The organism is Phytomonospora sp. NPDC050363 (genome assembly GCF_040655735.1).
GTDB lineage: Bacteria > Actinomycetota > Actinomycetes > Mycobacteriales > Micromonosporaceae > Phytomonospora.
In genome coordinates, this window is record NZ_JBFAKK010000001.1 from 682,992 (window position 1) to 739,432 (window position 56,441).

Annotated in this window: 54 protein-coding genes and 1 pseudogene (2 of these 55 cut by a window edge); 39 read left to right on the plus strand and 16 right to left on the minus strand. The window is 71.4% G+C overall.

Annotated elements, in window-relative coordinates; translation table 11 throughout:
• The 8 genes in view from AB0I28_RS02940 to AB0I28_RS02975 are tightly spaced (at most 23 nt apart) and all read left to right on the plus strand, a layout consistent with a single transcriptional unit that may run on beyond the window.
• A protein-coding gene (locus AB0I28_RS02940) for a phage baseplate assembly protein V (protein ID WP_357488987.1) crosses the window boundary here: on the plus strand, nt 1-495 show its 3' portion. 249 nt of this gene lie to the left of the window's left edge; the window shows 495 of its 744 coding nt (coding positions 250-744); its start codon lies beyond the left edge, outside the window; its stop codon occupies nt 493-495.
• A 10-nt stretch (nt 496-505) separates the two neighbouring features.
• On the plus strand, nt 506-907 hold the full coding sequence (locus tag AB0I28_RS02945) for a hypothetical protein (RefSeq protein WP_357488988.1): 402 nt from the start codon (nt 506-508) through the stop codon (nt 905-907).
• Entirely contained in the window at nt 904-1,275 is a 372-nt protein-coding gene (locus tag AB0I28_RS02950) for a GPW/gp25 family protein (RefSeq protein WP_357488989.1), read from the plus strand. Before AB0I28_RS02945 ends, AB0I28_RS02950 begins: the two co-directional genes overlap by 4 nt.
• Nucleotides 1,272-2,768, plus strand: a complete 1,497-nt coding sequence (locus AB0I28_RS02955) for a baseplate J/gp47 family protein (protein ID WP_357488990.1) — start codon at nt 1,272-1,274, stop codon at nt 2,766-2,768. Before AB0I28_RS02950 ends, AB0I28_RS02955 begins: the two co-directional genes overlap by 4 nt.
• The gene (locus AB0I28_RS02960; RefSeq protein WP_357488991.1) at nt 2,765-5,866 is read left to right on the plus strand and encodes a phage tail protein; all 3,102 of its coding nucleotides are present in this window, start codon (nt 2,765-2,767) and stop codon (nt 5,864-5,866) included. The genes AB0I28_RS02955 and AB0I28_RS02960 overlap by 4 nt, the downstream gene beginning before the upstream one ends.
• 14 nt (nt 5,867-5,880) lie before the next feature.
• A complete protein-coding gene (locus AB0I28_RS02965; RefSeq protein WP_357488992.1) occupies nt 5,881-6,438 on the plus strand; it encodes a hypothetical protein in 558 nt (185 codons plus the stop codon).
• A gap of 23 nt (nt 6,439-6,461) precedes the next feature.
• On the plus strand, nt 6,462-8,369 hold the full coding sequence (locus AB0I28_RS02970; RefSeq protein WP_357488993.1) for a DUF6519 domain-containing protein: 1,908 nt from the start codon (nt 6,462-6,464) through the stop codon (nt 8,367-8,369).
• A 19-nt stretch (nt 8,370-8,388) separates the two neighbouring features.
• Entirely contained in the window at nt 8,389-11,085 is a 2,697-nt protein-coding gene (locus AB0I28_RS02975; protein ID WP_357488994.1) for a vWA domain-containing protein, read from the plus strand.
• Between the two features lie 72 nt (nt 11,086-11,157).
• On the opposite strand, the gene ligD is transcribed toward AB0I28_RS02975, so the two are convergent.
• On the minus strand, nt 11,158-12,111 hold the full coding sequence (gene ligD, locus AB0I28_RS02980; protein WP_357488995.1) for a non-homologous end-joining DNA ligase: 954 nt from the start codon (nt 12,109-12,111) through the stop codon (nt 11,158-11,160).
• Nucleotides 12,112-12,683: 572 nt separating this feature from the next.
• On the opposite strand from ligD, the gene AB0I28_RS02985 reads away from it, so the two are divergent.
• Complete coding sequence (locus AB0I28_RS02985; protein WP_357488996.1) at nt 12,684-13,295, plus strand: response regulator transcription factor; 612 nt, start codon at nt 12,684-12,686, stop codon at nt 13,293-13,295.
• Here AB0I28_RS02985 and AB0I28_RS02990 read toward each other — a convergent pair.
• The 4 genes from AB0I28_RS02990 to lanKC form a co-directional block, all read right to left on the minus strand.
• Nucleotides 13,274-14,962: an ABC transporter ATP-binding protein gene (locus tag AB0I28_RS02990; protein WP_357488997.1), complete on the minus strand. Its 1,689-nt coding sequence runs from the start codon at nt 14,960-14,962 to the stop codon at nt 13,274-13,276. The genes AB0I28_RS02985 and AB0I28_RS02990 overlap by 22 nt on opposite strands.
• A complete protein-coding gene (locus AB0I28_RS02995; RefSeq protein ID WP_357488998.1) occupies nt 14,959-16,626 on the minus strand; it encodes an ABC transporter ATP-binding protein in 1,668 nt (555 codons plus the stop codon). The genes AB0I28_RS02990 and AB0I28_RS02995 overlap by 4 nt, the downstream gene beginning before the upstream one ends.
• A gap of 74 nt (nt 16,627-16,700) precedes the next feature.
• The gene (locus AB0I28_RS03000; protein WP_357488999.1) at nt 16,701-16,850 is read right to left on the minus strand and encodes a SapB/AmfS family lanthipeptide; all 150 of its coding nucleotides are present in this window, start codon (nt 16,848-16,850) and stop codon (nt 16,701-16,703) included.
• A 28-nt stretch (nt 16,851-16,878) separates the two neighbouring features.
• Entirely contained in the window at nt 16,879-19,464 is a 2,586-nt protein-coding gene (lanKC, locus tag AB0I28_RS03005) for a class III lanthionine synthetase LanKC (protein ID WP_357489000.1), read from the minus strand.
• A gap of 155 nt (nt 19,465-19,619) precedes the next feature.
• On the opposite strand from lanKC, the gene AB0I28_RS03010 reads away from it, so the two are divergent.
• The 3 genes from AB0I28_RS03010 to AB0I28_RS03020 all read left to right on the plus strand — a co-directional run bounded on the left by AB0I28_RS03010 (nt 19,620) and on the right by AB0I28_RS03020 (nt 21,297).
• On the plus strand, nt 19,620-20,189 hold the full coding sequence (locus AB0I28_RS03010; protein WP_357489001.1) for a HEAT repeat domain-containing protein: 570 nt from the start codon (nt 19,620-19,622) through the stop codon (nt 20,187-20,189).
• 118 nt (nt 20,190-20,307) lie between these two features.
• On the plus strand, nt 20,308-20,736 hold the full coding sequence (locus tag AB0I28_RS03015) for a CBS domain-containing protein (RefSeq protein ID WP_357489002.1): 429 nt from the start codon (nt 20,308-20,310) through the stop codon (nt 20,734-20,736).
• Nucleotides 20,737-20,760: 24 nt separating this feature from the next.
• Entirely contained in the window at nt 20,761-21,297 is a 537-nt protein-coding gene (locus AB0I28_RS03020) for an NUDIX domain-containing protein (protein ID WP_357489003.1), read from the plus strand.
• Here the strand turns inward: AB0I28_RS03020 and AB0I28_RS03025 are convergent.
• Nucleotides 21,287-22,117 carry an ABC transporter permease gene (locus AB0I28_RS03025; RefSeq protein WP_357489004.1) on the minus strand — a complete coding sequence of 277 codons (831 nt, stop codon included), beginning with the start codon at nt 22,115-22,117 and terminating at the stop codon, nt 21,287-21,289. The genes AB0I28_RS03020 and AB0I28_RS03025 overlap by 11 nt on opposite strands.
• A gap of 29 nt (nt 22,118-22,146) precedes the next feature.
• A complete protein-coding gene (locus AB0I28_RS03030; RefSeq protein WP_357489005.1) occupies nt 22,147-23,085 on the minus strand; it encodes an ATP-binding cassette domain-containing protein in 939 nt (312 codons plus the stop codon).
• Between the two features lie 72 nt (nt 23,086-23,157).
• Between AB0I28_RS03030 and AB0I28_RS03035 the strand changes: the two genes are divergently transcribed.
• Nucleotides 23,158-23,907, plus strand: a complete 750-nt coding sequence (locus AB0I28_RS03035) for a TetR/AcrR family transcriptional regulator (RefSeq protein WP_357489006.1) — start codon at nt 23,158-23,160, stop codon at nt 23,905-23,907.
• Here AB0I28_RS03035 and AB0I28_RS03040 read toward each other — a convergent pair.
• Nucleotides 23,891-25,927: an MDR family MFS transporter gene (locus tag AB0I28_RS03040; protein ID WP_357489007.1), complete on the minus strand. Its 2,037-nt coding sequence runs from the start codon at nt 25,925-25,927 to the stop codon at nt 23,891-23,893. The two genes, AB0I28_RS03035 and AB0I28_RS03040, sit on opposite strands and share 17 nt — an antisense overlap.
• Nucleotides 25,928-26,051: 124 nt before the next feature.
• Here AB0I28_RS03040 and AB0I28_RS03045 point away from each other — a divergent pair, with 124 nt between their 5' ends.
• From AB0I28_RS03045 to AB0I28_RS03115, 15 genes and pseudogenes are all read left to right on the plus strand, one after another.
• Nucleotides 26,052-26,633 carry a GNAT family N-acetyltransferase gene (locus tag AB0I28_RS03045; RefSeq protein ID WP_357489008.1) on the plus strand — a complete coding sequence of 194 codons (582 nt, stop codon included), beginning with the start codon at nt 26,052-26,054 and terminating at the stop codon, nt 26,631-26,633.
• Between the two features lie 38 nt (nt 26,634-26,671).
• Nucleotides 26,672-27,232 (plus strand): EF-hand domain-containing protein, encoded by a 561-nt coding sequence (locus tag AB0I28_RS03050; protein ID WP_357489009.1) that lies wholly within the window; start codon nt 26,672-26,674, stop codon nt 27,230-27,232.
• Nucleotides 27,233-27,288: 56 nt separating this feature from the next.
• Nucleotides 27,289-27,687: a DUF2784 domain-containing protein gene (locus AB0I28_RS03055; RefSeq protein ID WP_357489010.1), complete on the plus strand. Its 399-nt coding sequence runs from the start codon at nt 27,289-27,291 to the stop codon at nt 27,685-27,687.
• Between the two features lie 9 nt (nt 27,688-27,696).
• Nucleotides 27,697-28,425 (plus strand): maleylpyruvate isomerase family mycothiol-dependent enzyme, encoded by a 729-nt coding sequence (locus AB0I28_RS03060; protein WP_357489011.1) that lies wholly within the window; start codon nt 27,697-27,699, stop codon nt 28,423-28,425.
• Between the two features lie 61 nt (nt 28,426-28,486).
• Nucleotides 28,487-29,035, plus strand: a complete 549-nt coding sequence (locus tag AB0I28_RS03065) for a hypothetical protein (protein WP_357489012.1) — start codon at nt 28,487-28,489, stop codon at nt 29,033-29,035.
• A gap of 64 nt (nt 29,036-29,099) precedes the next feature.
• Nucleotides 29,100-31,568: a DNA translocase FtsK gene (locus AB0I28_RS03070; protein WP_357489013.1), complete on the plus strand. Its 2,469-nt coding sequence runs from the start codon at nt 29,100-29,102 to the stop codon at nt 31,566-31,568.
• Between the two features lie 173 nt (nt 31,569-31,741).
• Nucleotides 31,742-31,975 (plus strand): annotated as a pseudogene (locus tag AB0I28_RS03075) (helix-turn-helix domain-containing protein); the annotation flags it as partial.
• Nucleotides 31,976-32,015: 40 nt separating this feature from the next.
• Nucleotides 32,016-34,667, plus strand: a complete 2,652-nt coding sequence (locus tag AB0I28_RS03080; protein ID WP_357489014.1) for a BTAD domain-containing putative transcriptional regulator — start codon at nt 32,016-32,018, stop codon at nt 34,665-34,667.
• 215 nt (nt 34,668-34,882) lie between these two features.
• Nucleotides 34,883-36,331: a 30S ribosomal protein S12 methylthiotransferase RimO gene (gene rimO, locus AB0I28_RS03085; protein ID WP_357489015.1), complete on the plus strand. Its 1,449-nt coding sequence runs from the start codon at nt 34,883-34,885 to the stop codon at nt 36,329-36,331.
• A 13-nt stretch (nt 36,332-36,344) separates the two neighbouring features.
• Nucleotides 36,345-36,932, plus strand: a complete 588-nt coding sequence (gene pgsA / locus AB0I28_RS03090; RefSeq protein WP_357489016.1) for a CDP-diacylglycerol--glycerol-3-phosphate 3-phosphatidyltransferase — start codon at nt 36,345-36,347, stop codon at nt 36,930-36,932.
• The gene (locus tag AB0I28_RS03095) at nt 36,929-37,417 is read left to right on the plus strand and encodes a nicotinamide-nucleotide amidohydrolase family protein (RefSeq protein WP_357489017.1); all 489 of its coding nucleotides are present in this window, start codon (nt 36,929-36,931) and stop codon (nt 37,415-37,417) included. Before pgsA ends, AB0I28_RS03095 begins: the two co-directional genes overlap by 4 nt.
• Before the next feature lie 66 nt (nt 37,418-37,483).
• The gene (locus tag AB0I28_RS03100; RefSeq protein ID WP_357489018.1) at nt 37,484-37,879 is read left to right on the plus strand and encodes a helix-turn-helix transcriptional regulator; all 396 of its coding nucleotides are present in this window, start codon (nt 37,484-37,486) and stop codon (nt 37,877-37,879) included.
• Between the two features lie 114 nt (nt 37,880-37,993).
• On the plus strand, nt 37,994-38,857 hold the full coding sequence (locus tag AB0I28_RS03105) for a PspA/IM30 family protein (protein ID WP_357489019.1): 864 nt from the start codon (nt 37,994-37,996) through the stop codon (nt 38,855-38,857).
• Between the two features lie 29 nt (nt 38,858-38,886).
• Nucleotides 38,887-39,708 (plus strand): hypothetical protein, encoded by an 822-nt coding sequence (locus AB0I28_RS03110; protein WP_357489020.1) that lies wholly within the window; start codon nt 38,887-38,889, stop codon nt 39,706-39,708.
• 27 nt (nt 39,709-39,735) lie between these two features.
• Complete coding sequence (locus AB0I28_RS03115) at nt 39,736-39,987, plus strand: hypothetical protein (RefSeq protein WP_357489021.1); 252 nt, start codon at nt 39,736-39,738, stop codon at nt 39,985-39,987.
• On the opposite strand, the gene AB0I28_RS03120 is transcribed toward AB0I28_RS03115, so the two are convergent.
• Nucleotides 39,978-40,790 carry an SAM-dependent chlorinase/fluorinase gene (locus AB0I28_RS03120; protein ID WP_357489022.1) on the minus strand — a complete coding sequence of 271 codons (813 nt, stop codon included), beginning with the start codon at nt 40,788-40,790 and terminating at the stop codon, nt 39,978-39,980. The genes AB0I28_RS03115 and AB0I28_RS03120 overlap by 10 nt on opposite strands.
• Nucleotides 40,791-40,836: 46 nt before the next feature.
• Between AB0I28_RS03120 and AB0I28_RS03125 the strand changes: the two genes are divergently transcribed.
• Together AB0I28_RS03125 and AB0I28_RS03130 are read left to right on the plus strand one after the other, a co-directional pair.
• Entirely contained in the window at nt 40,837-41,781 is a 945-nt protein-coding gene (locus AB0I28_RS03125) for an aminoglycoside phosphotransferase family protein (protein WP_357489023.1), read from the plus strand.
• Nucleotides 41,782-41,926: 145 nt separating this feature from the next.
• Nucleotides 41,927-42,154, plus strand: a complete 228-nt coding sequence (locus tag AB0I28_RS03130) for a hypothetical protein (RefSeq protein ID WP_357489024.1) — start codon at nt 41,927-41,929, stop codon at nt 42,152-42,154.
• 18 nt (nt 42,155-42,172) lie between these two features.
• Here the strand turns inward: AB0I28_RS03130 and AB0I28_RS03135 are convergent, their stop codons facing one another.
• A complete protein-coding gene (locus tag AB0I28_RS03135; RefSeq protein WP_357489025.1) occupies nt 42,173-42,826 on the minus strand; it encodes a response regulator transcription factor in 654 nt (217 codons plus the stop codon).
• On the minus strand, nt 42,819-43,952 hold the full coding sequence (locus AB0I28_RS03140; RefSeq protein ID WP_357489026.1) for a GAF domain-containing sensor histidine kinase: 1,134 nt from the start codon (nt 43,950-43,952) through the stop codon (nt 42,819-42,821). The genes AB0I28_RS03135 and AB0I28_RS03140 overlap by 8 nt, the downstream gene beginning before the upstream one ends.
• A gap of 122 nt (nt 43,953-44,074) precedes the next feature.
• Here AB0I28_RS03140 and AB0I28_RS03145 point away from each other — a divergent pair, with 122 nt between their 5' ends.
• Together AB0I28_RS03145 and AB0I28_RS03150 are read left to right on the plus strand one after the other, a co-directional pair.
• Nucleotides 44,075-44,770, plus strand: coding sequence for an SDR family oxidoreductase (locus tag AB0I28_RS03145; RefSeq protein ID WP_357489027.1), 696 nt, complete (start codon nt 44,075-44,077; stop codon nt 44,768-44,770).
• Nucleotides 44,767-45,777: an S-adenosylmethionine:tRNA ribosyltransferase-isomerase gene (locus tag AB0I28_RS03150; protein ID WP_357489028.1), complete on the plus strand. Its 1,011-nt coding sequence runs from the start codon at nt 44,767-44,769 to the stop codon at nt 45,775-45,777. Before AB0I28_RS03145 ends, AB0I28_RS03150 begins: the two co-directional genes overlap by 4 nt.
• A 42-nt stretch (nt 45,778-45,819) precedes the next feature.
• On the opposite strand, the gene AB0I28_RS03155 is transcribed toward AB0I28_RS03150, so the two are convergent.
• Complete coding sequence (locus AB0I28_RS03155) at nt 45,820-46,341, minus strand: Clp protease N-terminal domain-containing protein (RefSeq protein ID WP_357489029.1); 522 nt, start codon at nt 46,339-46,341, stop codon at nt 45,820-45,822.
• The gene (locus tag AB0I28_RS03160) at nt 46,341-46,556 is read right to left on the minus strand and encodes a helix-turn-helix domain-containing protein (RefSeq protein WP_357489030.1); all 216 of its coding nucleotides are present in this window, start codon (nt 46,554-46,556) and stop codon (nt 46,341-46,343) included. Before AB0I28_RS03160 ends, AB0I28_RS03155 begins: the two co-directional genes overlap by 1 nt.
• A gap of 144 nt (nt 46,557-46,700) precedes the next feature.
• Between AB0I28_RS03160 and AB0I28_RS03165 the strand changes: the two genes are divergently transcribed.
• Nucleotides 46,701-48,056, plus strand: coding sequence for an NAD(P)/FAD-dependent oxidoreductase (locus AB0I28_RS03165; RefSeq protein WP_357489031.1), 1,356 nt, complete (start codon nt 46,701-46,703; stop codon nt 48,054-48,056).
• A 37-nt stretch (nt 48,057-48,093) separates the two neighbouring features.
• Entirely contained in the window at nt 48,094-48,696 is a 603-nt protein-coding gene (locus AB0I28_RS03170; protein ID WP_357489032.1) for a DUF4937 domain-containing protein, read from the plus strand.
• Here AB0I28_RS03170 and AB0I28_RS03175 read toward each other — a convergent pair.
• On the minus strand, nt 48,693-49,154 hold the full coding sequence (locus AB0I28_RS03175) for a hypothetical protein (protein ID WP_357489033.1): 462 nt from the start codon (nt 49,152-49,154) through the stop codon (nt 48,693-48,695). The genes AB0I28_RS03170 and AB0I28_RS03175 overlap by 4 nt on opposite strands.
• An 89-nt stretch (nt 49,155-49,243) precedes the next feature.
• Nucleotides 49,244-49,690 (minus strand): MarR family transcriptional regulator, encoded by a 447-nt coding sequence (locus AB0I28_RS03180; protein WP_357489034.1) that lies wholly within the window; start codon nt 49,688-49,690, stop codon nt 49,244-49,246.
• A 155-nt stretch (nt 49,691-49,845) separates the two neighbouring features.
• Between AB0I28_RS03180 and AB0I28_RS03185 the strand changes: the two genes are divergently transcribed.
• Nucleotides 49,846-51,021, plus strand: a complete 1,176-nt coding sequence (locus tag AB0I28_RS03185; RefSeq protein ID WP_357489035.1) for an MFS transporter — start codon at nt 49,846-49,848, stop codon at nt 51,019-51,021.
• Here AB0I28_RS03185 and AB0I28_RS03190 read toward each other — a convergent pair.
• Entirely contained in the window at nt 51,018-51,677 is a 660-nt protein-coding gene (locus AB0I28_RS03190; RefSeq protein WP_357489036.1) for a DUF402 domain-containing protein, read from the minus strand. The two genes, AB0I28_RS03185 and AB0I28_RS03190, sit on opposite strands and share 4 nt — an antisense overlap.
• Nucleotides 51,678-51,742: 65 nt before the next feature.
• On the opposite strand from AB0I28_RS03190, the gene AB0I28_RS03195 reads away from it, so the two are divergent.
• The 4 genes from AB0I28_RS03195 to AB0I28_RS03210 all read left to right on the plus strand — a co-directional run.
• Nucleotides 51,743-52,369, plus strand: a complete 627-nt coding sequence (locus AB0I28_RS03195) for a nucleoside monophosphate kinase (protein WP_357489037.1) — start codon at nt 51,743-51,745, stop codon at nt 52,367-52,369.
• A gap of 99 nt (nt 52,370-52,468) precedes the next feature.
• Nucleotides 52,469-52,909: a hypothetical protein gene (locus AB0I28_RS03200; protein WP_357489038.1), complete on the plus strand. Its 441-nt coding sequence runs from the start codon at nt 52,469-52,471 to the stop codon at nt 52,907-52,909.
• 184 nt (nt 52,910-53,093) lie between these two features.
• A complete protein-coding gene (locus tag AB0I28_RS03205) occupies nt 53,094-55,565 on the plus strand; it encodes a glycoside hydrolase family 3 C-terminal domain-containing protein (protein WP_357489039.1) in 2,472 nt (823 codons plus the stop codon).
• 45 nt (nt 55,566-55,610) lie between these two features.
• Nucleotides 55,611-56,441, plus strand: partial view of an ABC transporter substrate-binding protein gene (locus tag AB0I28_RS03210; protein WP_357489040.1) — the 5' portion only. It continues 828 nt past the right edge of the window; only the first 831 of its 1,659 coding nucleotides appear in the window; its start codon is at nt 55,611-55,613; the stop codon falls past the right edge of the window.

Consider the following 56,441-nt stretch of genomic DNA (forward strand, 5'->3'; position numbering starts at 1 on the left):
GCGGAGGAGGCGGCGAAGAACCCGCCGACGGTGCGGGCGGTCAAGACCGTCTCGGGCCACCTGCTGATCTTCGACGACACCGAGGGCTCGGAGTCGATCGTCATCACCGACGGGAAGAACGCCCACGAGCTGCGCTTCGACGCCGACGGCGTGAAGCTCACCGACGGCAAGAACGGCCACGTCATCGTGTGCGACTCCAGCGGCATCAAGGTCACCGACGGCAAGAACTCCCACGAGATCGAGCTCGGCGCGAGCGCCGTCAACGTCAAGCACGGCGCCGGGCTGGCCAAACTGACCCTCGAAGCCGCCTCGGTGACAGCGGAGGCGGGGGCCTCGAAGATGGAGCTCGGCGCCGCCATGGCGAAGGTCGACGGCCCGGTGGTCATGCTCGGCGCCGGTGCCGCTCCCGTGCTGCACATGGGCGACATGGGCGTCGGGAACCTCGGCGCGCCGGTCGCGATCACCATCACCACCCAGACCAAAGTGCTGGCGTGAGGGGGCGGCCATGAGTCTGGGTTCGGACAAGACGATCTGCGCCGGCGAGCTGCGTGAGGCGATGCGCGCCCATCTCGACACCCTCGACCCGCCCGCGGGCTCCAATGTGGACAAACCGGAGGTCCGGCCGAACTTCGACGCCCTCGGCGAAGGCGTCTGGCGGATCCTCACCGCCGACGCCGAGACCATCTCCGCCGCCGCGCAGGATCCCGTCTTCTGGGCCTTCATCGGCGCGCTGCGCACCGAGGTCGAGCAGCTGCGTGCCTTCGACAACGGACTCAAGGCGGCGTTCGCCGCCTGGGATCCGGCCGTCCCCGCCACCGGCCTGACATTGAAGAGCGCCGTCGCCGCGCTCGGCGTACCCGGCTCGACACCGGCCGCGCCGGCGAACCTGAGAGGGAGGCTGCAATGACCGCGCCACGGGGAATGTCGGTGCCGTTTCGCGTCGTCGGCGGCCGCGTCGCCCAGACCGCCGGCCCGGCCAAGATCACCGAGAACCTGCGCCACCTGCTGTCGACCGCGCTCGGCGAACGCCTTGCCCGCCGCGGCTACGGCGGGGGCGTCCACCAGCGCCTCCAGCAGCCCAACGACCACACACTGCGCAGTCTCGTCCGGCGCGAGATCGAGCGGGCCATGCGCGAGCACCTCCCGCAGGCGCGACTGGTCACACCGGTCCGCCTCACCCACACCGAATCCGTTCTCACCGTCACCTTCGACTACGCCGTCGACTCCTCCGAGCCGGCGCAGCAGGTGGCGCTCACACTGCCGAGGCCGTCATGAGCGAGGTCCGCGGACTCCCCATCGACTACACCAATCTCGGGTACGAGGCGCTGCGCCGATCGATGCTCGACATCGCCCGCCAGACCCTCCCCGAATGGACCGACCACTCCGAGAACGACCTCGGCGTCCTGCTCATCGAACTGTTCGCCTACGCCAGCGACATCACGCTCTACTACCAGTCCCGCATCGCCGCCCAGCTGTTCCCGGCCACCAGCGACGAGCCCGAATCCCTCGTGCAGCTGCTGCGTCTGCTCGGTTACGAACTGCGCAGCGCCGTGCCCGCCACCGTCGAACTCTCCGTTGCCGTCGCCGCGGGTCTGGCACTGCCCTTCACGATTCCCGCCGGCACGGCCGTCTCGGCCCAGACCGCCGCAGGGGAGCGGATCCAGTTCGAGACGGCCCGCGCCACCATCCTCTCCGACGCCGTCCTCGGACCGGTCGTCGAAGGGGACCTGCGCTGGTTCATGCCGCTGAGCGCCGTCGAGGGCCGCACCGTCACCGCCGAGGTCCTCGGCGTCTCCGACGGCAGTGCCAACCAGCTCTACCGGCTCGGCGAGGGCCCGGTCATCGCGGGATCGATCACGGTCTCGGTCACCGGCCCCGGCGGCACCACCGAATGGCGCGAGGTGCGCACCCTGGCCACGGCCGCGCCCGTCCAGCGGTGCTTCATGGTCCAGCGCGACGCCGACGGGGGAGTGTCCCTCCTGTTCGGCGACGGCCTCAACGGGGCCATCCCGCCGCGCGGTGGCTCCGGACTCGACCAGGTGCTCGTCTCGGCGACCTACCGGGTCGGCGGCGGAACCCTCGGCAACGTGCCGCCGGGCACCGCGTTCACCTCGTCGGTGAGCGAACTGCGGGCCATCACCGCGCCCGCCGGCGCCACCGGCGGGACCGAGTCGGAGAGCATCGACGCCGCCCGCACCCTCGCCCCGCGCCTCTACCGCGCGCAGGACCGCGCGGTCACCGCCGACGACTACGTCGAACTGGCCCTGCGCACTCCCGGCGTCGGCAAGGCCCGCGCGGTCGCCCTCAACTGGAACGACGTCCTGCTCTACGTCGCGCCCGCCGGCCGCGTCGAGCAGCCGCCCGAACTTCTGCGCCGCGACCTGCTCGCCGCGTTCGAGTCCTCCCGCATGGCCACCAGCGCGCTGCGCGTCCTCGGCCCGGAGCCCGCCGACATCTACCTCAAGGCCACCGTCCGCGCCGAGCCCTACTACCTCCAGGCCGACGTGCAGAGCGCCGTCACCGAAGCCGCCGCGGCCCTCATCGCCTTCGACACCGTCGACTTCGGACAGCCGGTGTACCTCAGCCGTCTCTACGACGCCCTGCAGAGCCTCCCCCAGGTTGCCTCGCTGACCGTCACCCAGTTCAGCCGCACACCGGGCGGCGACGTCGACGCCGACGGCGTCATCGAGCTCGAACCCTTCGAACTCGCCCGCGCGGGATACCCCGAGACCATCCGCCTCGTCATTGAGGGAGGCGTCGCCAGATGAGCCTCGTGGCCGCACCCGGCCGCGCCCCCACCGAGGCGCGCGCCGTACCGCATCTCTTCGGCGGCGCCGTCGAGCTGACCTGGACGAACCCGCCCGTCGCCGCCTTCGACGGCGGCTTCCTCACCGCGACGCGCGTCGTGCGCCGCGAGCGCAGCTACCCGACCGGGCCCGAGGACGGCGACGTCGTCTACGACGGCACCGGGCAGCCGGTCATCGACCGACTCACCGACACCGGCCTGACACCCCTGACCCGTTACTACTACACCGTCTTCGCCTTCGACGGGACCGAGCACCACACGGGAGAGTCCGCGCGCGCGAGTGCGCTGGCCACCGCCGACTACGGCATGAGCGAGCGCCTCTACCGGCTCCTGCCCGCAGTGCACCAGCGCGACGACGTGCCGCTGCGCCCCGACGAGGTCCGTCTGCTCGACCCCGGTGTCCAGGAGGCGCTGCGGGTGTTGCCGCCCGAACTGCGCGGAGCCGGGCAGCTGCGCCGCTTCCTCACCGCCGCGACCGCACCGGTCGCGCTGATGCGCTCGACGGCCGAGGCCCTGCGCCAGCTCCACGACATCGATCGCGCGCCGCCCGACTACCTGCCGCTGCTCGCCGAGTTCCTCAACTGGCGGCCCGACCGGACGCTGCCGGTGTACTCGCAGCGCAACGAGGTGCGCGCCGCCCCGACGCTCTACCGCACCGTCGGGACGGTCCCGAACCTGCGCACCATCGTCACCCGCTACACCGGCTGGCAGGTCCGCGTCGCCGAGTACGCCCAGCACATCAACCGCAGCAACCAGGCCCCGCAGGGCAACCTGTTCGCGCTGCGTGAGACCGGCGCGGGATGGCTCGCCGCCGACGACGCCGCCGACCTGCTCGGCTTCGCCCCGCCCAACACCGGCGCGGGCCTTCCGGGCGTCACGGGAACGGCCCCCGGCCCCTTCCCGCTGCGGCCGGGCATGGAACTGACGGTGAGCACCGACGGGGAAGGACCGGTCACCGCGCGGTTCACCCGCGACGACGCCCTCGACCTCGCCGCCGCCACGACCGCCGAGGTCGCCGCCGCCCTCAACCGCCAGTTCCGCGACCTCACCGCCACCGCCCTGCCCGACGGGCACCTTCGCCTGGACGCCCACGGCACGACACTGCGCGTCGAAGCCGCCGAGACCAGCCTCGTCAGCCTCGACGGCGCACCGCGCGGCCGCCTCGCGATCGTGAGCGACCCCGACGGCGGCTTCGGCGTATTCCACACCGTCTCCGACCCGCTCGGCCCGGCCGACGACCGGGCCGCCCGGCGAGCCGTCGCCGGGATGGCGTTCCCACGGCCACCGGTCCCGGGCGAGCTCGGCGTCGGCGTCGCCTCCCCGAACGAGTCGCACTACCTCCCGGCCGAACCTGTCGGCCGCATCCAGTACAAGCGCTACCGGGGAGGCCGCTGGGGCGACTCCGTGGAGCTGTTCCCCGGCGGCGAACCGGCCGCGGCGGCGCTTCCGCCGGCCGGACCCGGTCAGCCGCAGCGGATCCTGCTGTGCTGGGTCGACCGGCCCGGCACGCCCTCCGCCCGTGTCCACAGCGCGATCGGCACCCCGCGCCCGGCGAGTCCGGCGACCCTCACCGGCGTACGCGGCACGCCCTTCCCCGTGCCGCACGGCTCCTACCTGATGCTGCGCGACGCAGCCGGACGCGGCCACGCCGCCCAGTTCGCGCGCACCGACTTCGCCGACCCCGCGGCGCCGTCGCTCGCCGAGGTCATGGCCGTCGTCAACGACCGGCTCGGCGGCCTCGCCGTCGCCTCCAGCGCGCCCGGCGGGGCACTGCGCCTCGAATCGCCCGGAACCGGCGGCGACGCCCGACTCCAGATCGACCTCGCCCACTCCAGTGCCGCCACCGCTCTCGGCTTCGGCACCGCCAACCACATCGCCACCGGCGACTTCGGTGACCGCGTCGACTGGACCCCGGCCGCGCCGGTCCCCGGGCTGGCGCCGGGCCGTTACAGCGACCTGGCCGCCGTGGGCGACGGCGTCGGTGCCGTACTCGCCTACGCCCGCCACGACGGTGGCGCCTGGCAGGTCAGAACCGTGCGCTTCGACGGCGCCACCTGGAGTGGCGACGAGCCCCTCACCACCGGCAACGGCGTCAGCAGCCGCGAGCCGACCCTCGGACGCGACCCCGACGGCCGGATCTGGGCCGTCTGGTCCCGGCAGGACGGCCACGCGCAGCCAGGATGGTCGCTGCGCCAGCGCAACCGGCCGGTGGCCGGCCCGTGGAGCGCCGAGACCGCTCTCACGACGACCCCGCCCGCGGGCACGGCCGGCGACCGGGAACCCGCGATCACCACCCGCCCGGGCCTGCCCCCGCGCGTGTTCTTCCGCTCCGACCGCACCGGCGGCGCCGACTTGTGGGCGATCCCCATCGGCGGGACCGCCGCCGAGGTCACCGCCGGAGCCCCCGGCGAGACCTGGCCCGCGCCGGTCACCGTCGCCGGCCGCCAGTGGCTCCTGCACCGCAGCGACCGCTCCGTCGCCCACTCCCACGCGGGCACCGGCCGCGCCACCGACACCGGGACCCTGCGCCGCTACGCCGGAAGCACCAGCGTCGTCCTGCGCGACCTCGACCGCCTCCGCCGCCTCCAGGCATGGGACGACCTCGTCTCCTACACACCGCACCGGCCGGCCGGCGAACTCACCGGAAGACCCCTCGCCGACAACGAGGTCTACACGCGGGGCACCGTCGGCCTCTACCTCACCCAGCCCGTGTCGGGACTACTCGACGAGCAGATGGCCGACCGGCTCCGCGCGGTACTGCGCCGGTTCCTGCCGATCAACGTCCGCGCGGTCGTCTGGCTCGCACCGCGCGCCGACGTCGAGTACGTCTACACCGCCGCCGCCGACCTGATCGACACCTTCACCGACGTCCACCCCGACATCGACCGCCTCGGCGCCCTCAGTGACGCCAGCGCGGTCCTCCTGCCCGGCTGGGGCGTGCTCGGCAGCGCGGTGCTGTCCACCCCGCCCCCACCCGACCCCGCGGCCACCGGCGTCACCGCCGACCCGGCCGACCTGACCAGCCTGCGCTGGCGCACCCAACACCCACCGCCGCAGTGACCGGGAGAAGACCCATGGAGAACCGAGACCACCACGAGCATCCCGCCGAAGGCCTCTACGGCCAGTTCCGCGACGTGCTCTACGACGCCGAGGGGAGGCCGATCTGGGACCGCGGCTGGGTGCGCAACACCATCGTCTCCGACTGCCGACGCCTGCTCGCCGGCTTCATCCGCGGCGCCCCGACCACCAGCGAAGGCGTCGTCGGACTCGCCGTCGGGGCGGGCCTGCCCGCCTGGGACGGCAGCGGGCCGCCGCAGCCCTCACCCAACCAGGCGACCCTCGTCGACGCCAATGCGCACCTGGTGCCGCGCGCACAACTCCAGCTCGAGTTCATCAACCCCACCAACGGCACCATCTCCGCCCAGCCCACCGGGACCCTCCAGCTCAAGGCCGTCCTCGGTCCCGGAGTGCCCGGCTGGCCCGACGGAAACCACGCCACCAGCACGCTGCGGGAGTTCGGCCTCGTCGCCCGCCTCAACAACGTGCAGGTCCTCATCAACTACCGCACACACCCCGCCATCGCCAAGGATCCCGCCAGCACGCTGGAGCGGACCATCTGGCTGGTGTTCTAGCCGATCCGCGAGGAGCCCGACCCATGGCCACCATCACGCCGAGCACCTTCAACCCGCTGCTCGCACACGTCAACGTCCGGCTCCAGCAGGGCGTGTCCATCGTGGACGCCGACGTGAACACACTCGACGACATCCGCAAGTTCGAACTGCGGGCCTTCCTGAAGTGGTTCGTCGGAGACGGAGTCCCCGACGGCAACGACGGCTACCAGATCACCGGCGGACTGAGCAACGGCTTCACCATCCGCGCCGGCACCCAGGGCCCGCCCGGAGCGCTGCCACCCGTGGAGGCCGCACTGCGGCAGGTCGGGCGCTACATCGTCGACGGACTCGACGTCATCATCCCCGCCGACATCGCCTTCACCGCCCAGCCGTTGCACACCGGCCAGCCCGGCGCGGCCGCGCTCGCCGCGAAGCTCGGGGTCCCCGTCGTCGCGGCGCTGGCGACCCCCGCGACCGACCACCGCGTCCTCGTCGAACTCGACGTGTGGGAACGGCTCGTCACACCCGACGAGGACCCCTCGCTCGTGCACGCCGGACTCGGTGTGGAGACCTGCGCGCGGACCCGCCGCGAATGGGTCGTGCGCGCCCATCCCGAGAGCTCACCCGGGCCGCGGCTGCCCGGGCACTCCTACAGCACCATCGCGCACATCAACCGCTTCACCGGCGTCGATGTGATCGCCGACGGGCACATCACCGACCGCCGCCAGCGGCGCCTGCTCTCGCCCCCGTCCCACCTGGTCAGCGACATGCTGGGCGTCGACCCCTACGAGTACCGGCGCGGCGGCGGCCGCCCGCCGATCAGCTTCCGGGACGCCATCAACGCCCTCCTCGCCGGACAGCTGCCCACCACGCCCGACCTGTCCGTCTCGCCGGGGGCCGGCTCCGACACCATCCGCCGCGCCTTCGTCGTCGACACGCTCAACGGCCTCACGGCCTTCTGGATCTCGCCGCGGGTGTCGAGCACCAACCAGATCTTCTCCGCCCGCATGGACCTCGCCGCGCCCGAACTCGGCTTCAGCCCCGCCGTCGCCGTCACGTCGGGCACCACCCACATCGAACCGACCGCCGTGGCACTGCCCAACGGCGAGTTCGTCGTGGCCTACCAGACCGGGAACGTGGGCGCCGCCGCCACCGACGTGGTGCTCAAGCGCGCCAACCTCGCCGGACTGCCGGCCGCCGTCGAGCAGCCGGTCGCGGCCACCGCCGGAACCGCCGACGAGACGCCCTTCGCGGTGCTCGTCGCCGACATCGTCACCATCTTCACCCGCCAGGCGGCGACCGGAACCTGGTTCTTCCGCCGCTACCGGCACACCGACAACACCTTCGTCGACGCCAACCCGGTGCAACTCCACGCCACCGGAGCCGTCGCAGGCGGCCTGCACGCCGCCGCCGCCGGGGGAGTGGTCTGGGTCGCCTACGTGACCACGGCGGGCAACACCATGAACCTCCTGCGCTTCAACCCGGCCGCTCCCGCGGGCTCCGCCGTCGACCACGTCGTCGCCGCGCCACTGGCGGGCACCGACCCCTACGTCCTCGGCGTCACCGGGAACGACGCGATGGTCATCTACAAGGACACCGCGATCAAGGCCGTCACGGCCGGCAGCGGCGCCTGGGCGACCGGCGCCGTGGTCACCGTTCCCAACAGCGACACCGACATCACTCCCGCCGCCGTGCGCGACGCCCAGGGGAGCTACTTCCTGCTGGCCACACGCCCGGTCACCGGTTCGCTCAACGAGATCTTCCTGCGCAGGCGCGACCCCGCGACCGGGGTCTGGGGTGCGGCACAGCAGGTCATCTCCAACCCCGCCAACGACCAGAACCCCCACCCTGTGCTCGTTGCGGGCCAGGGCATCTGGGTCCTGTGGCGAAGCGACCGGCCGGGCGCCGGGAACTTCGACCTCTTCGCCAAGCGGATCGTCACCGCCATCTAGCCCACAGAAAGGCTCCACCATGCCCGCCATCATTCCCAGCACCCCAGGTGCCGCCTCGTACACCATTACCGGGTCGAAGGCCTTCGTGGCGAACGCGATCCTCGACTTCAACAACATCCCGCGTGCCTTCACCGTCGCCTACCCCTCCCCGGCACCCGCCGGGCTGTCCATCGAGCTGCGCCGCGTCAGCGTTCCGACGGGATCCATCGACCTCGACGCGCTCGCCGACGGCGTGGTCGACAGCGTCGCGATCAGCGGCCGCGACGTGAGCGTGGTCCGCTTCACCGGGGGCGGTACGACCCAGCTCACCTGCAACATCCAGGACCCCTCGGAGGCCGGTGTCCTCAACGAGCACTACGAACTGCGGGTGAAGGCCGACGACCCGGTCATCTGGACCTTCTCGGTGGACAACGCCTTCAACTCCAACGTGGTGCGCCTCGTCTGCGACCCGGTGGCGGCCTTCAACGGCCTCTCGCCGAACCTGCTCGAACAGCAACTGCTCACCTTGACCGCCGACGACGCGGTCGGCCCGCTGGCCACGCCGACCGTCGTGCGCGCCCTCGCCGGCGACCTGGTCCTGCCGGCGCCGACGCCGCAGTACGAGTTCGGCCACACCGGACTGATCGCGATCATCGGCCTGCCCTCGGATCCGTCCGTGAGCCAGACCTACCAGCTGATCGACGCCTCCCTGGCGCCCAGTCCGCTGCCCGGCGTGTACGGGTCGATCCCGGTCCCGATGACCGTTGATGTCACGCACAGCGGGATCACGCCCGACGACCCGGACTTCCTGAGCGCGCGCGGGACCTTCAACACCACCATCGAGCCGCGACCGCAGCGGGCGGTCCTGGTCCTCGACCGCTCGGGCAGCATGGCCGCCGAGAACCGCTGGGACAACGCCAAGACGGCCGCGCGGATCTTCGTCAACCTCTTCGGCGAGTTCCGCAACAACGTCGATCCGCAGGACGCGATCGGCATCACGGTGTTCGAGGACGACGACTGCACCTTCCGCGATCCACGCCCGCCGGTCAACGCGGTCGTGTCGCCGCTGAACACCGCTGTCGAGGGGATGGACAAGCCCGAGCAGGTCGCGGCCAACATCGGGGCGACGATCTTCGGGAACCCGGGCGGCTGCACCCCGATCGGCGACGGTCTGGCCTTCGGGCTCCAGACGCTCCAGAACGGCGGCCTGCCGGCCGATGCCCGCTTCACGGTCGTCTTGATGACCGACGGCGACGAGAACGCCGGGACGGTCAAGGTCGGGCCGGGAGCCGACCCGGGCAACCCGATGACCTGGTCGCAGCGGATCGCGCCCTCGGTCCTCCCGGCGATCCCCGACATCAACCCGATCGCCTCCCATCCCGACTTGAACCTGTTCACCATCGGACTGGGTTCGGCGCCGAACAACGCCGTGCTCAACAGCCTGGTCGCCAAGGGGCACTTCGCCGCCGCGGTCACCGTCGGCGAGCTCATCGACCGCTTCACCACGATGCTCAAGATCTCCCAGGAGATCAACAAGCTGACCCCGCGCTACACACAGGACGAGGGCGCGCCACAGCCGGCGCCTCCGCAGACGGAGGTGTTCTTCACGACGACCAGTGCCGAGAAGTTCGGTGTTGCGGTCCTGCGCGACATCTCCGTGAGCCCGGTGACGCCGACAACGGTGGAGATCGCGCGCTGGAACGGCTCGGCCTTCGTGGTGGAGCCGATTCCGGTGCAGACCTTCGAGGGCCACCACTACATCGGTGTCCCGAACGCCACGGCCTTCGGTGCGGGTTCGCAGATCTGGCGCGTGCGGCGGCTCAACGCCGGTGTCCCGGAGCCGCTGACGGTGACCACGGCTTCCTCGGACGTGATCGCCTTCGAGGACCTCCACGTGAAGTCGGCGCTGACGCTGGACAAGAAGGACTACGACACCGGCGACGACATGAATCTCGCCGTGCGGATCAGGCACGACTTCGCTCGGGTGCGGGGCGCCACCGTGCGCGCCGTCCTCGACGCGCCCGACGGCGGCCTTGGCGAGATGCTCAGCGATCTCGACGCCGACGACATCGATCGCAACAAGCGCCGGATCCGCTCGGCGAAGGACCGGGCGCGGGGCCGCTCGGCGCTGATCGAGGCGCTGCTGGCGAAGTTCGACTGGCGCGGGCTGCCGCGTTGCCAGCCCGCCGGCGATAAGGGAGGCCTGTTCGTCGACGGCACGGACCTGCTGCACGACCGCGACGGGGACGGCACGTACACCAACACTTTCGCTCGGGTCAACGCCGACGGCGTCTACAACTGGACGCTCTTCGTCGACGGCACCGACACCGACGGGAACGTGTTCAGCCAGCGCCTCGACCAGTCCGCCCTGGCCGCGATCGGCGTCAGCTCCCGCACGAGCGTCATCCGCAAGGAGACCCTGCGCGACGCGCCTCCCGGGATGAAGGCCGTCAAGATCACGGTCACCCCGCTGGACAAGTTCAAGAACCGGCTCGGGCCGGGCTTCGACGACACCGTCATCTGGGCCGTGCGCGACGGTGGAGTCTTCGCCCACGTCAAGAAGCAGGAGGGCCCGCCGGTCAACACCGACGGCACCTACACCCGCACGGTCGTGTTCAAGGCCGGCGCCAACCCGACGGTGAAGCTGTCGGTCAACGGCGTCACGCTGCCGAAGATCTACGTGCGCCAGCCCGACCACCGGGACGGCAAGGACACCGACGACAAGACCAAGCGGTAGCGGTCCTGACGGGCGGCACCACATGAGGAAGGGGCACCGGTCGCGACGACCGGTGCCCCTGCGCGTCCGTGTTCAGCTCCTGGGGCGGGCGGCGCGCTTCCTGCGCTTGGGCGCCTCGACCTCGGGAACCTTCGGCCCGCGTTCGAGCATCGGCTCCCACAAGTCCCCGCCCTCGTCGACGCGCTCGAAGACCTCGTCGGGCGTGAAGCGCAACTCGCGGACGGCCTCGACCTCGTCCCAGGTCATCGGCGCGGAGACGGTGGGTACGCCCAGCCCGCGCAGCGAGTAGGGGGCCACGGTGGTCTTCGCGGCGTTGTTCTGACTCCAGTCGATGAAGATCTTGCCGTCGCGCTCCTTCTTGAGCATGTTGGCGGTCACCAGCTCCGGCCGCTCGACCTCCAGCTCCTTGGCCAAGGCCTTGGCGTAGGCCGAGACGTCTCCATCGGACTGCTCGCCGGAGATGGGGCAGCAGATGTGCAGACCCTTCTTCCCCGAGCTCTTGGCATAGGCGGTGAGGCCGTCGCTTGCCAGCCGCTCCCGGAGCAGCAGCGCGACCTCGACGCAGTCCTCGATACCGGTGTGCTCGCCGGGGTCGAGGTCGGCCACCAGCCGGTCGGGGCGGCGCGTCTCGCCGTCGTCGCCGATCATCCACTGTGTGGTGTGCAGTTCGAGGGCCGCGAGGTTGGCCAGCCAGACGAGGGTGGCGGTGTCCTCGACGACCGGGAAGTCGGCGGTGTCGCGTCCCTTGGACGAGCCGGGCGTGGACAGCGTGGCGAGGCGGACCCAGTCGGGCGTCCCGGCCGGGGCGTTCTTCTCGTAGAAGGGCCGCGTGCCGGTCCCGTTGGGGTACCGGATCCGGGTGACCGGGCGGTCGCGCAGGTGGGGGAGGATGATCGGGGCGATCCGGCGGTAGTAGCCCACCACGTCGGCCTTGGTGTAGCCGGCGTCGGGATACATCACCTTGTCCGGTTTGGACAGGGAGACCTCATGGCCGTCGATCGTTTCGGTCTGGCGTTCGGCTGGCATGTCACCGTCCCTGGGAGACGCGTCTACATGCCCCGAAACTACGCCGCCCGGTCCCCGAGCGGGCCGGTCTCGCGCGAACGGCGGGACCGCGCTTGCCCAATGCGGTTCGCTAAACAGTGCTGGCCGAGGTTTTGTGGCCGTCGGGGAAATGGTCGGGCGTAAACCGCTGAATAACACTTTCGGTAAGGCCGTCCACGTGGTGGAATTTCTTCTTCCGGCCGTCTGGTCGCAGCCGTGGAAACATGTAAAGCGGCGGGCATGAATTGCCGGAGTGTCGCCCGATCGAGTGACGGACTGGTTTGCCCCAGTTCTGACAGTCGACCGAATGAGCAGGTCAACCTTTTGCTTGTCGCGTATCCGACAGCTGCAACCCGTAACCTGAATGGCTCTTAATCGTTCGCGGAATGCTTCGCATGTTCGTGGGAGTTTCCCCAATCCGCAATTGACGGTTCGCTTACGATTAATTACGCTAATGAGGCAAGACTCGCCGATCCATGGGGAGTGAATGGCTCCATGGAGGGTATGTAAGTGCGGCCGGAGTCAAAAAATGCAGGGGCCGTAAGTCGGGGAGCATGTTGATTCGCATCTTACTATGTCAAAAAAGGACATTGTGGCGTACGGCGCTGGCGAATCTCCTGTCACAGGAGGAGGACCTGCGCGTCGTCGCGGAGAGATCGAAGGGAGAGGAGGTCTTGTTCACGACCATCAGCGAGCGTCCGAACATCGTGGTGCTCGACGCCAACCTCCCGGGCGGCCCGCCCGTGGACGAGTTGTGCAAGTCCTTGCGAGCGAAGGCGCCGGCCTGCGGCGTGCTGATCCTCTTGGAACGGCAGGCACCGGCAGGGCGGGCGATCGCGGCGTTGGGGCCGCGGGTCGGGCTCATCGGCACCGACACCTCGCCCGAGCGGCTGATCGCGGGAATTCGCGAACTGGCGGGCGGGCAACCCGTCATCGACCCGGACCTCGTCCTGGCGATGCTGTCCGCACGTGACAACCCGTTGACCGACCGAGAACGAGAGGTGCTGTTCATGGCCTCAAGAGGAGCACCGACGAGAGAGATCGCCGCCCACCTCTTCCTCAGCGCGGGAACGGTCCGCAACTACCTCTCGCGCGCGTTGTCGAAGACCGGCGCGCGCACGCGTATCGAGGCCGTGCGGATCGCTCAGGACGCCGGCTGGATCTGAGCCGCGGCCTCCCAGTGCCCGAGCAGCTCGCGGTACATCGGCGAGCGCTCGGGCATCGTCGTGTGATCGCCGTGCACGGCGCTGGTGCCGTCGAGGACGAGCACCGAGCCGGCCCGCCGGGCCGAACTGATCCGGTGGGCCACCACGATGAGAGTCCCGCCGCGCGCGGCGAAGGCGGTCTCGGCGCGCTCTTCGGCAGCCGGGTCGAGGTGGCAGGTCGCCTCGTCGAGAATGGCGACGGGTGCGGGGGAGAGGTAGGCGCGCGTCAGTGCGAGCAGCTGGCGCTCGCCGGCCGAGAGGTCGGCGGGACGGATCACCGTGTCGTGCCCACCGAGCCGAGCGACCAGCGCCGCGGCGCCGACGGCCTGGGCGGCGCGGTCGAGTTCACCGGCCGAGGCCCCTGGACGAAGATAGGACAGGTTCTCGGCGACGGTCCCGGTGAAGACATAGGCCTCCTGTGGAATGAGCACGCGCAGTTCCGGCGAGTCGGGGCCGTGCCCGTCGATGGTCACCGTCCCCGCGCCGGGCTCCAGGAGTCCCGCGCACAGCCCGGCGAAGGTGGACTTCCCGATACCGCTGGGGCCGACGACCGCCAGGTGCGAACCGGCCGGCAGGTCGAGGTCGAGGCCGTCGAGCGCCGGCGCCGCTCGTGGCCCGTAGGCGAAGGTCAGGCCGCACACCGACAGGTGCCCGAGCGCCCGGCCGGCGGCCGGCTGGGGCGGCGGCGGGGGAGTCGCCGCGGTGTCGAGGATCCGGCCGAGCGTCACGACGAACCGCAGTCCGCTCCCTCCGAGGCCCTGCACCAGCGACCCGAGGGCGGGCTGGAGTCCGATCAGGACGTAGGTGAGTCCGCCGAGGATCGCTCCGGCGGTGACTCCACGTGAGACCAGCCAGGGGCCGGCGGCGAGCAGGGCGATCAGCGGCAGCCATCCCCCGACGGCGAAGCACAGGGTGCGCAACACCGCGACGCCTGCGAGGGAGCGTTCGGCGCGGGCCTGCGCGTCCACCGCGCGCCCGGCCAGATCGAGCGCCCAGGGCCGGGCGCCTCCCGCGGCGAGGTCGCGGGCGCCGCCGAGCACGCGCGTCACTGTCGTCGACAATTCCTCGTCGCTGCGCACGTACTCGCGCTGGCGCCGGGCGGCAAGGCCGAGTGTCGCGAGGAACAGTCCGAGGCCGAGCGCGAACGGGGGAAGCGTCCACGCCAGCACCAGCGGGGAGACCGACGCCAAGCCGACCACCGCCCCGATCGTGGTCACACAGAACCCGCGCGTCAGCACGAGCAGGCCGGCGTAGGTGTCGCGCACGATCTCGCTCTGGTGAGTCAGCCGGGCCAGCGCCCCGTCGTCGCCCTCACCGCGCACCGCACGGCTGAGGGCGCCTTCCACGGTGAGTGTCACCAGGTCGTCCCGGAAGGGCTCGACGAGGTCGCCGAGGCGCCGGTACACCCCCCGAGCGCCCAGTGCACCGATACCCGCGGCGACCATCACCGAGGCGAGCCACGCCAGCCCGACAAGGGGCCGGCCGGCGAGGAAACCCTCGTCGACCGCGCGTGCCACGGCGACGCCGGACAGTGCGGCCGGGAGAGCCTCCGGCAGCGACCACAGAGCGAACATCGTGAGCGGACGCGGCCGCAGCGAACGCAGCCCGTAGACGATCTCCCGTTTCATCGCGGATCCTCCTCGCTGGTGAACACGGCGCGGTAGTCGGGATCGAGCCACAGGTCGGAGTGTTCGGCGACCCCGCGGACACGCCCCCCGTCGAGCCACACGACCAGGTCGGAGCCGGCGGCGGTGGACGCCCGGTGCGTCACGATCAGCCGGGTCCGCCCGCTGTGGTCGCGGGTCAGCGCCCTTCGGATGAGCGCCTCGGTCGCGGTGTCCACACTGGACATCGCGTCGTCGAGAACGAGCAGCCGCCGGGCTCCCCACGCCCGGGCCAGCCCGAGCCGCTGTGCCTCACCGCCCGACATCGGAGCCGAGTCGAGCGGCGTGGCATAGCCCTCGGGGAGCCTGCTGACCCAGTCGTGGGCATAGGTGGCCTCCGCGGCCCGCCGGGCGAACCCGTCGCCGCGGCCGAGGCCGATCGCATCGGCGACGGTGGCACCGACCAGGACCGGCCGCTCGAACGCGCAGCCGACGGCCGAGCGCAGCGACTCGCGGTCGAGCTGTTCGAGCGCGGTCCCGTCCAGCAGCACCGAACCCGCGTCGGGGTCGCGAAGGCGCGCGGCCACGGCCGCCAGCGTCGACTTCCCCGCCGCCGAGCGCCCGACCACGGCTACCGAAGCGCCGCCGGGCAGGTCGAGGTCGACACCGTCGAGTACCCGGCGCCCACCGGCTTCCACGCTCACATCGCGCAGTTCCAGCCGGCCCGGCCCCGCCGGCAGGACCGCCTGCCCGTAGGGCATGACGTCCTCGGTGAGGACCTCGTCCATCCGCCGCACCCCGGCGCGAGCCCTGGCGAGGCCGCCCAGGACCCCGGTGAGGCCGCCGAGACCGGCGCCCTGCATCGCGTACTGACCGGCGGCGAAGAGGTCTCCGGTGCTGATCCGGTGCCGCGACAGGGCGATCCCCCCCGCGGCGAGCACCCCCATCAGCACCATCGGGCCGACCACGGCGGCCTTCGCGCCCGTGCCGGCCAGCACCCGCCAGGTCAGCCGGCCGTGGCGGTGCAGTTCGGGGAGCGGACGCAAGACCCGGTCGCGCTCCGCGGCCGTGGTTCCCGCCGCCGCGATGGTCCGCGCGCCCGCCAGCGCCTCGCTCAGCCGCCCGGCGAGCTCGCCCTGGACGCGTTGGTAGTCGGCGACGACCTGGGTGGTGCGCCGGGTGTAGGTGCGCAGCACCAGCGCGATCGCGGCGAGCCCGGCGAGGAACGCCACGGCCAGCCACCAGTCGATGAGGGTCAGGAGCACCAGACTCCCGACGGGCGGGGCGATCGCGGCGAAGACGGTGACCAGACTGAGCCCGGACTGTGCGGCCTGGGGCGCGGTGCCGCTGACCCTGCTGACGAGATCGCCGGTGTCGAAGCGGGCCGAGGAGACCGGCGGGAGGTCGAGGAGGTGGCCGAGTACTCGGCGTCGCAGCCACGCCGTGGTCGAGGCGACGCAGACGGTACCGGCGAGCGTGTCGACGAGGTCGGCGATGATCCCGGCGGTGATGAGCAGGGCGGTCAGTGCGAGCCACCGGCCACTGTCCGATCCGGTGACGATCGCGTCGACGGCCCGGCCGAGGACGGTCGGCAGCGCCAGCGCGACGGCCGCTCCCGAAAGGGATGAGACGGCCAGGACGGGGAGCCAGGCGCCGCCGCGCCGGACGATGGGACCGTGGACCGACATGTCGTCTCCCGCTCGTGGATGTGACCGGTCCCGGGGCGAATCGCCCCGGGACCGGTCGGGCCTACCGCCGATTCTTAGTGGCAGAGGGTCAGGCTGAGGCTGCTGGTGCCGCCGCAGAGAAGGACGGAGAGGTTGCTCGGGCAGCTGTGGCCGCTCGAGCTCGAGCCACCGGTGACGGTGACGTTCAGGGGGGTTTCCATTCCCTGCAGGTCCAGAAGGGCCATGTTTTGCTCCTTTTTCGGGGTTTCTTACCTACTGCCCGCGTCGTGGGGACGCGGGAGACATGGGGGCCGGGCTGGGATCGAGCAGCGGCAGCACGGCCGTTTCACCGGAGAGGACCGAGCCGACGGCCAGGAGGATCCCGGCGGTGCCGGTGGCGATGTCCATGGACAGGCGCATCAGGCCGGTCCCGGGGTACGCGATTCCGCCGGCGTAGGGCAGCGCGTGCCACGGCAGGCCGCGCAGCTGGCGAAGGACCGCCTCGTCGTCGAGCGGGGACTTCGAGCGGGAGGCGAGGTAGGCGAGGATGCCGGCGCGGCCGGAGAACAGGCCGGGCAGGATGTACATCGTGGACGAGGCGGCGAGGTCGATCCGGCCGAGCGCCTCGGCGAAGGGTTCGTCCTCGGCGCGGCGCAGGTAGGCGTCGAGCGCGAGGCCGACACCGGTGCTGCCGACGTCGAGGTATGGCATGGTGCGCCAGCCCTCGTTGACTTCGAGCGAGCCGTTCTCCCGCTGGAGGCAGCAGCGCAGGTCGGCGCGCAGCGCGGTGGCGGCGACGTCGAGGTAGGCGCGGTCCCCGGTCAGGTCGAAGGCCCGCAGCAGCAGCATCGCCTGCCCCGAGCGGCCTCTCATCAAGCCCGCCCAAGGCGCCGTTCCGCCGCTCATCGTCGCCTCGCCGTCCTCGGCGGCGGCGCGTTCGGCGACCAGCGCGGCGGCCTTCATCCCCGCCTCGGTCAGCGTGGACTCACCGGTCCGCGCGCCGAAGTCGAGCAGGTTGAGCCCGACCCCGGACAGTCCGCCCGACAGGTCGGGGCCGAGCGACTCCCAGTCCTCCCGCAGGCAGATGTCGAGGACGTCGAGGGCGTCCTGACGCCGATCGAGCCGCTCCAGGGCGAAGGCGACGCCGTGCAGCCCGTCGTAGAGACCGGGACGGGTGCCGCCGGGCGGGTTCAGCGCCCGCGAGCGCAGCCACTCCTCGTGCTCCGGGAAGCGTCCGGCACCGGTCGAGGCCAGGGCGTAGAGCACGCCCGCGGCACCGTAGGCCAGTCCCAGCCCGCCGACGGCGAACTGCTGCACGTCGCCGGGGTACAGGCGGTCGTCGCGGCCGGGGGTGGCGCTGGCCATGATCGCCCGCGTCATACCGTCGCGCAGGGCCGGCCAGGCCGCCGGATCGGGCGCGAACACCGGAACCTCCTCGGCCGGCGCCGTCGGCGGAGCGATCACCGCGACACCCTTGTCGAGGAAGGCGGGATCGACCGGGAAGTGCTCGGAGATGATCTCCGCGAAGTGCCGGGCCTTAGGCCGGTGCAGCCACAGGAGATTCGTCATCGGCAGGAACAGCGCCAGCCGCAGGCACGCCAGGGCGTACCGGTCGGCCTCGATGCCGCTCATCGACCTCGGCGCGGCGAAGCCCTGGTTGCCCAGACCCGCTCGGGTCCCCGACTCCACGGTGGATGCCACCTCGAAGTCGAGCAGTCGCACCTCGCCCTCGGCGCCGACCATGATGTTGAACAGGTGCAGGTCGCCGTAGACGATGCCGCGATCGTGGATCGCCTCGATGGTCTCCTCGACCTTGGCGTGCACCGACACCGCCCACTCGGTGAACTCCGCGAAGTCGGCGTCGGTCGCGGTGGCGTCGATGAGCGGGTACTTGAGCACGATGGCGCGGCTGAGCACGTCGCCCTCGACGTGCTCCATGACCATGAAGCGGTGCTCGCCGAGCCAGAAGAGGTCGTGCACCCGGGGCACGCCCGGAATCCCGGCCAGCCGCGTGAGGATCGCGTGCTCGTGCTCCACCCGGCGCACGGCGTCGTGGCCGGCGGAGTCGAGGCCCGCGTGCGGCCTGCCCTCCTTGAGGACGACCTGCTCGCCGGTGCGGGTGTCGCGCCCGGCGTAGATGCCGCCGCCGTTGGAGAAGTGCAGCACCTTCTCGATCGTGTAAGGAAGGTCCCCGACCGTGACCGCGTTGCGGGCGGCGAAGGCCGGCTTGAGGAAGTCCGGAAGGGTCACCCAGTCCGGGACGTAGAAGACCGGATCGCGGCGGTCGGGCACGAGCGTCCCGTCGGGAGTCTCGATGACGGGCACGACCTCGCCCTTGTCGTCGACGCCGAAGCGGTTCGTGAAGGCCCCGTAGCGGACGAAGAGCGGACCCTCTCCCCAGCGCAGATCGCTGAGGATGTACGGGTTCGGGGTCCCGTCGAGGACCGCGCCGAGCTCGTTGAGGAGGGTCTCGCACTGGGCGTCATCGGCCGGATAGATCGTGACGAGCTTTCCGGAGTAGCCGCGAGGCGCGTACTTCGAGACCCGGGCGGCGAGCGCCCCGCTGGACCGGAGGAACTTGAAGCCGATGTCGCGCGGCATGCAGTACTCCCACACCGCCTCCAGGACCTTCTCGGCACTCTCGACACTGGCCGAAGCGTGGATCTTCCAGCCCTGCGCCGGCGTCGGCCGGGCGTTGTCGGCGTGGAAGACGAACCAGTCGTCCTGCTCGTAGCGCCGCCAGCCCTCGGGCAGTTCACGGCCGGCCAGCGCGAAGGACTCACCGGCGGTCTGTACCGAGTGCATGGCGTCGTAGAAGAGCGGGTCCGCCATGGAGAACGCTTCGTACCTGTCGTCCATGTCGCCTCTATCCGGTCGGGGTGGGGGTGAGGACAATGCTGTCGGCGGACGCGAGGCACCGATAGTGTGTGCTGTCACGACTCGGCGATGACGAACGCATCATCGAGTGATGGCACTCGTACCGTCCGCAGCGGCGAATCGAGATGGAGTACGCGATGTCACGACCCGAGCCGCCCGATCCGGGCGCGCATCCCCGCGAGCTGGTCGGCGGGGCAGCCCTGCGCTTCGGCCCGGCCGTCGTCGCCGGCTGGTGCGCCGACCTGATGACCGGCCGCGCCGAACCCGAGGACCCCGGCCTGCCGCCGCTGACCTGGCTCGGCACCGGCGCCGGATGGGAGCTCGGCCGCACCCCGCCTCCGGACGAGGACCGCTACTGGCCCCGCGTCTGGGGCGCCCGCGGGCTGCTCTACGTGTGGATCCCCGAAGCCGCCCCGGCGGTCCTCTCGGGTCTGGGAGACCGCGCCTGGCGGGTGCGCGAGATGTCGGCCAAGCTCGTCCGCCTCCGCGAACTCGGCGAGGCCGCCGAACTCGTCGCCGAACTGGCCGGTCCCGAGGAGCAGACGCCCCGCGTGCGAGCCGCCGCGGCCCGCGCCCTGGGCGCCGTCGGCGAGGGCGAGCACGCCGAGATCCTCCACGACGCCGAGGAGGACCCCGATCCCGCCGTGCGGCGAGCGGCCGGACTGGCCCTCGCCGAACTGCGCCGCAGGCTCGACCGCGACCTGTGAACCGGCGCGTCGCCGAGTCGCGCGATACACCGCGCGGCGGGCGGCGATATGGGAGCCTGATGTGGGCAACTCCCCGCCCCCAGCCGCGCGTGGCCGCCGATAACCGGAGGTCTTCCACATGAGCACGGCTCGCGACATCATGCATCCCGGCGCCGACTGCGTCGACGAGGGCCAGACCCTGGCCGACGCGGCCCGGATGATGGCCGAACGCCAGGTCGGCTCGCTGCCGATCTGCGGTTCCGACCAGAAACTCACCGGCATCATCACCGACCGCGACATCGTCGTGCGGTGCATCGCCGAGGGCCGCGACCCCAACGAGGTGAAGGCGGGCGAGCTCGCCAACGGCGAACTCGCCTGGGTGCGCGGTGACGCCGACCAGGGCGAGGTCGTCTCGCTCATGCGCGATCGCAAGATCCGCCGCGTCCCGGTCATCGACAACCGGCAGCTCGTCGGCATGATCAGCGAGGCCGACCTGGCCGCGCACCTAGACGACGAGTCCCTGACCGCCTACGTGCAGGACGTCTACGGGGCACCGCCCAACAACTGATGGACGTCGGGCAGGATCGGTGGCGTGCTCTTCGACGACGTATGCGACCGCCTGACCCGCTGGACCCCGCACGAGCAGGCCCGGGAGGCGCACGCGGCGACTCTCGGCCTGCTCGTCGAGGGCCCCGCCGTGCTGTCGAAGGCGAACGAGGGCGCGCACGTCACCGCCTCGGCGCTCGTCGTCTCGCACGACCTCGCGAGCGTCCTGCTGTGCCTGCACGGTAAGGCCCGCAAGTGGATGCAGCTGGGCGGGCACATCGAGGCCACCGACGCGACCCTGCTCGCGGCGGCGCTGCGAGAGGTGGCCGAGGAGTCGGGCCTCACCGGCGTGGAGGCCGACCCGGTGCCGATCGACGTCGACCGGCACCGGGCCCGCTGTGGTGGGGGAGAGGCGTGGCATCACGACGTGCGCTTCGCGTTCCGCGCCGCCGAGGGCGCGAAGCCGCGGATCAGCGACGAGTCCCTCGACCTGGCCTGGGTCCCCGCCGGGCGGCTGCCGCAGCCGCTGGCCGCGGCGACGGCGCGGCTGGTGCCGCTCGCCCTGGGCAGGTTCAGCGGCTGAGCCGCCGGTAGCGGCGCACCGACAGTGGCAGGAACACCACCGTGATCACCAGCGGCCACAAGGCTGCCAGCAGCAGGGAGTGCCCCGCCGCCCAGGAGTCGCCGCCCCAGCCGGGGCTGCCGAAGAGTTCACGGGCCGCCGCGGCGGTCGCCGAGAGCGGGTTCCACTCGGCGATGGGTCTGATCCAGGCGGGCATGGATTCGGGCGCGGAGAAGACGTTGGACAGGAACGCCAGCGGGAAGATCAGGATCTGCACGGCGGCGGTCGCCTGGGTGCTGCGGATGACCAGCCCGAGGTAGACCCCGATCCACAGCATCGCGAAGCGCAGCCACAGCAGCAGGACCAGCGCCAGCAGCCCGGGCCCGATCCCCTCCTTCCAGGTCCAGCCGGTCAGCAGACCGCACAGCACCAGTGCGACCAGGCTCAGGCTCGACTGGAACAGGTCGGCCAGGCTGCGGCCCATCACCACCGCCGACTGAGCCATCGGCATGGACCGGAAGCGGTCGGTGACTCCCTTGGAGGCGTCGGCGGCCATCGCGGTCATGGTCGACTCGACGCCGAACATCATGGTCATGGCCAGGGTTCCGGGCACGAGCAGTTCGCGGTAGTCACCGCCGCCCGGGACCGGCATGTCGCCGCCGATGAGGTAGCCGAACATCAGGAAGAACATGATCGGGAAGAGCAGGCCGACGGCGACCTCGAAGGGCTGGCGGAGCCAGTGGGAGGTCTCCCGGGCGGTGAGCGTCCAGGAGTCGGTGACGGCCCAGCGGACGCGGGCGAACAGTCCCGTCGGCGGGCCGGGGTGGATGAGCGTGGTCATGGTTCCTCTCTCGGTGATGGGGGGCCTGGTCATTTCGTGAGCTGCAGGAAGACCTCGTCGAGGGTCGGCCGCCTCAGTGCGAGGTCCTCGGCGGCGATCCCCTCCTCGCCGAGCGCGCGGACGACCTCGCTCAGCGCGCGGACCCGGTCGGTGACCGCCACGCTGACCAGCCGCCGCTCGGTGTCCGTGACCGGTTCGTTTCCGGTGGTGCGGGCCATGACGGCCGCGGTCCGCTCCACCTGGGACTCGTCGTGCACCACGACGTCGAGGCGGTCGCCGCCGAGCCTGGCCTTGAGTTCCCCGGGCGTGCCCTCGGCGACGACCTTGCCGTGGTCGATGACCGAGACCCGGTCGGCGAGCTGGTCGGCCTCGTCGAGGTACTGGGTGGTGAGCAGGACCGAGGTGCCGCCGGCGACGAGGTCGCGGACGCAGTCCCAGACCTCGCCGCGGCCGCGCGGGTCGAGGCCGGTGGTCGGTTCGTCGAGGAACAGCACGCGTGGCGAGAGGATGAGGCCGCACGCCATGTCGAGGCGCCGGCGCATGCCGCCGGAGAACTGCCCGACGGGCTTGGTCGCCGCCTCGGCGAGGTCGAAGCGTTCGAGCAGCTCCTCGGCGCGACGCCGGGCATCGGCGCGCGAGAGGTGGTAGAGGCGGCCGAACAGGTACAGGTTCTGCCTGGCGCCGAGGATCTCGTCGACGGCCGCGTACTGGCCGACGAGGCCGATCCGGTGGCGGATGAGCGCCGCGTCGCGGGCCAGGTCCAGTCCGGCGACCTGGGCGCGGCCGCCTTCGAGGCGCAGGAGTGTGGCCAGGATGCGCACGGCGGTGGTCTTGCCGGCTCCGTTGGGGCCGAGCAGGCCGTGGACGGTCCCGGCGGGGACGGTGAGGTCGAATCCGGCCAGGGCGGCCTTGTCTCCGTAGTTCTTGGTCAGGCCCTCGGCCTGAATGGCGGGTGTCGTGCGACTCACGGGAACCTCCGAGCTCTCCGTACGGTGTACGGATGATATCGTACACCGTACTAAGATCTAGGATGGGCAGCGATGAAGAGCGACGAGAGCCACAAGGCGACCTCAGTACGGACCCTCGAACTGCTCTGGGGCGTCCACGAACGGTCGAGCCGGGGACCCAAGCAGGGCCTGACGATCGAGGCGATCGTGCGGGCCGCGATCGAACTGGCCGACGCCGAGGGCCTGTCGGCTCTGTCGATGCGCAAGGTCGCCGAACGCCTCGGCGTCGGCGCGATGACGCTCTACACCTATGTCCCCGGCAAGGACGAGCTGATCGGCCTGATGATCGACGCCGTCCAGGCGGAGCGGCCGGCCCGTCGCGACTCCGCAGAGGGCTGGCGCGAAAAGCTCGAACAGGTCGCGCGCGACAACTGGGACCTCTGCCACCGCCACATGTGGCTGGTGCAGGCCGGATCCGAGCGCAACCCGGTCGGCCCTCACTCCATGGACGTCTACGAGGACGAACTGGCCTGCGTCTCCGGGATCGGGCTGACGCCGGGCGAGATGGTCCAGGTGCTCAGTCTCATGAGCGGATACGTCGACGGGGCCGCGCGGGCGGCCGTGCAGGTGATCCAGGAGGAGCGGCGCACCGGACTGACCCGCGAGCAGTGGTGGGAGCAGATCTCGCCCGCCTTCGACAAGTTCATCGACTACGAGCGCTACCCGACCGTGCTGAGCACGGGCGACGCCGAGTCGCACGCCCACGGGCCCCGGGAGAACTTCGAGTTCGGCCTGGCGCGGGTCCTCGACGGGATCGAGGTACTGATCAAGGCGCGGACGTAGCGACCGAGGTCGCGAAGCGGTCCTCGTCCTCGTTGAGCAGCTTCACCGCGAGCACCCGGGTCGCCTCGGTGAAGCGGGCCTGCTCCTGGCGGTCGACGCTGTTCCAGTCCGACAGCCGGGTGTGGATCCAGCGCTGCCAGGCGTCGACCAGCAGGTCCATCTCGTCCCGGCCCGCGGTGGTCAGGGCCAGGTGGTCGCCGTCGACCCGGACGTAGCCCTCGGCGGCGGTCACGGCGAAGGCCGGCCGCAGCACCTGCGGCGGGACGTGGTGGGCGGCGGCTATCTCCGACAGCCGCGCCCCGCCCTGCCAGCGCGAGCGGATGTGCACCTGGGCGAGCAGCCACGCCTGGCCCTTGCCGAGTTCGCTGCCGGAGTCGGCGAGGATCTCCTCGGCGATGACTCCGCGGTCGTCGGCGATCATCTGCGAGACCGCGCGTTCGAGGTGGCGGTTCTCGTCGCGCGTGTCGGGCGCGGCGAAGCCCTCGCCCATGTCGGTGACACCGGCCCGGGCGGAGTCGCGCAGCGGGACCTCCTTGAGGAACCACGCCACGATGAAACCCACGACCGCGACGGGCACGACCCAGAAGAAGACGTAGTCGATGGCGTCGGCGTAGGCGTCGACGATGAGCGTGATCTGCTCGTCGGGCAGAGCGTGCAGCGCCGCCGGGCTGGCCACGGTCGCCGGATCGATGCCGGGGGACTGGGCGTAGGCCTCGGCGAGTCTCGGGTTGAGCTTGTTGGTGAACAGCGTGCCGAAGATCGCGGTGCCGAAGGCGCTGCCGAGCGTTCGGAAGAAGGTCACGCCGGAGGTGGCCGCGCCCATCTCGTGATAGGGGACGGTGTTCTGCACGGCGATGGTGAGCACCTGCATCGCCAGCCCGATCCCGAGACCGAGGACGAGCATGTACAGCGACTGCTGCCACACGGTGGCGTCGGCGCCCATCGTCGACATGAGATAGAGCCCGAGCGCCATCACGGCCGTGCCGACAATGGGGAAGATCTTGTATCTGCCGGTCCGGCTGACGATGATCCCCGACAGTATCGAGGTGACGAGCAGGCCGATGACCATCGGCAGGGTGCGGATTCCGGAGGCCGTGGCGGTGACGCCGTCGACGTACTGCAGGTAGGTGGGCAGGTAGGTCATCGCGCCGAGCATCGCGAAGCCCACGATGAAGCTGAGGATCGAGCTCACCGTGAAGACCGGGTTGTGGAACAGGTGCATGGGCAGGATCGGCGCGACCGCCCGGCGTTCGACGAAGACGAAGGCCGTCAGCAGCACCACAGCCGTGGCGAACAGCCCGAAGATGACCGGCGAGCCCCACTCGTACTCGTCGCCGCCCCATTCGAGGCCGAGGATCAGCGAGGAGGAGCCGCCGGCGACCAGGAGCAGGCCGAGGTAGTCGATGACCGGTTTCTCGGCCGACTTGACGACCGGGATCGTCTTGGCCGCCATCGCGATCATGATCACCGCGATGGGCACGTTGATGTAGAAGCACCAGTGCCAGGACAGGTGGTCGGTGAACAGGCCGCCCACGGTCGGCCCGATGACGGTGGTGACACCGAAGACCGCGCCCATCGCGCCCTGGTACTTGCCGCGCTCGCGCAGGGGGATCACGTCGGCGATCAGCGCCATCGCGGTGACCATGAGGCCGCCGGCGCCGACGCCCTGGATCGCCCGGCCGATGATGAGAATCGTCATGTCCCACGCGAGGCCGGACAGCGCCGAGCCGGCGATGAAGACCACCGCGCTGATCTGGAAGACGACCTTACGCCCGAACATGTCGCCGAACTTGCCGACGACGGCCGTGGAGATCGTCTCGGCGAGCAGGTACGCGGTGACCAGCCACGCCATCTGGCCCGGATCGCCGAGGTCGGCGACGATGGTCGGCAGCGCCGTCGCGACGATCGTCTGGTCGAGGGCGGCCATGAGCATGCCGAGGATGATCGTCACGAAGATGACGTTGATCCGTCCGCGTGTCAGCGCCGGAGGTGCCTGCTGCTCCGCGACGGCCGCCGCCATGCCCACTCCATCCGTCCACCGGGTGCGACAACGGGACGTTAACATTCCGATGCGGACAGTGACGAGGGTTGCCGGGATCCGCTCGACGGCACTGTGGACGGACACGGGCGAGTAGCGTCGCGTCGTGATCGTCTCCTGGGAGGAGCCCGGCGGGCCCGGGCACGTCCACACCGCACGGTTGTGTCTGCGCCGCCCGCGTGGCGAGGACGCCCTGGCGCATCACGAGATCCACAGCGACCCCGCGACCAACCTGCACAACCCGGCCGGCCCCACCCTCGACCCGGCGGCCAACGCCGCCGACCTCGCGTCGTGGCGGGCCGACTGGGCTCGCGACGGCATCGGCTACTGGATGGTCCGCGAGACCTGTGACGGCGAGGTCGCCGGGGTCGGCGGCGTCCGGCGCGCCGCCTTCGACGTCCCCGTCCTCAACCTCTACTACCGTTTCCGGCCGTCGGCCTGGGGCCGCGGGTACGCCGGTGAGGTCGCCGGGGCCGGCGTGGAGGCCGCGCGGGCGTTCGCCCCGGGCCTTCCCGTCGTCGCCGTCCTCCGTCCGGGCAACACGGCCTCACGCCGCGTCGCCGAGCGCGCCGGGCTGGTCTTCTCGCGCGTGCTCGACAAGGACGGGCGGCCCAGTGAGCTGTACGTGTTGGACCCGCCCGATCCGTCCCCGGCGTTTCACCGCCGCCCCGAACCGCCGGGGCCCTAGGCTCTCAGGTTCGCCCGAACCCCGAAGGACTGAGAAACTTGGCACAGTCGCAATTCCTCGACCGCAAGCTCGCCCGGCGCTTCGAGACCTATGACAGCGACGGCGACGGCTACATCGACCGCACCGACTTCGCCCTGGCCGGCAATGCCATGGGTGCCGCCTTCGGTCACGCCGCCGACTCTCCCGCCCGCGGCCGCCTCCTGGAACTCCTCTTCGACCTGTGGGACTACCTCGCCACGGTCACCGACGCCGACACCGACGGGCAGATCAGCCTCGCCGAATACCGCACCGCCTTCGGCGCGGGCCTGCTGGAGACCCCCGAGACCTTCGACGCCGGCTACGTTCCCTTCCTCGACGCGGTCATGGACATCGCCGACGCCGACGGCGACGGCCGCCTCGTCCGCGACGAGCACATCCGCTGGACCGGCACCCTCATGGGCCTTCCCGAACCGGTGGCCGGAAAGGTCTTCGACCGCCTCGACACCGACGGCGACGGCTTCGTCAGCCGAGAGGAGATCCTGGAGGCGATCCGCGCGTTCTACTTCGACGACACGCCCGGCTCCACAGGGGAGTGGCTGCTGGGGCCGCTGCGGGACTGACAAGACCTTTCCGAACCGTTACCCAACACCCCGCCGGAACCCGGCACCATGGCCATATGGGCTACCGGATCGCGGGCCAGGCAGTCATGCTCCTGCACTTCGCCGTGCTTCTCTACCTCGCTTTCGGCGGGTTCCTCGCCTGGCGCTGGCCGAAGGCGTGGTTCGGGCACCTGGCCATGGTCTGCTGGGGACTGCTGGCCGTCGTCTACCCGGTGGTGTGCCCGCTGACGCACCTCGAGAACGAGGCCCGCGCCAAGGCCGGCCAGTCCGGCCTCGAACCCGGCGGTTTCATCGACACCTACATCGAGGACGTCATCTACCCCGAGGAGCGGACCGTCCTCGTCCGCTGGCTCGTGGTCGCGGTGGTCGCCTTCTCCTGGGCCGGGACGCTGTACTTCATCCGCAGGCGCCGCCGGGCGCGCGCGAGCGCCGAAAACGTCGGTGCCGCGACGTAGCCTGCGCGCATGGAACCCAGTGCTCAGCGTGCCGCCGTCGACGCCGACTTCGCTCTCCTGAACGCCCTCGCAGGCACCGGCTCGCAGCGGCGGGTCCCGTCCTGCCCGGACTGGACCCTCGACGACCTGCTTCGCCATGTCGCGCTCGTCTACCTCCACAAGGCCGCCGCGATGCGCGCCGGAGCGCTGCCCACCGAGTGGCCGCCGCCGCTCGATCACGAGGCCACCCCCGCGCTGCTCGAACGCGCCCACGCCGAACTCACCGCCGAGTTCGAGGCTCGCGACCCGTCGGAGACGACGCCGACCTGGTACGACCCCGACCAGACCGTGGGCTTCTGGATCCGGCGCATGGCCCTGGAGACGGCCGTCCACCGCGTGGACGCCGAGCAGGCCGCCGGCGTGCCGGTCACGCCCGTCGGCGACGAGCTGGCCCTCGACGGCATCGACGAGGTCCTCGACATCATGCTCGCCTGGGGCTCGGTGAAGTACCGCGAATTCCGCGACGAGGACCTGCCCACGGTCGAACTCCGCTCCGGCGGTCGCCGCTGGTTCGTGCGGCCCACCACCCAGGGCGTCCTCATCGACGCGTCGGGCGAGGCGGAGACCGTCATCGAGGCGTCCCCGTCGGACGCGCTGCTGTGGCTGTGGCGCCGCGCGGGCGACGAGGTCATCACCGTCACCGGCGACCCCGCCCACGTGGCCACCCTCCGGGACCTCATGAAGACCGCGACGGAGTGAGCGCGGCCGTCGCGTGCGCGGGCGGAATACGATCTCCGTTCGCTCACCCGATGGAGGCCACGTGAAACTCAGCCTGCGTTCCACGACCGGCGCCAAGATCGTCGTCGTGTTCTTCGCCGTCTTCGCGATCTGCTGCGCCTCGGTGCCGGTGATCGCGCTCGGGACCACCGGCGGCCGCTCGGGGAACCTCAACCCCGTCGGGACCGTCGCCGCGGTGGTCGTCTTCGCGCTTCTCCTGGCCGGACTCATCTGGATGACCGTGTCCATCCTGCGCTCCCACGTGCGCCTCGACGGCTCGGTCGTCACCTTCCAGAAGGCGTTCACCAGCAAGAACGTCGACCTGGCCACCGCGACGGCCCTGTGGTTCGACGAGCGTCCCCTGCGCCGCGACAACCGGGCGAGTGTCACCGTGCCGGTGCTGTGCGCACGCCGTTCCGACGGCACCATCGCCCGCATTCCGCTGTCGAACCTGAGCAGCCGGCTTCCTCCCGACGAGCTCAACGCCCTCGCCACGGCCATCGAGAGCGGCGTCCGCGAAGGCGAGCAGGCCCGCGAGGCCGCCGCCGTCGCCCACCAGTTGCGCACCTGGTCGTACCGCCTCCCGCGCTGAACGCCGCGAGGGCCTAGCCACCGGCTTGAAGCACAGCCGTGTCATTCCTCGGTACGGTAAGGGCATGGCCGGCCGGAGCAGCACCACGCGGAAGAAGACCGCGACCAAGCGGGCCGCGCCCGCGCGCCGCGGCGCGGGCACCGCGACAGCGCGGCGCAAGCGCCCCGCCAAGGCCGCCGCGAAGAAGCCGAAGATGCAGATCCCCGGTCCCTTCGAGGTACTGGTCAAGGGCCTCGGCGCGCTCCTGACGGGCATCGCCCGCTCCTTCGGATGGGCCGCCCGGTCCATCGGCAAGGGCGCCGCGAGCGCACGCGACCTCGACCACGCCCACCGCCGCGACGGCGTCGGGCTGCTGCTCCTCGGCCTCGCGCTCGTCTTCGCCGTCGGCGTCTGGTTCGACACCGCCGGCATCGTCGGCGAGGCCATGAGCCTGGCCGTGCGCTGGCTCGTCGGCGGCGCCGCGCTGGCGCTGCCGATCGTGTTCGCCGTGCTGGCCGTGCGCGTCTTCCGGCACTCCATCGACGAGGAGGCCAGGGGCCGCGCCGTCGTGGGATGGACGGCGCTGTGGCTCAGCACCGTCGGGATCCTCCACCTCGCGGCCGGCAAACCGTCCGAACTCGACGGGCAGCTCCACGCCGGCGGTGCCGTCGGACGTGTCGTCGGCGGTCTGCTCGACAAGGCCCTCTCCGCCTACGTCGCCGTCCCGCTGCTCATCCTCATCGGGCTCTTCGGCGTTCTCGTTGTCACCGCGACCCCGGTCAACCAGATCCCCGAGCGGGTGCGTTCGCTGCTCGCGCTGGCCACCGGCCGCGCCCCGGCGCCCGCCGACGAGGAGACCGAGGAGGCCCCGGAGCCCAAACCGACGCTCCGCCGCGCCTCCCGCCGCAGGCAGCAGACGATGAGCGGTGTCGAACCCGTCGACCTCAACGCGGCCGCCGAGGCCGACGAACCCGCCGACCCCGACCCGATACTGCCGGTCGTCCCCGCCGACAAGGTGCCGGAGACCCGCAGGCCGCCCGAGCACGGCGCCCCGGCGCGCAAGTCCGTCCAGCCGCCCCTCCCCGAGGGCGACTACCGGCTGCCGCCGCTCACCCTTCTCAAGAAGGGCTCGGCGCCCAAGTCGCGCAGCAAGGCCAACGACGTGGTCATCGCCGCGCTCCAGGAGGTCTTCGAGCAGTTCAACGTCGACGCGGCCGTCACCGGCTTCACCCGTGGCCCGACGGTGACCCGGTACGAGGTCGAACTCGGCCCCGGCGTCAAGGTCGAGCGCATCACGCAGCTCTCCCGCAACATCGCCTACGCCGTCAAGAGTCCCGACGTGCGCATCATCAGCCCCATCCCGGGCAAGAGCGCCGTGGGCGTGGAGATCCCCAACGTCGACCGCGAGGACGTCGCGCTCGGCGACGTGCTGCGCAGCGCCACCGCCCAGAACGACTCCCACCCCATGGTCGTCGCGCTCGGCAAGGACATCGAGGGCGGCTACGTCCTGGCCAACCTCGCCAAGATGCCCCACCTGCTCATCGCCGGCGCCACCGGCTCGGGCAAGTCGAGCTGCATCAACTCCCTGCTCGGCTCGATCCTCGCCCGTGCCACCCCCGACGACGTCCGCCTGCTCCTCATCGACCCCAAGCGCGTCGAGCTGACCACCTACGAGGGCATTCCGCACCTGGTGACCCCCATCGTCACCAACCCCAAGAAGGCCTCCGACGCCCTCCAGTGGGTCGTCAAAGAGATGGACATGCGCTACGACGACCTGTCGGCCAACGGCGTGCGCCACATCGACGACTTCAACCGCAAGGTCCGCGCCGGCCAGATCAAGCCCGTCCCGGGCAGCGAGCGCGTCTACCGCCCCTACCCCTACCTGCTGGTGATCGTCGACGAGCTCGCCGACCTGATGATGGTCGCCCCACGCGACGTCGAGGACGCCGTCGTACGCATCACCCAGCTCGCCCGGGCCGCCGGCATCCACCTCGTCCTGGCCACCCAGCGGCCGTCCGTGGACGTCGTCACCGGCCTCATCAAGGCCAACGTCCCGTCCCGGCTGGCCTTCTCCACCTCCTCGCTGGCCGACTCGCGGGTCATCCTCGACCAGCCGGGCGCCGAGAAGCTCATCGGGCGCGGCGACGGCCTGTTCCTGCCCATGGGGGCCAGCAAGACCCAGCGGATCCAGGGCTCCTGGGTCGGCGATGCCGAGATCGCCGCCCTCGTCGACTTCGCCAAGAAGCAGCGCGAGCCGGAGTTCCGCGAGGATGTCGCCGCGGCCGCCGAGGGACCGCGCAAGGACATCGACCCCGACATCGGCGACGACATGGACCTGCTCCTGCAGGCCACCGAGCTGGTCGTCAACAGCCAGTTCGGCTCGACCTCGATGCTTCAGCGCAAGCTGCGCGTGGGCTTCGCCAAGGCCGGGCGGCTCATGGACCTCATGGAGACCCACGGCGTGGTCGGCCCCACCGAGGGCTCCAAGGCTCGCGACGTGCTCGTCAAGCCCGAGGAACTCGAAGGCACGCTCACCGCGATCAGGGGCGGCTGATCACCGGACGTCGACGCTGAAGCGACGACCGGCGCGGCCTCCTGGTGGCCGCGGCACCACGCGTGGACCCCGACGTCGCCCGCTCGTTGCGTCCTCGTGACCGATGTGCGAATCTTGGCACTCACGACAGGGCGCGACCGGGAGGACGAGTGCACATCCGTCTCATCGGGCCCGTGCGCGTCGAGTCCGGGGGAATCGCGCATCACGTCACCGCCCCGAAACGCGCGACGCTGCTCGCCGCGCTCGCGTCGACGCCCGGAATCCCGGTCTCCCAACTCGATCTCATCGAACGCGTCTGGGACACCGAGCCTCCCGAGGCGCCGCTGAACGCGCTCTATTCGTACGTCACGCGCCTGCGGGCACTGCTGCGCGACACTCCGGCCACGATTCGCCGATCCGGACCGCAGGGGTACGTCCTCGACGCCTCACCGCACGAGATCGACGTCCATGTCGTACGCGCCCTCACCGCGGAGGCCACCGAACTGTCGGCCATGGGCCGGACCGCCGAGGCGCTGGTGCGATTGCGGCGCGCAGTCCCTCGCCGAGGGCACCGTCCTGGTCGGCGTCCCCGGAATATGGGCCGACCGTTTCCGGGCCGTGTACGCGACCGAGCGGCTCAACCTGCTCACCGCCCGCTACGCCGCCGAGCTGGACGCGGGCAATCACGAGAGCGTCCTCGGTGAGTTGATCGCGCTGAATCAGGACGAGCCCTTCGCCGAGGCCCTGACCGGCCACCTGATGCTCGCCTACCACCGGTCGGGTCGTTCGGCCGAAGCCCTGGCCTGCTACGAGGGGCTGCGTACGCGCCTGCGGGACTCGCTGGGCGCCGACCCGTCGGCCGCGCTGCGGCGCTTGCACGTCCAGATCCTCGACCACGACGTCGATCTGGAGCCCGCGACGGCGCTTCCGGCGCCGTCGATGCTGCCCGCCGGCGTCGGCGGGTTCGTCGGCCGCCGACGGGAGTCGACGGCCTTGACCGAGGCGCTGACCGGACGCGGAGGGTCCCCGCTCGCGGTCGTCGCAGGTCCCGGCGGGGCGGGGAAGACCGCGTTGGCCGTCCACTGGGGTCGGGCGCACCAGGCGGAGTTCCCCGACGGGCGGCTGTACGTGGACCTGCGCGGCTTCGATCGCCACGCGCCGCTTCCGCCGCGCGACGCCCTCTCGCGGCTTCTTCTCGCGCTCGGTCATCCCGCCGACGCCGTTCCGTCCGACGTGGATCTCGCGGCCGAGCTGTACCGGGCTTCGACGGCCGGGCGGCGGATGCTCGTGGTCCTCGACAACGCGCGCGACGCCGAACAGGTGCGCCCGCTGCTGCCCGGCGACGGCTGCGCGACCCTGGTGACCAGCCGGGACCGGCTGACCGGGCTGATCGCCGTCGACCACGCGCGCATCGTGCCGGTCTCGCTCCTGCCCGCGGACGAGGCCGTGGACGTCCTTGCGAGCGTTCTCGGGCCGCGGCGGATCGCAGCCGAGCCCGAGGCCGCCGCGCGCTTGGCCGAACGCTGCGGTTTCCTGCCTCTCGCCCTGCGCATCGCCGCGGCCAACCTCGCGGTCCGGCCGGTCGCCTCGATCGGCGCCCACGCCGACGCCCTCGGCGGCGCGGGCCGTCTCGACCTCCTGAGCATCCCCGGCGACCGCCGGGCGACCGTCAGCGCCAACCTCGAAATCTCCTATCGCGCGCTGCCTCCGGACGCGCGAGATCTGCTGTGCCGCCTCGGATCACTGCCCGTCGAGGACGTCGCGCGGGGGCTCGCGGCGTCCGTCGCCGGCCTTCCGGAGGCCGAGTTCGCCGCAGCGCTGGGCGCCCTTCACGACGGCCATCTCGTGGAAGAGCATCGCGAGGACCGCCACCGCATGCACGACCTGGTACGCCTCTACGCCGCCGCGCGAGCCGAGACCGATCTTCCCGAGGACGAGCGGTCGCGGACCATCGACGCCTTCATCGACTGGCAGCACGACCGCGCGTACGGACCCGAGGACGAGGAGGAGAACAACATCCTGCTGGCCTGTTCCCACCTCGGCGAACATCCGAGACTGTGGCGGCTGGTCGTACCGCTGCGCAAGTCGATGAACGCCGGCCGGTCTCTCGACCGCGTTGGCGGCGTTGCCGCCACCGCGCTCCGGCTCGCCGAACGCGACTTCGACGAGGCGGGCGCCTTCCAGATGTCGAAGCTGCTGGCGGCCGTGCACCGCAAGGCCGGCGACCTCCCGGCCGCTTTGCGGCTCGGTCGCAAGGCAGTGGACATGGCGGCCGCTCTGGGGCCGCGTGAGCAGGCCGCAGCCCAGGGGAACCTCGGAGCCTTCCTCGCCGCGTCCGGGGACACCCGGGGCGCCGCCGAAACCCTCGGCGCCGCGATGGACCTGGCGATCGCGACCGGGAACACCCGATCGCAGTTCATCATCGTCGAATCGCTCGTCGCCACCCTTCTCAAGCTCGGCGAGCACGCGCGGGCCCGGCGCCACCTCGACGCCGTGACCGCCGGCATCGAGGCGTTCAATCCCGTCGAGAGGGCGAGTCTGCGCCTGTTCGCGGGAACCATCCTCGTCGACGAGGAACGCTTCGAGGAAGCTCTCGCGGTGATCGAGGAATCGCTGGCCTTCGCCCTCCGCGAGGGCAGCACCTTCCTGGAACTGCGCTGCCTCATCTGGCAGGGCAGGGCGCTGCGCCGCATGGGGCGACTCGCCGAGGCCAGGCGCGCGCATACGGCCGAACTCGCCCTCAATCGCCGCCATGGGCGGGCGGCCACCGAGTTCGACACGCTGTGCAGCCTCGCCCAGGTCGACGCCCTTCGCGGCGATCCCACGAGCGCCGAACACTTCCTCGCCGAGGCCCGGGCCCACACCAAACACGCTGAGACCGCCTGGGGCGAGGCCCAGCTACAGCTGACAGGCGCGCTGATCCACGGCGCCCGCGGCGAACATCGCGAAGCGATCGCCGGCGCGGGCGCGGCGCTCGCGTCGTACACGGCCATGGCCTGGCTCCAGAAACAGGCGGAGTGCCTGCGGGTCCAGGCGAACGCGCACGATGCGCTCGGCGAGTTCGAACAGGCCCACCGGTGCCGGGAACAGGCGACGCGATCGCACCGGCCCGGGGATTAGGGCTCGTTCGCCCACCTGCGCCGACCGCCCGGCGCGTCGCCACGGTCCGGCCGGGCCGAGTCTGCGGCGAGGCCCCACACCGGGGGAATGGTGAGAACGTTCACGGCGGGCCGCGCCCCTGGCCGGAGCCGATCCACGCACACCGGGCAAGAGGCGTCGCACACGTGCCCTCGGCTGATCGTTCCGGTGTGAAGACCGACGGCTAGGCTCGGGGGGTGTCAGCTCCAGCAACTCGCCGTGTCGCGCTACTGACCCTTGGGTGTGCGCGCAATGAGGTCGACTCCGAAGAACTCGCCGCTCGTCTGGCCGCCGACGGCTGGGAACTCACCGATGACGGTGACGACGCCGACGTCGTGATGGTCAACACCTGCGGTTTCGTCGAACAGGCGAAGCAGGAGTCGGTGGACACCCTCCTGGCCGCGGCCGACACCGGCGCGAAGGTGGTCGCCGCCGGCTGCATGGCCGAGCGCTACGGAAACCAGCTCGCCGACAGCCTCCCCGAGGCCGACGCGGTCCTGAGCTTCGACGACTACCCCGACATCTCGGCGCGCCTGACGGCGATCCTCAACGGCGAGAACCCCGCGGCCCACACCCCCAAGGACCGCCGGACGCTGCTTCCGCTGGCCCCCGTGGCCCGACAGGCGGCCGCGGCGTCGGCCGCCCTGCCCGGACACGGCGACCGCGGCGACGAGGGCACTCCCGCCCACCTGAAGGTCCTGCGGCGCCGGCTCGCCGACGGCCCCGTCGCGCACGTGAAGATCGCCAGCGGCTGCGACCGCCGCTGCACCTTCTGCGCGATCCCGTCCTTCCGCGGCGCCTTCGTCTCCCGGCATCCCGACGAGATCCTGGCCGAGGCGGCCTGGCTCGCAGGGGAGGGCGTGCGCGAGATCAGCCTCGTCAGCGAGAACACCACCTCCTACGGCAAGGACCTCGGCGAGACCGGCCTGCTCGACCGGCTCGTCGCCGACCTCGCCTCGGTCGAGGGGATCGTGCGCGTCCGCGCCTCCTACCTCCAGCCGGCCGAACTGCGGCCCAGCCTGGTGAAGATCATCGCGACGACCCCGGGCGTGGCGCCCTACTTCGACCTGTCCTTCCAGCACGCCAGCGAGACCGTGCTGCGCCGGATGCGCCGCTTCGGCTCCGTCGAGTCCTTCCTGCAGCTCTGCGACCAGATCCGCCAGTACGCGCCCGACGCGGGGATCCGCACGAACGTCATCGTCGGCTTCCCCGGCGAGACCGAGGAGGAGTTCGGCGAACTCGTCGAGTTCCTCAACAACGCCCGCCTCGACGCCGTCGGCGTGTTCGGCTACAGCGACGAGGACGGGACCGAGGCCGCCGGCCTCGACGGGAAACTCGACGAGGACACCATCGCCGAGCGCTACGAGATCATCAGCGCGCTCGTCGACGAGACCTCGGCGCAGCGTGCCGCCGACCGTGTCGGCGACACCGTCCACGTCATGGTCGACACCGTCGAGGACGACGACGAGGGACTCGTCGTGGAGGGCCGCGCGGCCCACCAGGCTCCCGAGGTCGACGGCACCACGACGCTCACCGGAGCGGTGGGGGACCTGCGTCCCGGCGACCTCGTGGAGGCCGTCGTCGTCGACAGCGTGGGCGTGGACCTCGTCGCCAAGGTCGACACTCCTCCGGCTCGGAATGGATGACCAGGAGGGCCGCGTGGTGCGTACCGTGCCCGTGGTCAACCCGGCCAACGCGATCACCGCGCTGAGGCTGGTGCTGGTCCCCGTCTTCCTGGTCTTCGGGGCCCTGTCGGACTTCATTCACGACGGTTGGCGCATGGCCGCCTGCCTCGTCTTCCTCGTGGCCTCCCTCACCGACTGGCTGGACGGCTACCTCGCCCGCGCCAACGGCTGGATCACGTCCTTCGGCAAGATCGCCGACCCGATCGCCGACAAGGCCCTCACCGGCGCGGCCCTGGTGCTGCTCTCGGTTTACGACCGCCTCCCCTGGTGGGTGACCTTCGTCATTCTTCTGCGGGAGGTCGGCATCACCCTGATGCGTTTTTGGGTTATCAGGTACGGAGTCATCGCGGCCAGTCGCGGTGGCAAGGTTAAGACGGTGCTCCAGATCGCCGCCATCGCCTGGTACCTGTGGCCCTGGCCCGAAGCCCTCGTGGGCGTCGGACCGTGGCTCATGGGCGCCGCGCTGGTGGCCACCGTGGGCACCGGGGCCGACTACGTCGTGAGAGTCATCGCGCTTCGCCGCAAGGGCAGGCGCGCGGAGCAGGAGGACGCGCAAGCGTGAGCAGTACCGCCGTCGTGCAGACCCTGATCGAGCGAGCCGAGAAAGTCGCCGTCGCCGAGTCCCTGACGGGTGGGCTGCTGGCGGCGGAGTTCGTCGCGGTTCCGGGCACGAGCGCGGTCTTCCTCGGCGGAGTGGTCGCCTACGACCCCGTCATCAAGTCGAAAGTGCTCGGCGTGCCGCCGGAGACGATCGAGGAGTACGGCGTCGTCTCGCCCGAGACGGCGATCGGGCTGGCCGAGGGCGTGCGCGGCCTCCTCGGCGCCGACTGGGGGGTCGGGACCACCGGCGCGGCCGGTCCGGAGCCGCACGGCGGGCGTGAGCCCGGTACGGTTTGTTTGGCGGTGGCCGGACCCGGCGGCCGGATCCGCGTCGAGACGCGGGTCTTCGCCGGCTCCAGGGAAGACGTCCGGCGCCACGCCGTCGACGCGGCGTTGCGGCTGCTCACCGAGGAGCTCGCGGCGGTGGGAGGACAGGGTGCGTGCTGAACGCGTGAACGCGCGGTACCGTGACGGTCAACCCCGGTTTCGGGGTCATGGCGAAGGGGGCAGGCGATGGTGCTGCTGCGTCGGATAATCGGCGAGGCGCTGCGGAAACGTCGGCGCGCACAGCAGCGCACGCTGCGCGACGTCTCCACTTCCGCGAACGTCAGCCTGGGCTACCTCAGCGAGATCGAGCGCGGCCACAAGGAGGCGTCCAGCGAACTGCTCGCCTCCATCTGCGAAGCCCTCGACACGCGCCTGTCGGACGTGCTCGGCGAGGTCAGCCGCACGGTCGCCGGCGTTGAGGACGCACAGCGTCTTGAGAAGCTCCGCGAGGCCCGCCGCACTCGCGTGGCCACCGCGCCGCGCCCGGAAGCGACGGTCACCGCCCTGCGTGTCCGGCCGCTCACCCACCCGCCCCAGCGGCGGGCGAGGCACGCGGTTCCCGAGGCGCGCGTCGCCGCGTGACATTTGTGGCATCACCGGCGGCGCCTAAATGACGCCGGGGCGATGTTGTCGGAGTGGCGAGCGCCTGACACCATAGACCTTGGACGTGTTGGGAGCCGCAGAGAGGACCGCGAGATGGCGAATCCGTTCGCTAAGGGCTGGAAGTACCTGATGGCGCTGTTCGGCGCGAAGATCGATCAGTACGCCGATCCGAAGGTGCAGATCCAGCAGGCGATCGAGGAGTCCCAGCGTCAGCACCAGACGCTCGTGCAGCAGGCCGCCGCGGTCATCGGGAACCAGCGCCAGCTGGAGATGAAACTCTCCCGCACGATGTCCGACGTTGAGAAGCTGCAGGCCTCGGCGCGCCAGGCGCTCGTACTCGCCGACAAGACCCGCGCCGACGGCGACGAGGCCAAGGCGACCGAGTACGAGAACGCCGCGCAGGTCTTCGCCGCGCAGCTGGTGTCCGCCGAGCAGTCGATGGAGGACCTCAAGACCCTCCACGACCAGGCCATCGGCGCCGCCCAGCAGGCGCGCAAGGCCGTCGAGAACAACGCGATGATGCTCCAGCAGCGCCTCGCCGAGCGCACCAAGCTCATGAGCCAGCTCGAGCAGGCCAAGATGCAGGAGACCATCGCCAACTCGCTGGAGTCGATGAGCGCGCTCGCCGCGCCCAAGAACGTTCCCTCGCTCGACGAGGTCCGCGACAAGATCGAGCAGCGCTACGCCTCGGCGATGGGCCGTGCCGAACTGGCACAGAACTCTGTCGAGGGGCGCATGCTGGAGGTCCAGAAGTCCTCGCTGGACATGGCCGGCTCGGCCCGCCTCGAGCAGATCCGGGCGAGTCTCTCCGGCGACAAGCTGGCGCCCGCGGTCGGCACCGGTGACGGCGACGCGTCCTCGTCCTCGTCGGCGCCCTCGGCGAACTCGGCGACGGTCTCCCGTCTCGACGAGATCCGCGCGAGCCTGGGCAAGGACAAGGACGCCGCGTCGGGCTAGGCCCGCAACCCTGACGAGAAGGTGTCCCCATGGCCATCGACCGGTCTCTCCGCCGGCAGGCGTTCGGCGGACTGAGCAAGCCCTACAAGAAGCTGCGTCGAAGGTTCCGGGCGGCCCGGCGCTGGACGGTCCTCTCGGGACTGTTCGGCGGCGCGACCGCGATCCTCGTCCCTTACGCCGGGCTCGGCGGCCCGGACGCCGTCTGGGCCGCCCTGACCGGGGCCTCGGTCGGGATGGCAGCGCTGCGCTGGTTCGACTACCGGGCGCTGTCGCGTTCGCTTCCCGCCGAGGCCGACCGTCTCACCCAGCACGGGCACCACACGCTTGCCGGTGAGCTCAACAACGTCGCCGAGGCGGCGGCCGGCATGATCCACCGCAAGCGCACGCAGACCCAGTTCCGCGGGTCGGCTGCCAGCGTGCCTTACGAGCGCCTGGAGGCGGCCAGCCGCGCCTATCGCGAGATCATCGCCCGCCTCGACGGCCCGGCCCGTGACGCTGTCGAGGACGTCACCGACGTCGAGGAGCAGTTGCGCGGCCTGAGCCATCAGGTTCGCGGTCTGGAGCGCTCCCTTGCCGTTGCGCCCCGCGAGCAGCGCGGCGGACTCGCCGAAGGGCACCGGCAGCTCGTCGGGCGCCTGGAGAGCGGCGTCGGCGCGTACGAGTCGATGGTCGCCGGGGCCGCGCAGATCGTGGCCGAGAACAGTGCCCTCGGCGGCGCCGTGCACGGTGAGGACATGGCCGTGCGCCGCCTCACCGACGCCGCCGACCGGCTCAAGGGCTTCGCGGCGGGACTCGGCGAGATGCGCGACCTGCACCGCGGGATGAACCCGCCGCCACCGCCCGGGTTGTAGGCGCGGCCGGGGGTTGTCTCGGGCGATGTGAAGATCTTCGCCGTCTCCGGCAGCCTGCGTCCGCGATCTACGGTGGGCGCGCTGCTCCGGGCGAGGGTCGAGGCCGCCGACGCCTTCGTCGTGGCCTCGCCCGAATACGCCGCCGACATGCTCGGGAACGCGGTGCTCGGCGTCCCGGCGGTCCGTTCGGTGCTCGACGGCGACGTGCTGACCGATCCGGCCACGTCGGCCCGGCTGACGGCCATGTGGGAGGCACTGCGCGCCCGCGTTCAGGCCTGACGTACCCGCACCAGGTCACCCGGGCCGATGCCGAGCGTCTCGGCCGCGCTGCCGCCGTTGACCGCGATCGAGGCGAACCCGGCGGAGTCCACGAGCACGATCAGCGCGCCGGGTTCACCCGAGGCGAAGACATCGGCGCGCCGAGCCGCGCGACCGTTGACGTCGAGGGATTCGCCGAGGGCGTCGAGGTCTTCGGGAGGGGCGGCCAGCTGCACGTTGCCGAAGCGGTCGACCGTCGTGGCCTCTGCCTCGAAGCCCTCGTCGCCGACGATGACGGCCGGTTCGGACAGGCGCACGATCCCGTGGACGTCGAGCGGGTCGCCGAGCGAGGTCAGCGGCACCCCTGTCGCGACGTGGGCCGCGGCGGGCGCGAAGACGTCCCGGCCGTGGAACGTCCGCGACACCGGATGCCGGTGGTAGCGCTCGTTGGACAGCGACACCGCCTGCGTGATTCCCCCGAGCGCGTCGGCCGCCCAGCCGAGGAGGCCGTTGTCCGGCCCGATGAGGACTCCGGTGGGTGTGGCCAAGGCGAGCGGGTGGCGCACCGTGCCGACCCCCGGATCGACGACGGCCATGTGCACCGACCCCTCGGGCAGGTAGGGAAGTGTCTGCGCGAGCACGTGCGCGGCTCGGCGGATGTCGCCCGGCGGGATCAGATGGGTGATGTCGACCATGCGCGCGGTCGGGGCGGTCTCCAGGATCACGCCCTTGCACGCGCCGACGAAGCCGTCGGCGAGACCGTAGTCGGTGGTGAGGCTGACGACGGTACCGGGCGGCCGGTCGCCGACGGGGTAAGTGTCCACGCCGTCCACACTCGCACAGGCACGTCCCGGCGGATATGTTGATCCGATGGCGGATCACGGCGTGTCGGTTCCAGATGACGTCCGGGAGAGCATCCTGCGGATCCTCGGGGACTCGGCGTGGCTGGACGCCCTGCCCGCGACGGTCGCCGGGCTCTGCGAGAAATGGGGCCTGACCCTCGACGGTCCCGCGATGAGCGGCGGTACGCACTCCTACGCCGCGCCCGTCCGCCGGCTCGCCGACGGCGGGAAGGCCGTCCTCAAAGTGACCGTCGCCGACGAGGAGAACGCCGCCGAACCGAGCGCCCTGCGCTGCTACGACGGTGACGGTGCCGTGCGCCTCCACGAGTTCGACCCGGCCTCGGCGGCCCTGCTGATCGAGCGCGCCGAGCCGGGAAACCCCTTGGTCGACGAGACCGACCGGCTCGGCGCCGTCGAGGTCGCCGCCGGGCTGTTGCGCCGGCTATGGCGCGTGCCGGGGGAGCCGCCCACCGGGTTTCCCGCCTTTCCCGCGGTGTCGGGCCTGATCGAGGGCTGGTCGCGGACGTTCCCGGCGCGGGGAACCGCCCCCGGTGGCGAGGCCGTCGCGGGGAAGCTGGTCGCGCGCGGTGTCGAACTGCTCGCCGCCCACGCCGTCCCCGACGGACCCGTCGGCCTGGTCAACCGCGATGCCCACCTCGGCAACTTCCTCGCCGCCGGCCGGGAACCGTGGCTGCTCATCGACCCCAAACCACTGCTCGGCGAACGCGCCTTCGACGCCGGCTATCTGATCGCCCGGCAGGTCGCCGACCGCCCGGAGACGCCCTTCGCCTGGGAGATCGTCACCCGTGTCGCCGACGGCCTGGGCGTCGACCGGGGCCGGGCGTGCGGCTGGGCCTTCATCCGGGCCGTCGACACCGCCCTGTGGATGTCCACCAGCGGCGCCGCCGACCACTGGTTCGCCAAGGCCTTCCTGGCCGCCGCCGAGACGCTTTACCCGCTGATCAAGGACTGAGGAACACCGAAGCGACGCACCGGGTTCGGCCCGGCCCGGCACCTTCGGCCCGGAGAGGGTCTACGGTGGGAAACAGGCCGGGACGCGGTCCTCGACGGTCGCGCCCGAGCCCAGTCCCCATCTCCCAGCCGAGGAGCGTAACCGCATGATCGTGCGGAATGTGCTGGCGGTGATCGGAGGCGTGGCGGTGGCCGCCGTCGTCGTCGCCGGCGCCTCTGTGATCGTCTTGAAACGGATGGCCGACGCCATCCCCGAGGACATGCTCGAAGACGCCGAACTCGCCGACGCCGAGGATCTCGACGCCGACCTGCGCGGAACCGTCCAGGGCAAGCCGGGCGTCAAGAGGACCCCGCTGTCCCCGAGTACCGCCTGAGCGACAGCCGGGATCGGGTCACCGGTCCCGGCCCGCGGAGTCTCCCGCGAGCCCATGGCGCACGGCGTAGAGCGCCGCCTGCGTGCGGTCGGTGACGCCCAGTTTCATCAGCACGTTGGACACGTGCGTCTTGACCGTCTTCTCCGCGACGACGAGTTCGCGGGCGATCTCACGGTTGGAGCGGCCGGTCGCGATCAGCCCGAGCACCTCCACCTCGCGCGGGGTCAGCGGTCCGGCGACCGGCTCGCGGGCGGCGGGCGCGGTCATCGCGGCCAGGGCCTCCGGCGCGAACAGCGACTGGCCACTGTGCACCGAGCGGATGGCCGCGACCAGAGCGTCGGGTGCCACGTCCTTGTAGAGGAAACCCGCCGCGCCGGCGGCCACGGCGGGTGCCACGTCGCGCGGGTCGGTCACCGAGGTGAGCACGATCGCGCGGGTGCGTGCCGGGAGGCCGGCGAGTTCGGTGAGGACGCCCTGCCCGTCGAGGCCGGGCATCTTGCGGTCGAGGAGCAGGACGTCGGGTTCGAGTTCGCGCACGAGTTCCACCGCCTCACGTCCGTCGGCGGCCTCACCGACGACGTCGATGTCGTCGTGGAGTTCGAGGAAGGTGCGCAGGCCCTGACGGACCACGGGGTGGTCGTCGGCCAGGAGCACCCGGATCCGCTCAGCCATGCGGCACCACCAGGCTGATCGTGGTGCCCGCACCCGGTCCGGTGCGGACGTCGAGCCGTCCGCCCAGTTCGGTCGCGCGGACGCTCATCGACTGGAGGCCGAGGCCCTTCGTGGCCGCCGCGCGGGTGTCGAAGCCGGCGCCGTCGTCGTCGACGGCGAGAGTGAATGCCTCCTCCCCGCAGGCCATGCGGAGTTCCACGTGAGCGGCCCCGGAGTGGCGCAGGGCGTTGTGCAGGGCCTCCTGCGCGATGCGGAAGACGACCGTCTCGGCGGCCGGGGGCAGGCCGGTCGCGTCGGAGTCGGCCGCGCAGGTCACCTCGGCGGGGTGCAGACGGTCGAGGAGGCGTGCCTGTTTGACCAGGGTCCGCACTAGGCCGTCGGCGGCGAGGTCGGGCGGGGCCAGCTCGACGATCACCGAGCGCAGCTCGTCGAGGGCCTCGCCGGCGAGCCGCTCGACTTGTTCCATCTGGGCGAGTGCCCGTTCGGGGGACGCCATGACGAGGGTTCCGGCGGCCTTCGCGGTGAGCCGCAGTGAGAAGAGCTTCTGCGCGACGGCGTCGTGCAGGTCCCGGGCCAGCCGCCCGCGCTCGGCCATCACCGACAGCTCCTGGCTTCGCTCGTAGAGCCGGGCGTTGGTGATCGCGATCGCCGCGTGACCGGCGAACAGCTCCAGCAGACGCTCGTCCTCGGGCGTGAAGCCGCCGGGCGTCTCCTTGTTGGCCAGGAAGATGATCCCCAGCACCGACCCGCCGTCGCGGATGGGGACGCCGAGGAAGTCGGCCATGACCGGATGGGCGCGCGGCCACCAGCCGAAGCGCGGGTCGGCGCGGATGTCGTCGAGCCGTACGGCCTTCTCCTCGCGCAGCAGGACCCCGAGCATCCCGTGCTGGCGCGGGAGCTTCCCGATCCGGTCCCATTCGTCGTCGCTGATGCCGTCGGCGACGAACTCGGCGAAGGCGCCGTCCTCGTCGGGTATGCCGAGGGCCCCGTAGCGGGCGCCGAGCAGTTCGCGCGCCGAACGGACGATGACCTGGAGGACCTCGTGGGCGGACAGGTGCCGGGTCACCGCGAGCACGGCGGCGCTGACCGCTCGCAGAATCGCGTCCTTGCTCTGGCGTTCGCCCACGTGACCAGCTTATGCACCGGGTGGCCCGGCCGCCTGCGCGCTTGGTCCTAGGACTCAAGTCCCGGTCGGAGTCGGGTCCGCGGCCCGAGGCGGCCGGGCTCGGGCCGCCATAGCTTCGAGACATGGACACGACGACGAAGACAGCCTTGATCACCGGCGCCTCCCGCGGACTCGGACGCGCCGTCGCGACATCCCTCGCCCAGCGCGGCTGGCGCCTCATCCTGACGGCTCGCAGTGAGGGGCCCCTGGAGGCGGTGGCCACCGAGCTCGGTGCGACGGCGCTCGCCGGAGACGTCGCCGACCCGGCGCACCGGACCCGGCTCGCCGAGCTGGCGGCTGATGCGGGGGGCCTCGATCTGCTGGTCAACAACGCGTCCGGGCTGGGGGCGACTCCGCTGCCGCCACTGGCGGACTATCCACTGGGGACCTTGCGGGATCTGTTCGACACCAACGTGCTGGCTCCGCTGGCGCTGGCGCAGGCGGCCCTGCCGTCGCTGCGCGAACGCGGTGGCGCCATCGTCAACGTCACCTCCGACGCAGCCGTGGAGGGATACCAGGGCTGGGGCGGGTACGGCGCCACCAAGGCCGCGCTGGAGCAGGTGTCGAGGGTCCTCGCCGCCGAGGAGCCGTCGGTGGCCGTGTGGTGGGTCGATCCGGGCGAGATGCGCACGGAGATGCTCGCCGAGGCCGTGGGGGAGGAGTCGCTGGAGGCCCCGGAGCCCGAGGGCGTCGCGGAGAGCCTCGCCGAACTCGTCGAACGGCGCCCGGCGAGTGGGCGCCACCGCGCGGCCGACCTGGTGAAGGGCGGCGTGGCATGACCGTCACCCTCGACCAGTTCACCGACCTACCGCCCGATCTGGAGGCCCACGAGCCGCCCGAGGCGCGCGGCCTGAGCCGCGACGGGGTACAAATGCTCGTCAGTGACAAGGCGAGCGGCGCCGTCGACCACCACCGGTTCACCGAGCTGCCCGGCCTGCTCAGACCGGGCGACCTGCTCGTCGTCAACACCTCGGGGACTCTCCCGGCGGCCGTGCACACCGAGCGGATCGCGGTCCACTTCAGCGGCCGCGTCGGCGGGGGCGACTGGCTCGTCGAACTGCGCGGACTGACCGCGCGGGCGAGCGTTCCTTATGCGGGCGGCATGTCCGGGGAGTGGATTCCGCTTCCCGGCGGGGCGACGCTGCGGCTCATCGACCGGCACACCCCGCGCCTGTGGCGAGCGCGTCTGGACACCGACGTCGTGGAGTACCTGCGCCGGCACGGCCGGCCGATCCGCTACTCCTATGTGGACCGCGACTGGCCGCTGTCGGCCTACCAGACGGTGTTCGGCGTCGATCCCGGCAGCGCGGAGATGCCCAGCGCCGGGCGGCCGTTCTCCGACGCGCTGGTCACCCGGCTGATCGCGCGCGGGGTGGCCTTCGCGCCCATCACCCTGCACACCGGTGTGGCGAGCCCGGAGAAGGACGAGCCGCCCTACGCCGAGTGGTTCGACGTCCCGGCCAGTACGGCCCGCCGGGTCGACGACACACGTCGCGCGGGCGGGCGGGTCATCGCGGTCGGCACCACCGCCGTGCGAGCGCTGGAGAGCGCCGCCGACGGCGGGGGAGTCCGTGCCGCGCGGGGATTCACCGAGCACGTCGTGACGCCCGAGCTCGGGGTCCGCCTCGTCGACGGACTGCTCACCGGCCTGCACGAGCCGAAGTCGACGCACCTGTGGATGCTGCGGGCGATCGCCGGAGACGACCTGCTGGCCAGGTCGTACGCGGCGGCCGTGGACGCCCGCTACCTGTGGCACGAGTTCGGCGACGTTCACCTGATCGCGTGAGCGCCTCGGCCGGGCCCGGTCTCGGCCGGGCCCGGCCGGTATTCAGGAGAGCCGCGCCCGGACGTCGTCGTAGCGGACACCGAGACCTTCGAGCACACCTGCCGCCAGGGCCTGGTTGCGCAGCAGCCCGAGAAGCAGGTCGCGCTCGCCGAGTGCCCGTTCACGCCGGGAGACGACCTCCTGGAGCGCCAGCGACAAGGCGCGCTTGGCGTGCTTGGAGAAGGGCCGGTGCCGGCCCGGGGGCTTCCTCGGGCCGTCCAGGGCCTCGGGCGGGAGGCCCGCCTGGAAGCCCGCGACCACCTCGTCGACGTCGATGCCGAGGCCGGCGAGGGCCGCGGCGTCGGCGTCGCTCATCCCGCCCCGGCGGCGCGCGGTGCGGAAGGCCGCCTTGATCCGGGCGAGGGTGACCTCGCCTCCGCAGAGGCGGGCGGCCTCGCCGTCGGGCTCGCCGAACAGCGCGTAGACGAGGTGTTCCTCGTCGACGAGCGCGTCGCCGGCCTCCTGCGACTCGGCGACGGCCAGTTTGACGACCCGGCGGGCCGGTTCGGTGAATCGTTCGAACATCAGTGGCGCTCCTTTCCGTGTTTCTTGTGCGCGGCCTGCCGCGAGACTCCCAGCTCGTCGGCGATCTGCTGCCATGCCCAGCCGTGCTCGCGAGCGTTGCGGACCTGCGCTGTCTCCAGGTGCTCCAGCAGCCGGCGCAGCGCGGCCACGGCGCGGAGTCCGACCTTCGGGTCGGTGTCGCCGGCGCCGGCGGCGAGATCGGTCGCTTCGGTCATGCTGTCAACGTACATTGACAGGTGGTCAGGTGTCAACCGAAGTTGACGTCCGGGTTCGCTCCCGACTCCACGGCTCTCCTCCGTCGGCTCCACCCGCCGGGTAACGTGCCAGATGGACACGAAGCCGACGTGCGGAGGTTTGGCATGACCGAAGTGGACGCGATCATCGTGGGCATGGGCGTCGGCGGCGAGGAAGTCGCCGGCCGGCTCGCCGAGGCGGGACTCGAGGTCCTCGGCATCGACGGCGGGCTCGTCGGCGGCGAGTGTCCCTACTGGGGCTGCATTCCGAGCAAGATGATGATCCGCGCGGCCAACCTGATCGCCGACGCGCGACGCCTCGAAGGCGTCGGCGGCGCGGTGCAGATCACGCCCGACTGGACGCCCGTCGCCCGTCGCATCCGCACCGAGGCCACCGACAACTGGGACGACAAGGTCGCCGTCGACCGCTTCACCGGCAAGGGCGGCACCTTCGTCCGCGGACGCGCGCGGCTCCTCGGCCCCGGCCGCGTCGAGGTCAACGGTGACGAGCACACTGCCCGCAAGGCCATCGTGCTGGCCACCGGCGGCGCGCCCACGATCCCGCCGATCGAAGGCCTCGCCGGCACCCCCTACTGGACCAACCGCGAGGCCATCGAGACCGAGACGGTCCCCGCTTCGCTCGTCGTCCTCGGCGGCGGTGCCATCGGCGTCGAACTCGCCCAGGTCTTCGCCCGCTTCGGCTCGAAGGTCTCGGTGGTCGAGGCCGCCGACCGCCTGCTCCCCGCCGAGGAGCCCGAGGCGTCGGAGACCGTCCACGAAGCCCTCGGCGAGGACGACATCTCCATGGTCACCGGCCGCAAGGCCGTCAAGGTCGCCCACGACGGGCGCGAGTTCACCCTCAGCCTCGACGACGGCGGCAGCGTGCGCGCCGAGAAGCTCCTCGTCGCCGTCGGCCGCCACGCCGAACTCGGCGACCTCGGACTTGAGAACGTCGGCCTCGACCCCAAGGGCAAAGGCATCACCGTTGACGGGCACATGCGCGCGGGTGAGCGTTTGTGGGCCGTCGGCGACGTCACCGGGCACGGCCAGTTCACGCATGTCGCCATGTACCAGGCCGCCGTCGCGGTCCGCTCGATCCTCGGCCAGTCCGGCCCGCCCGCCGACTACCGGGCACTGCCGAGGGTCACGTTCACCGACCCCGAGGTCGGCGCCGTCGGACTGACCGAGGCGCAGGCCCGCGAGGCCGGACTCAACGTCCACGTGGGAACCACGCAGATCCCCACGTCGGCGCGGGGATGGATCTACGGAGACGGAAACGAGGGCGTGGTCAAGCTCATCGTCGACGCCGACCGCGACCTCCTTGTCGGCGCGACGGTCGCCGCGCCCTCCGGTGGGGAGACGATGGGCGCGCTCGCCGTCGCGGTGTACAGCGAGGTGCCTTTCTCCAGCATGAGGCACATGATGTACGCCTATCCGACCTTCTACCGGGCCATCGAGGACGCCGCGAAGCACATGACCTGAGCCGAGCGCGTCGCGGCGGCAGGGGTAGTTTCCCGGGATGCTCGTGGAGTGGTTCAGGTGCGAGGTCACCGACCGGCGCGCGTTCGAGTCCGATCGGGCCGCGGGGGAGCGGTCGCGCGAGCTGCCGGGTTTCCTCGGCCGCTGCGGCGGCTGGGACCGCGACGACCCGCTGCTCGCGCACGTCTTCGCTTTCTGGACCGACCGCTTCTCCTACCACGACTTCCTGGCCGGTGCCGACGGTGAACTCGCGCGGCGGGAGACCTGCGAGAAGGCCCTGGTGCGGACCTTCATGCGCCGCCGCGACCTGCCGGGCGGGTTCCAGCCGCGCCGACGGTGCGCGGCATTACTGCGGGTGACCTACTGCGCCTTGCGCGACGGCCGCTTCGGCAACGTCATCGAGCGCCACAACCGCATGTGGGAGCCCAGGCTCGCGGTCGCCTCGGGCATGCTCGGCGGTTTCCTCGCCGAGGAGCGCAACACCGAGGTTCTGGTGTTCTCCCGCTGGCGGGAGCGCGCCGACCACGACGCTTACTGCGAGGAGATCGTCCGCAGGGTGCGGGAGCGGCCCGAACCGCCACCGCCGGAGTTCGCCACGATGGAGCGCCACCTCGTGGACGTCGTGCCGGACTGGACGGTCTAGCCGAGCAGGCGACGCACGAGACCGGTGTGCAGCCGGGCGGCCTGGCGCAACAGCCACGGGCCGACGAAGAGCATCACCGGCGCGGGCGCCATGTGCAGGGCCACCGCGCCGATCCAGGTGGGGCCGCCCCAGGTGCCCACGGAGAGGTCGGCGTTCCAGAAGAGCACCGGGTAGGCGACCCAGTAGAACCAGAGCGTGGTCAGGTAGCCGAAGAACATGCCGAGTGCCAGCGACAGGGGCAGGTTCACCAGGGCGTACACCGCGCCGCGCCACCAGCCGGGGCGGCGTGTGGGTCGGTCGTCGCGGACCCAGCGCGACCTCGCCCGCTCGACCCCGGTGCCCAGTCCGAGGAGCGTCGCCGGCACCAGTACGGGCGCGAGGAGCGCGCCGGTGATGACATAGGCCCAGCGCCGCCAGGTGACGGCGGCGAAGGGGAGTTTCCAGAAGCCGGGTTCCATGACGTCGACGCTAGGTGCGCCCGCACTCCACGAGCGTCCCTCCGCAGAGGGTGCGTGCCCCCTACCCGGGTAGGGGGCAGGGGCAGCGGTCAGACGCGTGTCAGGTCCTGGACCGAGCGCACGAGCGGCTCGAGTTCGGGGATCTCGACGGCCTCGTCGAGAGCGGCGGTGAGGGTCGTGTCATGCGTCGGGCGCGCCTCGGCGAGGAGTTCGCGGCCGGGGCCGGTGACCTCGGTGTAGATGCCCCGCCGGTCTTCTTCGCACAGGTAGCGGGAGAGCAGCCCGCGCTTCTCCAGGCGCGTGACGAGTCGGGTCGTCGCGCTCTGGCTGAGCACCACCGCGCGTGCGAGCTGCTGCATGCGCATGTGCCAGCCGTCCTGCTTGGCGAGCACGTCGAGGACGGTGTACTCGGTGACGCTCAGGCCGTGGGCGGCTTGGAGCGCGCGTTCGAGAGCGTCCTCGATGCGGGCGTGCAGCGCGGCGAGGGTCCGCCAGCCCTGCGCCCGGGCTTCGACGGCGTCGTCGGGCAGCGGCATGGGTCACACCTTCCTGGGTCCGGCTTGCCGAACCTCCACTTGCGTGCTGAGATAGGCAGCGTCTGCAAACAATGGCGTGTGCAACTAATTCTGTCGCAACTGTCTCGGACGCGGGTTTTCTCGTACGCGTCCCACTGTATCCGTAGGAGCCCGTCATGCCTCTCGCCTTGGTCGCGCTGATGATCAGCGCCTTCGGCATCGGCACCACCGAGTTCGTCATCAACGGCCTGCTGCCCGACCTGTCGGCCGAGTTCGGCGTCTCCATCCCCACCGCGGGCCTGCTGGTCTCCGGTTACGCCTTCGGCGTCTTCGTCGGCGCCCCCGTCCTGACGATTCTCGGCAACCGCCTGTCCCGCAAGAAGATGCTCCTGCTGCTCATGGTCGTCTTCATCGCCGGCAACCTGCTGTCGGCGATGGCCACCACCTACGGCGCGCTGATGGCCGGCCGCATCGTGTCCTCCTTCGCGCACGGGGCCTTCTTCGGAGTCGGCTCGGTCGTCGCCGCCAACCTCGTCGCGCCCCGCAAACGCGCACAGGCCATCGCGATGATGTTCACCGGACTGACCGTCGCCAATGTCGTCGGCGTCCCCGTCGGCACGCTGCTCGGCCAGAATTTCGGCTGGCAGTCGGCCTTCTGGGCGGTGGTCGCCATCGGTGTGATCGGCCTGGCCGGCGTCGCCGCCCTGGTGCCCGCCGACCGTCCCGACGCCGAGCGGCCGGCGCTGCGCACGGAGTTCCGCGTCTTCGCCCGCCCGCAGGTGTGGATGGCCCTGGCCATGACCGTGCTCGGCTTCGCGCCGGCCTTCACCGTCTTGACCTTCATCGCGCCGATGGCCACCGAGGTCGCCGGGTTCTCCGCGAGCGCCGTCCCGATCCTCGTGGGCCTGTTCGGGGTCGGTGTGGTGGTGGGGAACCTGATCGGCGCCCGGCTCGCCGACCGTGCGCTGATGCCGTCCCTCTACGCGATCCTCATCGCGCTGATCGTCATCTCGGTGGCCTTCCTGCTGGCCGCGCATTCCCAGGTGGCCTTCGTGATCGCCATCCTCGCCTTCGGTGTCGCCGCCTTCGCGACCGTCCCGCCGCTGCAGACCCGTGTGCTCGACAAGGCCGAGGGCGCGCCGACCCTAGCGTCGGCGGTCAACATCGGCGCCTTCAATCTCGGCAACGCGATCGGCCCGTTTCTCGGCGGCCTGGTCATCCAGGCCGGGTTCGGCTACACCGCCACCGCGTGGGTCGCGGCCCTGCTCGGTGTCGCCGGCCTCACCGTCGCGCTGGTGTCGGGAGCGATGGACCGCAGGAGCATCCGGATCCCGGAGCCCGCGCTGGTCTAGGGCCAGTTCGTGTGCGGGGAGCGCCAGGAGTCGGCGAGAACCGGGGTCGGCCACGACGGGCCTGCCCCGGTGTTCGTGTAGTCGCCCAGTACGAGGGTTCCGGCCTTGAAGCGGGCGAGGGACGCGGCGGCGTGCTCGCGCACCTCGACGGCGAGCTCGGGTGTGCAGTAACCGGGCCGGCCGGTGACGTCGGCGAACTCCTCCTCGTCCTTGAGGTGCCAGGTCCCGTCGGGGTAGGCGACCAGGTCCAGTTCCCGGTCGGCGGTGTCGACGTAGGCGTTGCCGTCGGCGTCGGTCCACCTGACGTAGGGGCGCTCGTAGTTCACCTTGGCGCGGTGCGGGGTCCCGTCGGGGTTGAAGAACATCCACACCGACCAGGGCGCCCCGGCGGGAAAGACGAAGACGGCGGCCTCCCCGTACCAGCTCGACGGCACGGAGGCTCGCAGACGCGGGTCGGCGCGTTCGTCCGGGCTCAGGTCGCGGACGTTGCGTCCGTCAGCGGCGTGAGACTCCACCGACGGGTTTCCCGGGCGCATGAGGACGGCGAGTTCGCCGGGTCCGTCGGCGATGACGTTGCCGGTGTAGACCCAGCGAGCGGTGCCGAAGCGGCCGTAGCGAACGGCGACCGGGCGGCCCGGCTCCCAATGTGTCGTCATGCGTCACGACCGTAGCCGCGCTTCGACGGCGCCGGGGCGATGCCGGCGGCCGTTAGGGTGGCCGCATGGTGCGAGCGGTGGTGATCGGTGGGCTGGGGATCGGGATCGACACGTGGAGCCTGGTGAGTCTGGCGGCCGGGATCTCGGCGGTCGAGGCGGTCAACGTCCGCGATCGGTTGCGGGACCATTACCGGCGGCGATCCTCACCCGGGGTTCGCGCGAAGGCGTACATGGACGCCGGTGATCTGGTGCCGGGCACTCTCGGCGGAGAGATCGTGCTGGATGGGGTACGCCGGGCCGGCGACGGGTGGATTCTGCACGACTGGCCGCGGAAGGTGGAGGAGGCCGAGTTCCTCGCCGAGCACGGGCAGGAGCCGACCGTCGTGATCGAGCCGACGCTCGACGAGTCCGAGACGATGGCGAGGCTCGGCCGACGATGCCTCCACTGCCGCTCGACCATGCATGTGTACTACCGACTTCCGGCTGTGCCAGGGGTCTGCGGCCGCTGCGGTGGACAGCTCGGCCAGCCTCACGAGGTGACGGTCGAGGAGATCCGCACGCACCGCGAAGCAGCGGCGGCGCTGACCGCCCACTACCGGGGGAGGGGCCGCTCGGTCCGTGCCGTGAGCGCGCTCGGCGAGTTCGATGATGTCGCGGCGCGGATAGCGGCGATCGTCTCCGGCTCGACCTAGAGGCCTGGTCTCGCCATGCTGCCCCGCCGCACCGCAGGGGGTAGCGTGCGACCGTGAACCTCGAGCACTCGCGCGGGGTTGACGTCGATGGTCCTGCGCATGGATCAGGAGTCCAGCGAGGCTGTCACCGTATTGAGTTCAGAGGCCGCCGACGTGACGCTACGCCTTGTGGGGATCGTGCACGTCACGCCCGATATCGGCGACCTTCCCGGCAATTTCGTGGACGAGATCGCCGCGCGGGAACTTCCTCGTTGCGGCCCCTGGCCCGAGGAGGCCCGCCACCTTCTGCGCCACCACAACAACCGTTCCGCGCTGCGCCGGCTGACCATCGCCGGTCCCGACGAGGTGGAGATCGTCGCCGAGGTGCTCACCGTCGACCAGCCTTCGGCCCACTCCGCATCCTCCTGTCGAGGCTGCGTGCCCGGCGCGCCGTCGGTCCGGCCCGGGTGCCCGCCACCTCCCTTCCCGGCCTCCCGCCACCCCCAGCGCGAATTGGCGTCCTCGCCCCGGACCCAACGGCCCAAACCAGTGGCAAAGTAACTCGGTACACCGCTCAGTCACTGAAATCTCGCGCCGGAACCCCCACCCTCCGCCTGGCACGCATCGTCAAGCCGCGATTTCCGGCAGGTTAATCACGAGACGCAATTGTTACCCAAGTCACTTACTGACCTGTCAGTAAGTTTGCTAACGTGAGCCGCGTTACCCACCCCACCTGGAGAACGCCTTGGCCACTCAGCAGCTCCCCGCCGGTCCCACCCTCGACGACCGGCTGACCGCCCTCTCCCTGGAGGACAAGGTCAGGCTGCTGACCGGCGCCACACCGTTCACCATGCACACCGCCGACGCCGCGGGCCTGCGCTCACTCGTCCTGTCCGACGGCCCCGCCGGGGTCCGCGGCGCCAACGGCAACCCCGCCGAGACGTCGGCCTCCTTCCCCTCGCCGACCGCGCTCGGTGCGACCTGGGACGAGGCGGCCGCCGCCCGCCTCGGCGTCCTCTTCGCCCGCGAGGCCCGCCGCCACGGCGTCGACGTCGTCCTCGCGCCGGTCGTCAACCTCCAGCGCAGCCCCGTCGGCGGACGCCACTTCGAGTGCTTCTCCGAAGACCCGCTGCTGACCGGCCGCATCGGCTCCGCGCTCGTCAAGGCCCTCCAGGAGCGCGGTGTCGCCGCGTGCGTCAAGCACTTCGTGGCCAACGACTCCGAGACCGCCCGCACCGAGTACATCGCCAAGGTCGACGAACGCACGCTCCGCGAGGTCTACCTCGCGCCCTTCGAACTGGCCGTCAAGGAAGCCGGCGCCTGGTCGATCATGGCCGCCTACAACGGCGTCGACGACGGCGTCGAGTCCGCGACCTCGACCGAGCACCACCACCTGGTCACCGAGGTCCTCAAGAACGAGTGGGGCTTCGACGGCGTCGTCATGAGCGACTGGCTCGCCGCCCGCAGCACCGTCCCCAGCGCCAACGCCGGCCTCGACCTGGTCATGCCCGGCCCGGGCGGCCCCTGGGAGGACGCGCTCATCGCCGCCGTCCGCGACGGCCTCGTCGCCGAGGAGGTCATCGACGACAAGGTCCGGCGGATCCTGCGACTCGCCGGCCGCGTCGGCGCCCTCGACGGCGCCGAGAACCCCGACGACACCGAGGACCTCGGTGACACCCGGGCGGTCCTGCGCGAACTCGCCGCCCGCTCCACCGTCGTCCTCAAGGACGACGGGCGCCGCATCCCACGCGCCGCCGAGGACGTCTCGACCGTCGCGCTCATCGGCCCCAACTCCACCGACGCCTTCACCCAGGGCGGCGGCAGCGCCCACGTCTGGCCCGACCTCCAGATCACCCCGCTCGACGGCCTGCGCGCCGCCCTCCCCGACGGAGTCGAGATCCGCGTCCAGCGCGGCGGCTACGCCCGGCCCCACGCGCCCCGCCTCGACGTCAAGAACCGCGCCACCGACCCCGAGACCGGCGTCCCCGGCATCCGCCTGGAGATCCTCGACGCCAAGGGCGAGGTGATCGACTCCCGCGTCCACAACGGCGACACCGGCTGGTGGTACGTCACGCCCGAGGCCGCGAGCGCCCGGCTCACCGCCGTCGTCGAACTCAAAGAACCCGGCGAGCACTGGCTCGGCGTCGGCACCGTCGGCGCCCACCGCACCAGCGTCGGCGGCGTCCTCACCGGCGAGTCCGGCCAGCGAGCCGGAGCCGAGGTCCTGCTCGACTCCAGCGTCAACTCGCCCGCCGACAGCGGCCGCTCGATCACCGTCGACGCCCCCGTCACCGTCGAGATCCACGCCGAACTCCAGATCGTCGACGCCAAGGCCTACGGCCGCTTCACCCGCGCCGAGCTGCGTCACCGGCTCCCCGGCCTGACCGTCGAGGAGGAGATCGCCGCCGCCGTCGAGGCCGCGCGCGACGCCGACCTCACGGTCCTGATCGTCGGCACCAACAGCGAGGTCGAGTCCGAGGGCTGGGACCGGCCCAACCTCGACCTCCCCGGCAGGCAGGACGAGCTCGTCCGCCGGGTCCTGGAGGTCACCGACCGCGCGATCGTCGTCGTCAACGCGGGGGCCCCGGTGCTGCTCCCGTGGCTGGCGGACGCGGGAACCGTGCTGTGGACATGGTTCCCCGGGCAGGAATGCGGCCACGCCCTCGCCGACGTCCTCTTCGGGCGCACCGAGCCCGCCGGACGTCTGCCGTGGACGCTTCCTGCCCGATTCAGCGACGTCCCGGTGACCGACACGATCCCCGACGGGAAGTTCCTCGACTACCACGAGGGAATCCACATCGGACACCGCGGCTGGCTGCGCAACGGGACCGAACCCGCCCTTCCCTTCGGTCACGGCCTCGGCTGGACCGAGTGGGAATACACCGATCTGCACGTCGACGACAGCGCCGAAGGCGACGTCGTGCTCGACGTGACGGTACGCAACACCGGCACCCGGCCCGGCCGGGAAGTCGTCCAGGCGTACCTCGAACCCTGCGAGGACGGACCGGAACGACCGGTCCGCTGGCTCGGCGGCTTCGCCGTCGCCGAGGCCGCCCCGGGCGAATCCACCACCGCCCGGCTCCGGCTGGCCGCCCGCGCCTTCCAGACCTGGGACGCCGTCGGTCACGCCTGGATCACCCCCGCCGGCCGCTACCGCGTCCGCGTCGGGCGATCCGTCGCCGACCCGCGTCTCGACGCGCACGTCACCCGAACCTGATCGACCGCCCCCTGAGATTCACCCCAGTGCAAGGAGACATTCTCAATGAAGAGACGCACCACCCTCGGACTCATGGCCGGTGTGCTCGCCACCCCCGCGCTCGCCGCGTGCGGCGACGGTAAGACCGGTGAAGGCGACGGCGGAGCCCCGCAGGCTCTGACCGTCGGTATGCCCAACGGGCCGCTGACGAACAACAGCAACCCCTTCACCCCGACCTCGTCGGCGAACTCGCTGGGCTACCGGTGGCTCGTCTACGAGCCGCTCGCCCAGGTCAACCAGATCGCGCCGGAGCAGCCGCCGACCCCGTGGCTGGCCACGGCGTGGGAGTGGGCGGCCGACTTCAAGTCGGTCAAGCTCACCATCCGCGACGGCGTCAAGTTCTCCGACGGCAAGCCGTTGACCGCCGAGGACGTCGGTTTCACGTTCAACATGATCAAGGCCAACGACGCCTTCAACGGCAGCGCGATCCCCTTCGACACCATCACCGTCACGGGGAACATCGTCGACCTGACCTTCAAGTCCTCGCAGTTCGTCAACCAGGGTCGCGTCCTGGAGTCGATGGTCGTCCCCAAGCACATCTGGGAGCCGATCGCCGACCCCACCACCGACACCAACCAGAACCCGATCGGCACCGGTCCCTACACACTGAAGTCCTGGACCGCTCAGGTCGTCACGATGGTCCCGCGCACCGATTACTGGGGCGGCACGCCCAAGGTCCCCGAGATCCGCTACACGTCCTACAACGACAACAACGCGCAGACCACCGCGCTGGCCAGCGGTGCCTGCCAGTGGTCCTACGTGTTCATGCCGAACTACCAGGACGTGTTCGTCGCCAAGGACAAGGACCACCACAAGCTGTGGTTCCCCTCCGGTCTG

Coding starts and splice junctions, on each gene's coding strand:
- AB0I28_RS02945 (WP_357488988.1), top strand. CDS start 506: ATGAGTCTGGGTTCGGACAAGACGATCTGCGCCGGCGAGCTGCGTGAG.
- AB0I28_RS02950 (WP_357488989.1), top strand. CDS start 904: ATGACCGCGCCACGGGGAATGTCGGTGCCGTTTCGCGTCGTCGGCGGC.
- AB0I28_RS02955 (WP_357488990.1), top strand. CDS start 1,272: ATGAGCGAGGTCCGCGGACTCCCCATCGACTACACCAATCTCGGGTAC.
- AB0I28_RS02960 (WP_357488991.1), top strand. CDS start 2,765: ATGAGCCTCGTGGCCGCACCCGGCCGCGCCCCCACCGAGGCGCGCGCC.
- AB0I28_RS02965 (WP_357488992.1), top strand. CDS start 5,881: ATGGAGAACCGAGACCACCACGAGCATCCCGCCGAAGGCCTCTACGGC.
- AB0I28_RS02970 (WP_357488993.1), top strand. CDS start 6,462: ATGGCCACCATCACGCCGAGCACCTTCAACCCGCTGCTCGCACACGTC.
- AB0I28_RS02975 (WP_357488994.1), top strand. CDS start 8,389: ATGCCCGCCATCATTCCCAGCACCCCAGGTGCCGCCTCGTACACCATT.
- ligD (WP_357488995.1), bottom strand. CDS start 12,111: ATGCCAGCCGAACGCCAGACCGAAACGATCGACGGCCATGAGGTCTCC.
- AB0I28_RS02985 (WP_357488996.1), top strand. CDS start 12,684: ATGTTGATTCGCATCTTACTATGTCAAAAAAGGACATTGTGGCGTACG.
- AB0I28_RS02990 (WP_357488997.1), bottom strand. CDS start 14,962: ATGAAACGGGAGATCGTCTACGGGCTGCGTTCGCTGCGGCCGCGTCCG.
- AB0I28_RS02995 (WP_357488998.1), bottom strand. CDS start 16,626: ATGTCGGTCCACGGTCCCATCGTCCGGCGCGGCGGCGCCTGGCTCCCC.
- AB0I28_RS03000 (WP_357488999.1), bottom strand. CDS start 16,850: ATGGCCCTTCTGGACCTGCAGGGAATGGAAACCCCCCTGAACGTCACC.
- lanKC (WP_357489000.1), bottom strand. CDS start 19,464: ATGGACGACAGGTACGAAGCGTTCTCCATGGCGGACCCGCTCTTCTAC.
- AB0I28_RS03010 (WP_357489001.1), top strand. CDS start 19,620: ATGTCACGACCCGAGCCGCCCGATCCGGGCGCGCATCCCCGCGAGCTG.
- AB0I28_RS03015 (WP_357489002.1), top strand. CDS start 20,308: ATGAGCACGGCTCGCGACATCATGCATCCCGGCGCCGACTGCGTCGAC.
- AB0I28_RS03025 (WP_357489004.1), bottom strand. CDS start 22,117: ATGACCACGCTCATCCACCCCGGCCCGCCGACGGGACTGTTCGCCCGC.
- AB0I28_RS03035 (WP_357489006.1), top strand. CDS start 23,158: ATGAAGAGCGACGAGAGCCACAAGGCGACCTCAGTACGGACCCTCGAA.
- AB0I28_RS03040 (WP_357489007.1), bottom strand. CDS start 25,927: ATGGCGGCGGCCGTCGCGGAGCAGCAGGCACCTCCGGCGCTGACACGC.
- AB0I28_RS03055 (WP_357489010.1), top strand. CDS start 27,289: ATGGGCTACCGGATCGCGGGCCAGGCAGTCATGCTCCTGCACTTCGCC.
- AB0I28_RS03060 (WP_357489011.1), top strand. CDS start 27,697: ATGGAACCCAGTGCTCAGCGTGCCGCCGTCGACGCCGACTTCGCTCTC.
- AB0I28_RS03070 (WP_357489013.1), top strand. CDS start 29,100: ATGGCCGGCCGGAGCAGCACCACGCGGAAGAAGACCGCGACCAAGCGG.
- AB0I28_RS03080 (WP_357489014.1), top strand. CDS start 32,016: ATGTCGTACGCGCCCTCACCGCGGAGGCCACCGAACTGTCGGCCATGG.
- AB0I28_RS03100 (WP_357489018.1), top strand. CDS start 37,484: ATGGTGCTGCTGCGTCGGATAATCGGCGAGGCGCTGCGGAAACGTCGG.
- AB0I28_RS03105 (WP_357489019.1), top strand. CDS start 37,994: ATGGCGAATCCGTTCGCTAAGGGCTGGAAGTACCTGATGGCGCTGTTC.
- AB0I28_RS03110 (WP_357489020.1), top strand. CDS start 38,887: ATGGCCATCGACCGGTCTCTCCGCCGGCAGGCGTTCGGCGGACTGAGC.
- AB0I28_RS03125 (WP_357489023.1), top strand. CDS start 40,837: ATGGCGGATCACGGCGTGTCGGTTCCAGATGACGTCCGGGAGAGCATC.
- AB0I28_RS03130 (WP_357489024.1), top strand. CDS start 41,927: ATGATCGTGCGGAATGTGCTGGCGGTGATCGGAGGCGTGGCGGTGGCC.
- AB0I28_RS03135 (WP_357489025.1), bottom strand. CDS start 42,826: ATGGCTGAGCGGATCCGGGTGCTCCTGGCCGACGACCACCCCGTGGTC.
- AB0I28_RS03145 (WP_357489027.1), top strand. CDS start 44,075: ATGGACACGACGACGAAGACAGCCTTGATCACCGGCGCCTCCCGCGGA.
- AB0I28_RS03150 (WP_357489028.1), top strand. CDS start 44,767: ATGACCGTCACCCTCGACCAGTTCACCGACCTACCGCCCGATCTGGAG.
- AB0I28_RS03155 (WP_357489029.1), bottom strand. CDS start 46,341: ATGTTCGAACGATTCACCGAACCGGCCCGCCGGGTCGTCAAACTGGCC.
- AB0I28_RS03160 (WP_357489030.1), bottom strand. CDS start 46,556: ATGACCGAAGCGACCGATCTCGCCGCCGGCGCCGGCGACACCGACCCG.
- AB0I28_RS03165 (WP_357489031.1), top strand. CDS start 46,701: ATGACCGAAGTGGACGCGATCATCGTGGGCATGGGCGTCGGCGGCGAG.
- AB0I28_RS03170 (WP_357489032.1), top strand. CDS start 48,094: ATGCTCGTGGAGTGGTTCAGGTGCGAGGTCACCGACCGGCGCGCGTTC.
- AB0I28_RS03175 (WP_357489033.1), bottom strand. CDS start 49,154: ATGGAACCCGGCTTCTGGAAACTCCCCTTCGCCGCCGTCACCTGGCGG.
- AB0I28_RS03180 (WP_357489034.1), bottom strand. CDS start 49,690: ATGCCGCTGCCCGACGACGCCGTCGAAGCCCGGGCGCAGGGCTGGCGG.
- AB0I28_RS03185 (WP_357489035.1), top strand. CDS start 49,846: ATGCCTCTCGCCTTGGTCGCGCTGATGATCAGCGCCTTCGGCATCGGC.
- AB0I28_RS03190 (WP_357489036.1), bottom strand. CDS start 51,677: ATGACGACACATTGGGAGCCGGGCCGCCCGGTCGCCGTTCGCTACGGC.
- AB0I28_RS03195 (WP_357489037.1), top strand. CDS start 51,743: ATGGTGCGAGCGGTGGTGATCGGTGGGCTGGGGATCGGGATCGACACG.
- AB0I28_RS03200 (WP_357489038.1), top strand. CDS start 52,469: ATGGATCAGGAGTCCAGCGAGGCTGTCACCGTATTGAGTTCAGAGGCC.